The following is a 57671-nucleotide window of genomic DNA, read 5'->3' as shown; positions in this document are numbered from 1 at the left end:
GGCAATATGACTTTGATGTATTAAAAATTGACCGAAGCTTTATTAATGGCATACCGTTAAATAAAGCCGATTGTGAATTAGTCAATGCCATTATTTCAATGGCGCATAGTTTAGGGCTGACAGTGGTTGCCGAAGGTGTTGAAACACTCGAACAACTAACATTATTAGATAAGTTAGGCTGTGATTTAGTACAGGGCTATTATTTTAGTAAACCTATACCAGCAAAGCTATTCCTCGATTTTGCTGCCAATTATAATCTAAAAAAATAGCGATAAGCACCAAGTAGCTGGAGCTAGCATCATCATGATCAATTGACTATTTTTTTGATAAAGCCCTACAGAAATATGAAACGGATTGAGTAGAGTGATTATGGCTGAAGCTGATCATTTTTCTATGCTGCCCCATGAGGGCCAATGGCAGGTTGAACAATGGTTGCAAATACAAGCCTTGATAGCTGAAAACATCAAGGCATTAGTATAAAGGCTTAAGCCAGTTAATCGACTTGCTGTAAGGTTAAGTTGTTCTAAAACAGATTTTAAAATAGTGATAAATCAGTTCATCAACTCAGGGTCAATTTGTTGTTTTAACAAGGCTAATAATACCTCAGGCACAAATTTTCGCTGCGCGGTAATGGCATAAAAATTTTCATAAACATTAGGTAAACGCTGATATACCTCTAATATACCCTGCTCAATTTCGTCTTTAACTACTACAGGTGGCAATACCACTAACGCGCCACTGTCTCGGGCTAAAAGACGCAACATTGCCATATCGTCCGCTTCAGCTTGCACATCGGGTTGATATTGCCAGGTTGCACAGAAGGAATTAAATGCCGCGCGAATTTCTGTATTTTTCCCCGGTAATACCCAGCGAATTTTTTGGTAACCAGTAGGAAAACTGTCGTTTATCCGGTTAGCTTTAGGGCCGACAATTGCCAAAGGCTGACGTGATACTAATTGGGTTTGCCATAATGGATCTTTTTTATCGACACCAATAGGCAGATTAGTCAGTACCAAATCAAGTTCATGGTTAGCAAGATCATTAAGCAGGTTGGTCATTCCTTTTGCCGTTAAAGAAAAGCTTACATCAGGATTTGCCAGTAACGGACTAATAAAATTCTCGACAAAGTTACGCGATAGTGTGGTTAATACTCCAATAGATAAATGCTGTTTTTCACTGATACTGCCTTTGCGTAAAAAGGACTCCAGCTCTTCACCTTTACTGAATATATCGTGAGCATAAGCCAGCACGCGATGACCGTGAACGGTTAGATTCAGGCGTCTACCTCTTAGCTCAAACAATTTCACATCCATATTGTGCTCAAACTGTTTAATTTGAGCTGACAGTGCAGATTGTGAAATATGCAGTTCTTTGGCTACGTTGGTCAGATTACCCGCAACCGCCACACGCCAAAAATAGTAAAGATGATGATAATTAAGTCGGCTCATTTATAGTTAACCAAAACAGAACGATTAGTTAGTTTATATATATTTTTATTAAATATATAGCTCTGACATACTCATGCCACTAAAAGAAGAGGCTGATTATGAATATCGCAATACCATCGATTTTTTTGTTATGTATTCCCATCACGTTAATTTTGGCTAGCATCTGGCGGGGGCGTTATGGATTAAAAAATAACATTTGTAAAAATAATACTCACTTGGGCGCTATGCTCAGTGGTGTTATTGTGGCGCTTTATATTGCAGCTTTAGTTACACATTTTGCATTACCTCAACTAGAGGCTGATACGCAGTATATTAGCCAATCAACACTCAGCCTTGTGATGATGGGGTTGGTAGTATTTATGAGTACCATTTTAATTACCTTTTCACGCAATTATATGGCGGGTGAACCCCGTAGTGATACTTACTGGAGTTGGCTGCTCAATGTTCTTGCGGCGGTTTCAGTGGTGTTAATCAGTAACCACTTACTGCTGTTATGGCTAGGTTGGGTCTCGATTAGCCTGGCTTTGCATAAGCTTTTAACCTTCTACCCAGAACGCCCTCGTGCTGCGCTGGCGGCACATAAAAAATTCCTCTTAGCTCGAACCGCAGAAACCTTGTTATTCATTGCAATTATATTGTTGTATCAGCAGCACGGCACTTTATTCATCAGTGAGTTAATTAGCCACTTTAATGCCGTTGCGACCAACGACAGCCTGCAACTGACCACCGCAGATCACATAGCCGCTGTACTAATCGCACTAACAGCGTTGATAAAGTGTGCTCAATTACCGGTTCATGGCTGGCTAATACAGGTTGTGGAAGCGCCGACACCGGTAAGTGCTTTACTGCATGCTGGGGTGATTAATCTCGGGGGATTTTTATTGATTTTATTTGCCCCCTTGTTTATCCAATCAACTGTAGCGCAATGGCTAGTGTTAATTGTTGCAGGCTTAACCACAGTCATAGCCGCATTGATTATGGCTACTCGAATTAGTATGAAGGTGCGTTTAGCTTGGTCAACTAGTGCGCAGATGGGCTTGATGTTAGTTGAATGTGCCCTAGGGTTATTTGAATTAGCCTTACTGCATTTGCTCACTCACTCAGTCTACAAAGCCTACGCATTTTTAAACTCTGGCAGCGCTGTTTACGAAGAGATGCAAAGACGTCTGGCGCCCGCGACCCATCCTAAAGTGTTGGACTGGATTGTGGCCGGTGTATGGTCGACCATCATAGTGTCGATAGCCGTGATAGTGATAGACCACCAGGGAGTATGGAGTATGTGGTTGTTGCTAGCTTTAGCGCTAACCACGCTAATTGCCCAGCGCCATAGTGAACGGCAACATAAAAGTATTATGCCAGTACTGGGATTAAGTATTGTATTAATACTCAGCTATAGCGGCTTTAAATGGGTGTTTGGGACAATCATTAACCCTATACCGGTCATGCATGTTGAAGCATTTAGTGCGCTTGATACTGTCGCAGCCCTATTATTTATCAGTTTGTTTGTTCTAAGTTGGATGTTGAAGTACCAGCCACATAAACCGTCAATGCAAGGTTTGTATATCGCCTTATTTGCTGGCTTGTATTTAGATGAATGGTTAACACGACTCACGTTAAAATTGTGGCCTGTACGGATGCCTATAAGCATTAATAACAAGGTTTTAGAAAGTGCCAAACCCAGTAAAGTTGAGGAATGATAAGCATGAACATTGCAACCCAAACACCTTTGTTAGCCGTGTTGACTGATAGTCAAAAAGCGCAACTTACTTCAGCGGGTCAGAAAATTGCACCGACATGGCCGCTTGATAAAATGATTGCGGTTAATCCATTTTGGCAAATGCGTCAGCAACCCATTGAGCAAGTCTCTGCGCGCATATCGGCACTTGATCGTATTCAATGTTTAATGCCTAAAAGCCATTATCAAGATTTATATGCACGGGGTGAGATCAGTCAGGGATCGTTACAATTAGCGGCCGAACAACAAGATGTCTCGATGTCAGTGGCACAGCTTGAAGCTTTTTTAAATCAAACTGATGATTTTGCTCATTGGCACAATATTGCCGATTTACTGGATAACCAACGCGATGAACATAAAATGGCATGGCATGATGAGATTATTCATCAAATTAGCCAATTTTGTGCAGCATATTATCAACCACAGCGGGCGACTTTACCGGGTGAAGATGCTGCATCACAAGCTGACTTATATCGCCACTGGCGTGAGATTACTGGGCGTGATCGTGGCCTAAGCATTATTATGGATGAGCCAGGTTTACTGCTGTATTTTAAGCAATTGCCCCAAGATGCTGAGGCCTTACTCGCTGAGGCCGTTGAGGAATTAGGTGTCGATGATACGGTTATAGAGGCTTATGCGCATGGATTATTACTTGATATCAATGGCTGGGCATCTTGGGTAGCCTATTTGCGTTGGCAAGGTGACTTAGAGGCCACTCCCAATGATGACATGTTGCAACTACTGGCTATTCGTATGGCCTGGGAGTTGGTCATTTGGCGTTACCTAAAAGCACAGCAAGCAGACAGTTTTAGTCAATTAGCCGCGCTTTGGTCAGCTGAAAAACAGCAACTGCCTAACTTGCTAGTACAACATGCACAAGCACAGCAACCCCTTTGGGTGTGGGCAAAAGCGGCTGAACTGAGTTATCAACACACGCTAAACGCTCAGTTACTGAGTGCGGCTAAGCACCCTATAACATTACCAAAGTTACAGGCGGCATTTTGTATTGATGTTCGATCTGAAGTGATACGTCGAGCATTAGAAAAACAAAGTGATGACATTCAAACTATCGGTTTTGCAGGCTTTTTCGGATTACCGATAGAGTATCAACCCCACGACAGCGAGCTGTCTCGGCCACAACTTCCGGGATTGTTAAAGCCAGTGATACGCGTGTCTGAATGGCGTGACACCTCTGCCCAGGCCGATATGTTGAACAATAAGGCACGCTGGCAAACATGGTCACAAGCAGCACCGTCAGCATTTTCTATGGTGGAGTCCATGGGCTGGCTATATGCCTTTAAAATGCTCAAAAAGTCATTTTTTGCTAAGCAAACACTCAACCCCGTAAATGCGCTGACCCATCAAAAAAGCTGGATATTACGCAAAAATGATCAGTTGCTTTCGTTAACCGATAAAGCCGAACTGGCCAAAGGTATTTTACATGCGATGGGCTTAACCCAGTTTGCGCCAAGGGTATTGCTGGTGGGACATGGTAGTCATACAACCAATAACTTGCATGCAGCGGGTTTGGATTGTGGCGCCTGTGGTGGTCAAACCGGTGAAGTAAACGTGCGAGTTTTAGCGCAGTTATTAAATGATATCGATGTGCGTAACACCTTGTTAGCATTAGATGTTGTTATTCCTGAGACCACACATTTTGTGGCCGCCTTGCACAACACCACCACGGATCATATTGATTGTTTTGATGCTGAGCTAGACCATACTTCAACCCTATGGTTAAAAGCCGCAACAAAAAGCGCACAGCGTGAACGTATTGAGCATATTGCACCTCACTTAACCGATAGCAGTGCAGATGCGCTGGATAAATTTTACATTCAGCGCAGCCATGACTGGTCTCAAGTGCGCCCCGAGTGGGGACTGGCAAACAATGCCGCCTTTATTGTCGCGCCTCGAAGTTGGACCAGAAACGTTAACCTACAGGGTCGGAGTTTCTTACATGATTATCAATGGCAAAATGATAACGGCTTTGCAATATTAGAGTTAATCATGACCGCCCCTATGGTCGTCACCAACTGGATCAACATGCAATATAATGCCTCGGTGACAGACAACGCGAAATACGGCTGTGGTAATAAATTATTGCATAACGCGGTGGCGGGGCATGTTGGTGTATTTGAAGGGAATGGTGGCGATTTACGCATTGGCCTGTCGATGCAGTCACTGCACAATGGTGAAAAGTGGATGCACCAACCACAGCGTTTAGCAGTTTACTTAGCGGCCCCGAGAGAACCGATTGAACAGATAATCGCCAAACATGACAATGTGCGTTGGTTAGTCGATAACCAGTGGTTGTTTCTACTGCGCTGGGCCGATGAAGGCGTGATCGAGCGCTATTATCAGGGGCAATGGTTACCGCAGGCTAATGAACATAATGCTGTGACTTAAGGTAAGCCTTTAGCATAGACATTTAACATAGGCCTTTAACATAGACGTTTAACATCTGCATTTAATCTAGTCGAATGGAGTAGAAACCTTTAAAATACACAGACCAGATGTTATCCGGCCTGTGTATTGTCTTTTGTGTAATCCGTGAGTAAATCGAAAATGAGTCAAGTAAGTTCTACTGTGTTATTAACAGGCGATAGCGCTGTATCTCAAGCTGTGGCTTTATTGCAAAACGGTGAGTGTGTGGCACTGCCAACCGAAACGGTCTACGGACTTGCCGCTGATGCAACGAATGTAGATGCCGTTGGCAAAATTTTTGAAGCCAAGGGCCGGCCTAAAAATCATCCATTGATTATCCATATCCCCGATGTGTCTCATCTTGAAAAGTGGGCTAAAGATATTCCTCAAAGCGCCTATCTTTTAGCGAATACCTTTTGGCCTGGTCCGTTGACCTTGTTGCTGAAAAAAGCTGATCATGTAGACAATGTCGTGACCGGTGGTTTAGATACAATAGGCTTACGTATGCCATCGCATCCGTTATTTCTCAGTGTGCTGCAACAACTTAATGTTGGGCTTGCAGCGCCATCTGCCAACCCTTATAAGCAGCTTAGTCCAACCATTGCCGAACAAGTGATGGTGGGTTTAGGGGGCAAAATTGCAGCGGTACTGGAAGGTGGCGCCTGTGAATATGGGTTAGAGTCGACCATTATTGATTTAGTGGATGATACACCCCGTATTTTAAGGGCAGGCCCTATTGACTCTGATGCCCTGTCGCTAGCTTTGGGGATAACAGTTAGTACACCTGAAGAGCATACCGAAGTGGTGCCTGGTAATGTTAAAGCGCATTATCAACCTAAAGCGCAATTACAGATCTTATCAGCTGATCAACTGCTAACTGATATGCATACATTGGCTCAAGGTAATACTCATTTTGTATTATGGTCCGATAGTGTGATTGAACAGTTTAAAAACGATGTGCCAAGTGCGCAGTGGAGCAAAATCCCTAGCGACGCACTCGCTTTTGGTCGACAGTTATATGTCACCTTATATCAAGTGGATAAAAAGGGCGTCGACAACATTATTGTCGAACAGCCACCTGAAACAAATGAGTGGCGAGCGGTAAATGATCGATTATCTCGTGCAGCTAGCTAAGGAGTAAACACTTAAATAGTGGTTATCCACTTGATGCTAACCAGGGCGCTTGACGACGCTTTATGCGAATGAGCAGGAAATATATGAGTGAGCACATATAAGCTCATTCATTTTTTGGTAAAGGTATTGGGTAAAATAGTTAATTATAGGCTGCATCGGCCGGATGCAGATGTCAGGTGAGTCTGCCGACTATCACTAAATGCTATGCTCCTCAGCCCAGTCTTTTAATTGCTCTAAAATATTCAATGCCGTTCGGCCAAAGTCGGTAATGGCATAAGATACCGCAATAGGGCGGTCGTTAATCACGTGGCGCGTCACTAATCCTTGTGTTTCTAATTCTTTAAGGCGTTGATCAACCATTTTTTTGCTGGCACCGCCTAACATGCGCGCTAAATCATTAAATCGCACCGGACCATCTTGTAAATGCCACAGTATTGAGGCTTTCCATTTTCCGCCTAACACCCGCATTCCACGCTCAACTAAGCAGGGTTCTGCACACGGGTTGATAACTTTTTTCTGACCGTTATCCATTGTTTCAACTGTTGTTTTCATTATTCTTACCTAGGTTACCAAAAGTATACTAGTTGCTTTTATATCCCATAGTATCAAAATAGCGTTATTAATCGTATTTTTATCTTTTTATGTAAGCTGAATTGTCGTTACGTTAATCAAATACAGCTAGTTTCTAGTGCTAGTTGAGGGTAAAACGATAATCAAGCAAACATTATTTTCCACTAAGGAATTTTTGTTTTATGGCAGTATTAACCTCGTACGATCCCGCAAGTTATCGCAAAATCGGCAATGGCGATGATGTTGAAGCCACCGCCATTGGCAGCGTTGAAACCTTAGCCATTGAACAATTGCCGACCGTAATAGCGTCAGCCAAGGCTGCGCAAAAAGATTGGGCTAGCCTACCAATGGCAGAGCGTGAGCAATATGTGGTGAAGGCTTATCAACAGCTGGTGGCGGTGCAAGATGAGTTAGCGACGTTAATCAGCCAGGAAATGGGTAAGGATTATCGCCGTGCCACCTATGAAGTTGGCGGCACAATACAAAACGCCGCCTATTTTGCCAGTGAAATAAGCGAGGCATTAACCACAGAAAAACTCGATAACCACACTGAATTACACTATCGACCGCTAGGGATTGTTGCGGTAATTTCCCCGTGGAATTACCCGTTAGCCATGGCTAATAACTTATTGATGCCAGCACTGATGGCCGGCAACAGCGTGATATTAAAGCCGTCGGAAGAAACCCCATTAGTGGCCGAGTTATTTATTAACACCCTGAATAAGGTGTTGCCAAAAAATGTATTGCAACTGGCACAAGGCGATAAAACACTTGGCCAAGCATTGGTGGCAGCAGATATCAATATGGTGGCATTTACCGGGTCAATGGCGGCAGGTAAACACATTATGGCCAGTGCAGCACCGGGCTTAAAACGTTTGGTGATGGAACTGGGTGGTAACGACCCTGTGATCGTAATGGCCAGCGCCAATATAGATGCCGCGGTGAGGTTTGTGGTGGCCAGTTCATTTGAAAATGCCGGGCAAATGTGTACCTCAACTGAGCGTATTTATGTGGATGAGCGTATAGCGGATGAGTTTGAACAAAAGGTAGTTATGCTAGCCAGTCGCTACCAAGTGGGTAAATGGGATCAGCCTCAGGTGAATATTGGTCCCATGGTTAACCCCACGCAGCATCTAAAAGTACTACAGCAGTTGCAAGATGCTAAAGCCAAAGGCGGGGTATTTTTACTGGGCAGTGATGATTATCCGTTACCCTTTATTCAGCCAACCGTGGTGAGCGGGATAACGCCAGATATGTTACTGGAGCATGAAGAAACCTTTGGCCCTGTGGTGGCAATAAGTCGCTTTAAGCAAATAGATGAAGCAATCAGTCGCGCGAATGACAGTCATTATGGATTAGGCGCTGTGGTATTTGGCGGCCAGGGCGCAAAAGCGGTAGCAGAGCAGCTTGAGGCCGGAATGGTCGGCGTTAATCAAGGTGCGGGCGCAGGCAACGCGCCTTGGGTTGGTGCTAAGCACAGTGGTTTAGGCTTTCATGGCACAGCTGCAGGCCATCGCCAATTTGCCCAGGTACGAGTAATGAGTTACTAGTTTTTGTTTTCTGGTTTTTTATTTTTGGTTTAAAGGTGTAAATAGATGAGCACATCGAGTGTAAATTCAGATTATTTTGTCGTGGCACATGAACCCGGAGCAGAGCATCCAGCGCTGCCGACCTGGGCGAATCATCAGGCCAATGTTGCTAAACTTAACGACACGTCCTTAACACAGCCGAGTAAAAAAATGTTAGCCGAAGTACCGGGCGCATTTCAATTACTTAATGTGCTGTCGGCAGATGAGTGTCAGCGGTTAATTGCGGTTAGTGAGTCAATGGGTTTTTTACCGGATGCTGCGGTATCTTTACCTAGAGATGTGAGACACAACGATAGCTTAACCTGGGTGGTTGATAACGCTACTGAACAAGTTATTTGGAATAGAATTAAGCACTTAATGGACGATAATCTGGGCATTTTTGCCGGTAAAGCAGCGTTAGGGTTAAATAACCGTTTTCGATTTTACCGTTATAACGAAGGGGATTATTTTAAGCCTCATTCCGACGGCTCCTGGCCTGGTAGCCAAGTCATAAACGGTGAATTAGTGCGAGATGCTTTTGGCGACAGATACAGTCAATTGACCTTTTTAATCTTATTAACAGAAGACTTTGAAGGTGGTGCAACCCGCTTTTTAGTCAATGCCGATAATCCACAATTACCAGCCAAGCGTGGTGATAATGTTAAAACAGTAGATATACGAACCCCAGCGGGCAGTGTTATTTGTTTTCCACATGGAATGCATCCGCTACATTGTATCCACAGTTCTGAGCCCATTTATAAAGGGGTGAAATACATTATCCGTACCGATATGCTGTTTGAGTTATAAATGCTATTTCGGATTAGCTTAGTTGTACGGTCATAAGAAATTGGATAGAAATTTAAGCCTGTCCTGAACGGCAACAACGCAATAGTTTGATATGTTATCTGAGGATCAATGTCATTTTTTGATAGTAAAGTGTATTACTTTTAAATGCTCATTTGGACAAAAGCGGGTTGGAAGATTTGTTTTTATAAAAGTTTGCCTTGACCAGACTAAATTTTAAAACTCAATTAAATTTTCATGGGCGTCAAAGAGTGACTACAAGTGCAGATGATCCAGCGAGACGCCGCAAGCACCTCCATGTGGGCTTAACCAAAACATCCTTGTTTTGGATACTCGCTGGCTCATCTGCACCTGAATTTTTATCTCTTCGATTTAGCTTCATTTGTGATTGTAGTAAAAGCTAAATCAGAACAAGAGTTAACTCGTTTTTGGACAAAAATGAGATAGAACCAAACTCTAAAAATGACGACTAGTGTTAGGTAAAGTATGGGAATCGAATATTCGATAACGAGCCTGTAGAATTACTCGTTTTTAAATTCATTTTGATTAATGAACAAACAATATCTGAGTTTCTATTTTGATTCAATTATTTAGTGGTGTTTAGATTACTATTTAACATGCTGATGTATTGTTGTTTTTAGAGGGAGTATAAGGCAGGTTTGGTGAGTTTTTGAGGTGAAAAGGGCTTACCCTTCTTAGTGCATCGTGTGTTGCAGCTTTTCTATGTTGTGAACAAGGCAATACAGTTGCCACTGGGCATTAACTTTGACTTGGCCGCGTAAGGTCAATTTATTCATCCCTTTGTTGACCGTAATATTGCCAAACACAGGCTCAATGCAACCCAGTCGTTTGCTATATTGCCGCCGCCCCATTGGGCTGTCTATTTTCACTTTCATCTTGTCGGTGTAACTCAGTTTTTTCCGTGATTCATTATTTTTAAACTGCACTTGCCGCCCCGTTTTTATCGGCGGTTTTCGCATGCATTGCTGTTGCAGCGGACAGATTTTGCAATCTTTTAAATAACCGCAGAATCGGGTGTACTCTTGGTTATAGCTTTTGACATTGATACCACTTCGCCACATCTCATTGCCTGCGGGGCATCGGCAGGTTTGTGTTGCTTCGTCATAATGAAAATCATCTGAAGTAAACAATCGAGGCTTGCCGTTACGTCGTTTTAACCTACGCTTTTCTTGCTCGGTTTCGTAAGTTTCACTTTCTTGAAACAACGGGTTTCGTTTTCTAAATTGATTGTCTGCGATGTAGGTATCAAAGCCACTTTGTGCCATAAATGCCAGATTAGCTTCACTGTTAAAGCCACTGTCTGCGGTGAATTTTATGGTGTGCTTTTGTGAGGATTTATCAGGGTTAAGTTTATCGAGCTGTTGGGTTAATTGCCTTACTGCAGGTTGAAGCGTTTGTTGTTCACCCACACTTCCCCACGCTTGTGCTTGTAAGATAATTTGATGTTTATCATCGTTTATCGCAATACCATTGTAACCTTGAATGGTGCCTTTGGATGTCGTCATCTTTGCGCTGTCGGGGTCGGTTATATTGCTTTTTACAGGCTTGCCTTGGCTGCCTATTTTTTCTTGGTGTGTCGCGAGGAATACCGTGATTTTATCCGCACTTTTATCCAACTTTTCTTTTTGTTTTAAGTCTTGTGTGACGAGCTCTTCACTTAGGCCATCTTGCGCTTGATGACGCTCAATAATGCGTTTGCTTGCCCGCGCTAATTTCGTTTTTTTACGGCCGAGTTCATCGAATGTACCACTCCATTCTTTGCTCGCATTTGACTTTAACTTACAACCATCGATGGCAAACATATTACGACCTATCAAACCCTCTTCGTCACAAATCATCAGCACTTGGGTAAACAAGGGCTCTATTTGTTCATGCATTTTAGCCACAAAACTTGCTATGGATGTGTAATGTGGCTGTACATCACCCGACACGCTCATGAACAAAATATTGTTTTCACACGCCTTAGCAATGCGTCGACTGCTAATTAAACCATGCGCATACCCGAGTAAAATAATCTTCAACATCACAGCCGGTGAATATGCTGCTGCACCCGTTTTATCATTGTGATACCAGGCATCAAACCCCGATAAATCGAGTTTATTTTCGATAATATAACAAAGGGCATACTCAAATGTACCAGGCAGAATTTGCTCTGAAAAATTGATGGGGATGAATTTACTTTGGCAGGATAAGTCAGGTTTGTAGTTCGCCATGGCATTTTTGCTTTCGGTGAATAATATCTATTAGATCACAGACACCGATACGCAACAAGCTCAAAAAACAACCAATTAACTTTATTTGTAAATAGACGTTAAAAACGGCTCTTGGGGAGAAATTCTACAGCCTCAACGCTTTGCTAATTGGCTGCCGCAGCGTAGCGTAGGCAGTCCAGTGGAGGCCACGCTGTTTGTGGCCGGAACGAAATTAAGCAACTTGTTAACTGGAAATTCTAATAATCTTATTGTTGCTGCCAATTTCAACATAGTTAATTGAAACACATTTACCATTTGTTAAGAAATTATCTGTATGAAGCCTGCTACTGAAATAGGGACCACCTTCATAACTGTTAACGTTAAATACAACGTTATTTACTTTAAAAGACTCTAGTACCACACCTGATTTAGGTGACTCCTTTCGGTACTCCACAATACAACCTTTGACTTGAGAAAATGATTTTTCATCAATTATATTTTTTAATCGAATTATCTCTGCGAAGTCAGTAATTGAATCAATAGAAAACAAAATCATTAAGATAATAAAAATTCGGACCAAGACTACTCGTTTAATCTTTGTAATATCTGCGAAAATCTGAGAAACAACAGGATATTTCAGCACCACAAACATTAATATCAATACAGGTACAAGCTCTATAATGTGATCTAGGCCATTACTGACTGGCGCTTCGAAGTAGATGCTCAAGATTTGCTTTTCCAGTTAACGCCGTTTTAAGCGGCGAGTAATAGCTTGCTAAAATGTGAAACGAAGTGGAACCGAGCAAGCTGTTACGAGTCCGACTTGAAAACCCTTGTTATGTGTACTTGCTGAAGTCTGCTTCTTCTTTTAAAAACTCACCAGACTTTAATAAAACCTGCTCAATATCACTTATAACCTGAGCATTATTATTCGCTGCCATAATAAAGTAAGCCCAAATATCATCGTCTAACTCATAAACCCCGTTTGGGTACTCCCAAAATGAAATAAACTCATCAGTAGCAAGTCCAATGCTTACAACATCTAGACTGGGATGTTTTTTAGGTTTAGCCGATAGACCAACCTCCAATATTTTTTGAATGTTAGGATAACCTTCACTTCGATGGTCACCCCAAAACTCAATCAAAAGCTCTGTCGATTTATGGCCGGGTCGAACTCTAAACTTTTCCATGGCACCTTGTACACATAACGCCCCGCTAAGGGGAAATTTATAAGTTGGCTAAAATTGTTGAACGGAGTGAAAACAGCCAACTGTAAATTTTCCCTCTTGAGCGCCTTGTTAGGTACCTTCTGGCACCTCACTAAAAGAATATGAAACTTCATACCCATTACCTTTACAGTAATTACCATACTCAACAACAAGCACAGCATTTTTTAAAATATTTCTATTGTAAAATATGCCTGTTAACCAACCACTTTCATCATCAGAAGTTTCAAGTTCAGGAAAGAATAGTAAATCAGGATTATTTATATCTCCGACTAATACCATAGAGCCATTGTAATTAAGATCTTTATACGAAGAAGCAACCGAAAAAATGTACTGAACACCGTTTGGTATCTTGTATATAGATAAAACTTTATCAGATTTAACACGACCATCAACTTTCGAATTACAAAAAGGTGTATCCGCATATGTTGTAAATGAAAAAACAGCATAAATTAAGAATATAACTATGACTTTCATTAGGTACCTAACGCCACGTTAAGCGGCAAATAATAGCTGGCTAAAATGTGTGAGGCACGAACAACAGCTAGCTGTTATTTGTCCGTTTGAACGCCTTGATACTCATTGAGCCCCCTCCCTAGCAAGCCGCATCAGCGGTATGCTTAAGGTGACCAAACCAACAGGAGAAAGCTCAATGAGATTTTATAATAACTCACATCCATACTACTGTGGTATCGATTTACATGCACGCTTACTTTATGTCTGCATCATTGATTCTAAAGGGGAAGTTGTCGTCCATAAAAAGATTGGCGCTGACAAAGATGACTTACTACTCATACTTGAACCCTATATCGGCAATGTCATTGTCGGGGTTGAGTGCATGCATTGTTGGTATTGGGTGTCTGATTGGTGTGCTGAACTGGGTATCGACTTTATTCTAGGTCATGCCCTTTATATGAAAGCGATTCACGGCGGTAAAACTAAGAACGATAAAGTCGATTCATTTAAAATTGCCACACTGCTGCGTGGTGGCAATTTTCCAATAGCCTACGATTACCCAAGTGAAATGCGCGCTGCGCGTGACCTGTTACGTCGACGTATGAAGATTGTTCGTCACGGCGCTATGCTTAAAGGTCATGTGGTTAACACCAACAGCCAATACAACTTACCTGCCACTGACCTAAACCTTAAAAACATCTCTGCAAGACAAAAAATGCGGGAGCAATATCAAGATCCTATTGTGCAACGTAATATTGATTTAGACATGGCGCTACTTGATTGCTATGCCAAAGAACTCGCTCAAGTTGAATGGTTCATTGAAAAACAAGCCAAAAATCATAATCCCGTGTATCTAGAACTACTTAAAACAGTACCTGGCATCGGTAAGATTTTATCGCTGACTATCCTCTATGAAATTGGTGATATCAGTCGATTTGAGTCAGTGCAAAAGTTTGCTTCATACTCTCGATTAGTCAAATGCAAAGCTGAGTCTGCGGGTAAAACCTATGGTACTAATGGTAATAAAATCGGTAATGCTCATTTAAAGTGGGCATTCTCTGAAGCTGCTGTGCTTTACCTGCGAGGCAATGATAAAGCCCGTAACTATCTTAATAGATTACAAAAAAGAATGAGTAAGGCTAAAGCGTTATCTGCACTGGCACATAAGCTTGGCCGTTGCGTCTATTTCATGTTGAAGAACAAAACGGTGTTTGATGAACAACGATTCTTAAAAGGATAAGTCGCGCAATAAGGTGAGCTGAACATCTAACTAGATACTCTTGAAAAGAGAAGCGAGCATGAACGTGAATGATGTGGCTAATGAAGCAATGACTTCTCACCATCATCACTATGCCAAATGCTATTTAAGCTACATTGCCTTGATTAGACACCTTATTGGCGCGCATTAATGAGTACAATCACCAAAGTCGTTTACACCTTAAATGAGCCTGAAACTAACTGTGCACAAAGCACCTCTGACTTGAATAGTGCCATCTTAGGGTTAACCGATAAATGTCTAGTGCCCCTGATATTTCAAAGGATTGAAAAGCGTCAGGCAGCGATAAGATCGCACTAAGAGAGCCTCTATATGTGTTTGCTGTAAACGATGATTTGACAGCTAACTGACAGACGAAGTAGATGAATTTGTTGATTGATTTTAATTTGACTGCAAAAGCAGTCAAATAAGTTAGGCTCGCCTATTGACTGGCGGAAGGCTCATATGTGTTAGGTGTATTTTATTGCTAAATCCCCAAGCTTTTCTTTTGCTTTGAATATATCTTTTCCAACTACAAAAACACGGTATCTTGGATCATTAACCGAATTGTAAGCTGGTATATCATTGCGAATAGATTGGATAGAAAATTTCTCTAACTTATTTTCCAATTCTTGAGCTTCCGCTTCTTTTGTATAAAAACCTACTAAGTGCCAATGATCTTGTTCTAGAATGTGATCATAAAAAAATTGGCAAGCCTCAGTTTCTGACGAGGATGTAAATATGGGTTTAGAGTCTATTCCTCTTTCAAAATAAAAAACAGCCCATTCACCCCAAAGCTTATCCAAGCAATAAGCATCACTTTGGCGAGATAAAACGGCAAAGCTTTGTGGTGTACAACCCTCTGCTAGTAATTTTTCACTTAACTCTGCTGCGAACACTTTATACACCTAACAGCGTATTAGCGAGAATTCCGATAAACATCCTGAGAAGCTCACCAAAACACAACATCCAAATCGCTTTAATTATTAATAATTTTAGTAACTTATCAGCTTAAATAACCCAAATCAATCACCTTTTAGTCTAGGCAAAAGCGAGAATTTAGATAATCGAGAATAATACAAACTCGTTATGCAGCGCAGATTTGTTAACAAAAATCAGCTAATTCAATTAGATAGAATTATCCTTTAGGTAAAACCGAGAATTTTCGCAATTACATAACGAGAAACAACACTGTTTTTTTAACACAAATGAATTATAACTGTATAAAAACACAGTGTACTGTCGCAAAGATTTTATGATGTTAATCGTAGATAAATTTATATCAAAATAGTGCTTCCATAAACTAGCGATAACTATGTTCGAGCAAAGTTTAAATTGGATTTTCTCTAACAAGCTTTGGGGCAAAAGTGAGTTAGTGTTTTGAAATAATCTTATGCCACTCACTCTTTAAAACTTGCCGATTAAGCAAATACTCGAAAGGTTCATTATGGTGATTTGCGAGCCGACCATCCGACCCAGGGATGGGTCGGTTGAGCTACAAGGACTTTTTTATTTCGAAAGAATGCTGCGTGTCGATGAGTAAATGCCATGCTGAAGTTATATAAATAATCTTCACGTTAAATTATTTACTATGAGCGAAGCCCCATGTTTATAGTGGCCGCAGGCTATATACCTAATCTAACTTTGGATCTTAAATGCATTAGCCTAGCTTTAGCACTAAGCTAACCCGTTTGATTTTAAACCACATTAATTAGCTGACTGGGGTACTGGCGCAATCGCATTATTTGAAGTGGTTGTGGTAATCGCCCAAATACTGTCTGGCTCACCATGATAAGCCCTGTATTTAGCTTTTTTAGCTGCGCTGAAAAATACGATTGCGAATATAAAAGCGATGACATCAACAATCGCGGTATTACCATCAAATGCTAAGGTGGCTGTCGATAGTGTTGAGAACAAAATCGATGTTAGCGGGATCAACAGACAAGCTGCAGCCAACACATACAGTAAGTGAATAGCAGCAAGTGCTGCTCCCCGATAAAAGCTGTATCCAAGCGCAATAAAAAAGATACTGTAGTAACAGCCTAAGTAATAATGGTTAATTGGCAACGATAAGAAATACAACCATTTACTTGCTAGCATTGTAATAGCGACTCCTAACATTGAGCCAACACAAATTCCAATCGTTAATGATGACATTATGCGAATCGAACGTGATTGAATTGCTTGTTTTTGCCTGCGTTTTTCAAGCCAAAGTAAGTTGCCACTGTAAAATAAGAATGCGCCCATTAATCCCAATGCAAAATACATCCAGCGTCCATAATTGCCCGCATAATTACCAAAATGCAATGACACAAAACTATTGACCATAGGGCCGAATATCCCATCTTCTGGCTGGCTGATTGAGGTATAACCTTGCTCTAGAGTATAAGGGTGAAGATACAGCACATCGGAATATGCGCCACGCTGTATTCTGCCAGATGATGCCAACTGTATTGCTAAAGTAGGCGATGTTGAAGATAGTTTGCTGAATTCTAAGCGGCTAACCTGGTGTTCTGGTGCAATTGCGTTAGCTTTATTAATATAGGTTTCAATGGAATGTAACTCACTAATAGAATGAGTTATTTCGCTTTTTTCTTGCTGTGCAAATAAAGGCTTGTCGCCATATACCACAGTTAACCCACCATAGAATGGGTCATGAAATGCAAACACAAATGCTGTCCATGCAATGATGATATGAAAGGGTAAACTCAGCACACCGACGACGTTGTGACTATCAAGCCAAAAACGTTTATTGCCCTTATGGGTTCGAAGCGCTAATAAGTACTTTACCAGTGTCGGCAATAGGATAATAACCCCAGAAATTAGCGCAATAAAATACAAGCCAGCGGCAACGCCTAGTATTAGCACCCCAATATCTTCATGGCCTAATGTACCTGGAATTCCTGCGGTACGATGGAGCTTGTCAATTAACGCCCCGAGTTTATTTTGATCACTTACCTGAGTGACTAGATTAGTATTTTGATCAAAAGCAGCATGTTTAAGTTCATCGTCCAGTCTAAGGCCTCTACCGCCACCTTTTTCATACCAAGATAGTGACGATGCGCCCTGTTCAAGGTTAACAATAAATCCTTCATTGACCTCGGGAAATTCTTCCATAGCCTGCGTAATTAAATTGTCTAACTCAATTGCTGGCGTATGATTTAAGTAGGCTGAGCTGGGGGTAGCCCACTGGGTTATTTGGGGTTTGAACAGCGTTAATGACCCAGCATAAAAGGCAATAAACAGCACTAGTCCAGTCGTAATGCCTGTCCAGGTGTGAATTGATTGGTAAGTTCGTAATATGTCTGAGCGAATTTTCATTGTAACCACCATAAGCTCGCCAATATAAAATAGACGATAAGGTTAATAAATAGCATGTTGAAAAATGCGCTGCGTGCGGATTTAAAAAGATAAATAAGTGCCAAAATAGGTAACCAAATCAAACTGATTAACCACATATTAAGTTGCACTTTCATCGGCGCATCAATGCCGCCAGGCCCAAACCAAGCAAAAATAGCGATAATGCCGTAGCTCAGTAATAACCCCAGCACTATGGCGATAATGGTCTTTGACCACCAGTGTGGCTGAATTCGATTTTCAACGGTTAAGCGTGTCATCAGTGGCGCCCCTTTGGGGACAAAAGTGTTAAGAAGGGGAGGCTAATCATTAAGGTGATGATGGTAAAACACCAGGTAAAAAATGCCGCTGTGGGACTTAATATTTGCAACCAGCCATACAGTGACACAAACAAAGCGCCAACTCCGCAAATAGCATATGCCATTGGTAAGTTATGTTTCAGTAATCGCTGATGTTTACTAGAAATATAGCAAAGCGTCACGCCGGATATGCTTAGCGCGATAACAAGGATTTGAATAAGTAACACCTAAGAATTTCCATTTCATCATTTTATATATTTCGATATTAATATAAATGCAAATCATTCGCAATTAGATTTGTTGTGGTGTGTGATTGGTGTCTGTGGTTCTATGTGTATGCGCGAAGTTAAGCCACCTAGGCGTTATTCTTTATCATCATAGAGTATCAATTACACAAATCTGCTTGTGACGAACTCCCATTCATTTAGCAATATTACCAATAAAAACAGGGGTTTTATTTGAACCTCTGTGTAAAGTCAGTTAGTGTTCCGTCAACTGCAAATACGCGAGTATTAATGCCCACTTTAAAGCTAGTAGCGCGTAAATAGGTAAGCTAACCGAGTTATGGGAGGGTGGCTAAATTTATTTTAAGGTCTTGGAAAAAACAGGTTTAAGGTTTTTAATATAAACAATTCGATAAGGAGTTTTACATGAGCGAAAAAATGAACCCGTCAGCGTTAAATGCATTGAAAATTGCTTTTACCTATATGCCAAAGTCAATTGAAGTCACTAAATATGAATATGGTGATGATTATCAAAAAATATTAGATCACATTGAAACAGTAAGGGAGACTTTACTGATAAATGATGTTGATCCTGAAGAAGTTTATGGTGATATAAATCCTGAAAACACACCTAATTCATCCTATTGATTAAGTGATGTTGATTGTTGTCATACCACGATTATTGGCAGTATTCAGCTTGTTAAATTTAAGCCACATGGCTGCGCACCATTTTCTATCAAGTAATCTGTATGCCAGATGAGGCCCCTGTTTTATGGTTAACATTTGGAGTGTAATTATTAACTCATTTTATTGAGAAATGGGTTAAAAGTTATCTATTCAGCCATCAGCCATCAGCAACTCAGAATCTTATCGGATCGACATCATTTCGCCTTAATAATCCTTATGTTTTATGAAGTATAAGTGTCCGTTCGGACACTTACTTAATAACCGGACAGTTATTAACCCTGTCCGCGGACACTTTTAGACTGTCCTGTTATCTTTTTAAATGACTATCATAATGAAAATTAACAATAAATAATAATTGGCATAGCTTGTGCTTTGTCTTGGTATATATGTGAAAGGTGTGTTGTTCGCACCGACCGAGGAACCAAGATGATTAAAGATACCAGCAGCCAAGATACGGTTATAACACCTAAGTTAGGTCGTAAACTGCGTTTGCCTTTGATAATAGGTGGCGGTGCAATATTGATGAGTGCATTAGTGTGGGCGAGTTTAGGCCAAGACAGTTCAGTGCGATCAGTTGATGGTGCCGATTTACGTTTAGCAACCCTTATCCGTGGCACCTTGGTGCGCGATATTGCCACTACAGGGAAAATTGTGGCTGCTAACGCGCCGATTTTATACAGCACTGAAGAAGGTGTGGTGACGCTATTAAGTCAGCCTGGCGATGAAGTGGAACTTGGGCAAGTAGTTGCCAAGATTGACAGCCCACGTTTACAAAGTGAACTGCAACAACAGCAGTCATTACTTGAAGGTATGCAGGGCAGTTTAGAGCGTGCCAAATTAGATGCTCGTCGTGAGCAATTACGCGTTAGCCAGATTTTAGACATGGCCAAGGTAGATTTAGAGGCCGCGGATCGTGAAAGCCGTCGTGGTGATCAATTAATTGAATCGAGTTTAATCAGCAAAATCGATTTTGAAAAAAGCAAAGATGATTTACACAAAGCCAAATTGCTACACAAACACGCTCAGCAAGAAGTCGATTTAATGCGCGACACACTGACCTTCGAAATTAAAAATCGCACCCTTGAGGTAGAGCGCCAGGCTCTCGTTGTCAGTGAGTTAACTCGCCAGGCAAATGCCCTCAATATCATCGCCCCTGTTAGCGGCATTATCGGTAATTGGCTGGTGGAGCAAAAAGCGCGTATTGCAGCTAGCCAGCCAATATTAACCGTAGTCGATTTAACCGCCTTTGAAGCCGAACTGGCCGTGCCGGAATCTTATGCCGATGAGCTTGGGCTAGGTATGGATGTTGAGTTGAGTTTTGGCAGCGTCAATGTGGTGGGGCAGTTGTCGTCAATATCGCCTGAAGTACGTAACCGTGAAGTCACTGCCAGAGTGCGCTTTGCTGATAGTAATACCTTGTCTTTACGTCAAAATCAGCGTTTGTCAGCCCGAGTATTATTAGAAAATAGACCCAATGTGTTGATGGTCAAGCGTGGTGATTTTCTTAACCTTGGCGGTGAAGTGGCCTACCAAGTGAGCGAGTCTATTGCGCAGCAAAAAACAGTCAAACTTGGTGTGCGCAGTATGAGCCAGGTTGAAGTGCTTGACGGTGGTGAAGAAGGTGAGGTGTGGGTGATATCAGGCACTGAAAGCTTTAAAAATCAGCCTAAAATTCAGATCAGATAAGTTAATTACTAAAAATTTAACGAGTAAGGGGATCCCATGTCAGTCATACAACGCAAACAGCTTATTGAACTAGCCGCTTTATTTCTTTTGGTCGTGGCAGTGATTTATCGAATTGATAATCATACTGACTGGTTATCGGTGAGTTTGCACTTAATTGATATGGGCAGCCATTTATCGACTCAACTCTTAGGTGATAGTCACACGGTCAGTATCGATATTGCTATCAGCTCACTTGCCCAAATTAAATTGCTGCTTTAAGTCTTTTTTACGTCAGCAGAATAGATGTCGACAGAATTTGAATTAACCGCATTTACATCAAGAGTATTGCTCTTAAGCGCCATCAATACTGAGGTGTTACAACCGATTAAACTAAGGAAAGCCAGTATGTTATCCATGAAAAATATCAGTAAAGTATTTAAAACCGATTTAGTTGAAACCCATGCCCTGCGTGACTTTAACCTTGAAGTGCAAGAGGGCGAATTTGTGGCAGTAACCGGTCCCTCTGGTTCAGGTAAAACCACCTTTTTGAATATTGCCGGTTTACTTGAAGGTTTTACCTCTGGCGAGTTCAGCCTTGATGGCGTTAATGTGTCGAACTTAAGTGACAACAATAGCGCCAAAGTACGCAATGAAAAAATTGGTTTTATCTTTCAGGGATTCAACCTTATCCCTGATCTTAACTTGGCCGAAAACGTCGAAGTACCGCTGCGTTATCGCGGTATGAAAGCGAGTGAGCGTAAGCGCCGAGTTGAGTCAGCATTAGAACAAGTGGGTTTAGGTGCACGGATGAAGCATTTACCGACCCAGTTGTCTGGCGGGCAGCAGCAAAGGGTCGCGATAGCACGTGCCTTAGCAGGCGAGCCAAGGTTTTTACTCGCCGATGAGCCAACAGGTAACCTAGACAGCTTAATGGCGCGTCAAGTGATGGAACTACTTGAAAATATCAATCAACAAGGCACCACCATTATTATGGTCACCCACGACCCAGAACTTGCCCGCCGTGCCCAGCGCAATATTCAAATTGTTGATGGCCAAGTGTGTGACTTTTCGATGTACCAACAAGCTGCTACGGGCACGCGTTAATCGCATAAGGAGCGCATTATGTTTTTTTACTATTGTGATTTAGCGTGGCGAAGTATTCGAAAAACACCGATGTTATCGATGTTAATGGTATTAGCGATTTCAATTGGTATTGGCATTACCATTACCACTTTAAACGTTTATAAAACCATGTCTTACAACCCTGCAGGCGATCGCAGCGAGGTGATTAACTCGGTTCAACTGTGGAGCCAAGGCTTAGATACCTGGGATGAGTTTAGCTCTAACATTACCTATATGGATGCGATGAACTTACGCAATAATGTAGAGCTTGAATTGAAAGCAGCGACGTTTCGTACCGGCTTAGCACTGCAGTCGGACAACCCCAAAATCGAGCCGGTATTAAATAGTGTGCGGGTGACCGATAGGGACTTTTTTAAGATTTTTTCAGTGCCATTTCTATATGGTCGCTACTGGGATGCCAGCGTTGATTTACGCCCAGCTTACCAAGTTGTAATTAGTCAAAAACTGAACTTACGCTTTTTTGAAGGTAAAAACAGTGTCGGTAAAACCGTATTTTTAAACCGCAAACCTTATCAAATTGTTGGGGTAATTGAAGACTGGAATCCACAGCCCAAATATTATGACCCACTAAACGGCGCGTTTAATGAGGCTGAAGAAATCTTCATTCCATTTTCATTAACGCCGCAAGAAGAGTTTGAAGTGTGGGGTAATACCAATGGTTGGAGAACTGAACCCATGCTGACGTATAACGATAGATTAGTGTCAGAAAAAATATGGATTCAATTTTGGACCGAACTTAACACTGTGGAACAAAAGCAAAGTTATCAAGAATGGCTAACCCGTTATGTTGAGCAGCAGCGCGCTATAGGTCGATTTACCGATACCGCTAAAACAATCCCAGAATTGGTGCAAATTAGCGACGTGGCTAAATGGCTCGAAGACAATAATGTAGTACATAAAGACACCAAAATTTTAGTCGGATTAAGCTTGATGTTTTTAAGTGTGTGCTTGGTGAATATTCTCGGGCTGTTGCTTACCAAGTTTTTAAAGCGAGCCCCAGAAGTGGGTGTTAGACGGGCTATTGGTGCCAGCCGCAGACAGATTTTCAGTCAATACATGGTTGAAGTCGGCATGATTGGCTTTATTGGTGGGGTGATTGGTCTGTTATGGGCATGGGGGTCATTAACTGCGTTGCATGCTTATTTCGAAGTAGATCAAAGTTTGACAGGGCTTGATGCCAGTATGTGGTTTATCACCCCGCTTATTGCGATTTCTACCGCGGTATTAGCGGGTGTATACCCTGCGTGGGTGGTGTGTCGCACTAAACCTAGCGTGTATTTAAAAGCCCAATAACTCCAGTAAAAGTTAAAAAGGACATCGCCATGTTACATATAAAACCGATTTTATCCAGTTTAATGCGCAGTAAAAGTGCGCCTGTTTTACTGTTACTACAGATTATTTTGTCTGTCGCTATTGTGGCTAACGCCAGCTTTATTATTAACGAGCGTTTGTCGTTAATGCAGCGAGATTCGGGTTATGCTGAAGATCAAATTCTTACTTTTAGTGTATATAACTTTGACCCAGCTATCGACAATGCTAAGCAAAACCAAGTGGATCAACAAATTTTACGCTCGCTGCCCAATGTGATTGATGCCAGTTCAAGTAATATGCTGCCGTTAAGTGATAGTGGTTGGATGGATCGCTATACCGACAGCCCAAACGAAGATACCGCTAAAAGTACTCCAGGTTTTGCATTTTATTTAGGTAACGAGCATTTATTGAATGTCATGGGAGCAAAACTGATCGCCGGACGTAATTTTAATGCTGACGAGATAAATACCAACTTAGATGACAGTGGCATGCTAGCGTTAGTGTCGCAGCCCCTAGCTAAAGCGTTTTGGGGGGATGAATCGCCATTAGGTAAAACCGTGTATCAAGGTGATCAAGCTGTAACGATTATTGGCGTGGTAGAAAAACTGCAAGGAGCTTGGGTTGACCATGAAAACTTTGAATACAGTGTTATTCAAAATATCGACTTTGGTGGTTATGGCAGTAATAAATCCTATATGGTGCGAGCCTTACCCGAGCACACCAAAGGCTTAGAAGAGGCCATTCGCAAAGCGTTTCATGCAGAAAATCCAAATCGGGTGTTGGATAATTTTCAAACAGTGGCTGAACTGCGTGACAGAACCTATAGTAACCATCGTTTAATGGCGACGGTATTGAGTATTATGGTGGTGTTATTGCTATTAATTACAGCACTGGGATTAACCGGGATGGTGATGTTTAACATTCAACGCCGCACCAAACAAATAGGCACACGTAGAGCACTAGGAGCGCGCAAGCGCGATATTATTCAATACTTTATGGTCGAAAACTATTTGATATGTATTGTCGGTGGCGTTATCGGCGGTATGTTAGCATTAGTGCTTGGACAGCAATTAATGTCACTTTATAGCTTGCCTATGGTGCCAGTGATTTATCCTATTATGTCTGTGATTGGTTTACTGGTTGTGACGACCTTTGCAGTAATAGTGCCGGCAGCCAAAGCCGCTAATATTTCACCTGCCATGGCAACGCGCAGCGTTTAATATGCAAAACGGCGCTTGTACTTAACAATAGCGTGACAGTGAGGTCTTTTGTCATGTTATTGTTTATTGCCTTTTGTTTTAAATGTTGATTGTATAAACAGACTTTTGTGTAAACATGTTTTTGTATAGCTGCAACCTAATTGGACTCAAATAAACTCTAATGGATAATATTTTAATTGTTGATGACAATCATGCCATTTGCCAAGCTCTTGCGTTAATGATTGAGCTGCATGGCTATCAGGCTATTTTTTGCCATTCACCTGAAACGGCAGTTGAGATTGTTACCAACAAAGAAATCAGCTTGGTTATTCAAGACATGAACTTTAGCCGTGACACCACCTCGGGTGAAGAGGGTAAACAACTGTTTTACGCATTGCGTCAATTGCAGCCTAATTTACCGATTATTTTAATGACAGCTTGGACTCAATTAGAAACCGCTGTCGAGTTAGTCAAAGCAGGCGCCGCCGATTACATGGGTAAACCTTGGGATGACGCTAAGCTGCTCAACAGCATTAGCAATCTATTATCTATTTATCGTTTGTCTCAGCAAAACAGTCAATTAACTCGGATAGACAGTGAACGTATGTCGGCCATTAATGGTGCTAATTTATGTGGTTTAGTGTTTGGCAGTGGTGCGATGCAGCGCTGTGTTGACTTGGCACTGCAAGTTGCGCGCTCCGATGTGTCTGTGATGATCACTGGTCCCAATGGTGCGGGCAAAGACAAAATAGCCGATATTTTACAGGCCAACTCGCCATTAAAAGACAAACCCTTTATTAAGGTCAATATTGGCGCTTTACCAATGGACTTACTCGAAGCCGAATTGTTCGGCGCCGAAGCGGGTGCTTTTACCGGCGCGAATAAAACCCGTATCGGCCGTTTTGAAGCGGCCGACGGTGGCACATTATTTTTAGATGAAATTGGTAATTTGCCATTATCAGGTCAAGTGAAACTATTACGAGTATTACAAACTGGCGAGTTTGAACGTTTAGGTAGCCATCAAACCCGCAAAGTGAATGTGCGGGTGGTGAGTGCCACTAACGCTGATTTAGCCGACGATATAGCCCACGGACGGTTTCGTGAAGATTTGTTTTACCGCTTAAATGTGATTGAACTGAATGTGCCGCCACTCAATCAGCGTCAAGATGATATTTTACCCTTAGTGAAACACTTTATAGGTGCGAATTTTAGCCTTGATAAGTCGACCCAACAGGCGTTACTTACACACAGTTGGTCGGGTAATGTGCGCGAATTAGAAAACGCCTGTAAAAGGGCGGCGCTGTTAGCTAAATCAGCACTATTAACTATTGATGACTTTGGCTTGATGGCGATAGCTAATGGCGGCGCAGCTAACCAGCATGCGCTTGTTGTTGAACATCAACTTGGTCAACAAGAACAGGGCATTGATGATATTCAGTCGATTTGCGAACCGGATAAGCAACAGCTAGAAGACGCCTTAGTGCAATATAATGGCGTCATTGCCAGAGTGGCAAAATCCTTTGGTCTAAGCCGACAAGCCCTTTACCGTCGTATGGAAAAATACGGTCTTAGGGTGACTAAATAATGATGTTATCGCTACGTGCTAAATTGCTATTCAGTAACCTGCTAAGTTGTCTTTTGGCTTCGGTGTCAGGCGCTTTAGTGTGGTTTACATTGGGTGATGACACCTTATGGTTGGCCATTATTGTGATGCTGGCGGTGTGTTATTTTTGCAGTATGTGGCTAACAAGACGGTTAAGTGAAAGTCTGCAAGCATTGGAAATCGGTCTACTTAACTTTAAAGATAATGATTTTAGTGTGTCGCTACATCCCTACGGCGAACCACAATTAGATGCGCTAGTGAGCTTATATAACCAAGCGTCGGCAAAATTGCGCAGTGAGCGACAGTTTATTTATCAGCGCGAGTTAATGCTCGATAAAGTGATTCAGAACTCACCTAATGTCATGCTATTAATTGATGATTCCCAGCGAGTCATTTACGCCAATGGCGCCGCAAGGCATTTGTTTAATCAGGGTGTCAAAGTAGAAGGCATGTTGTTACCTGATCTTGTGGTGATGTTACCCGACACGCTTAAAGCGGCGTTAAGCAGTGAGCAAGAAGGACTGTTTTCGATGGGCGGTAGCGGGGCCGATGGTGTTGATAGTCATTCTAATACTGATGCTGACAGTAGCGACGTTGAAACCTGGCATATTTCTCGTGGCCGCTTTACTCAAAACAATCAGCAGCACCATTTAATTTTGCTTAAACAACTCACCAAAGAACTTAACCGTCAAGAAGTCGCTGTGTGGAAAAAGGTGATTCGAATTATCAGCCACGAGCTGAACAACTCGGTCGCACCCATTGCTTCTATGGTCAACTCCGGTAAGTTTTTAACCCAGCATTTAGACAACAGTAAGCTGCAATTAATTTTTGATACCATCGAAAATCGCACCACACACCTGAGCCAATTTATCTCTCATTATGCCCAGTTTGCTAAATTGCCGTTGCCACAGAAACAGCTGATTGATTGGCCAAAAATGACTCTGCAGTTAGCACAGCAATACCCATTTAAGGTGTTGTCGTCTTTACCGCAAACGCCAATTAAACTTGATGCGGTTCAGTTAGAGCAAGTGCTGATTAACTTGCTGAAAAATGCCCATGAGTCTGGTTCAAGTGCAGAAAGCGTCGCGCTGATTTTTGAACAGATAACCCACCCCGTAGTGGGTTTATTAATAAAAGTGGAAGATGAAGGGAGTGGCATGTCTAGCGAGGTATTATCGCAAGCATTGTTGCCGTTTTACTCAACTAAGCAGTCTGGCACAGGCATTGGTTTGCCCTTGTGCCGCGAGATTATTGAAGCCCACGGTGGCCGAATTAGCATGCAAAACCGCGTAGAAGGCGGTTTAAGTGTCAAGGTTTGGTTACCTGTACATCAGGGTTAATAATGTAATGGTCACTCACCTCCATTAGGCTTAAAGTGCAAACACTTCTGCGACACGCACATCCCTGTGGGCTCTACGCCAGCATCCATGCTGGCAAAGGCCGCAGCCGCGTTTACACTGCGCCATTAAACACCTTCGATTTGACCTTATAGTAGTAAGTCAGAGTAAGTCACTGTCTTTAAAGTGAATTTCAATTTCCGGTGCGACAAAAAATCTTGCATCTTAGATTACAGAAAGTAGCTAACAAACTAGATTAAAGTGAGAACTTATGGACAGAGTCGGCTAGCTCGTAGACCATCATCGAGCACACCATTTAGAGAAGAAAAAGCCATTCAATCATAGCGCCTATAAACTATCCTGAAATGTTTACCCTGGCCCCACTAATTCACTGGATCGGATGGTCAGCTCGCAAACTACCATGATGAATCTTTCTGATGTTGGTTTTAAAGAGTGGGCTGAATGGGATAATTTAAAAAATACTAACTTGGTTTTGCCCCAAAGTTTGTTTGGAAATATGGCCTGCGGCCACCAACGTCGTGGCGCTTCACCCACACCAGACCAAGAGGGTATCAACAGCAATACCCTCTTGGATCACCCTGCCGCCCCTGACGAAAAATGCTGAAAAGCGCATAATTTTCGATGGGGATCGATCCAGCTTTAAACTTCATCTGTATCCGGCTTCGGCCATTGTCGAAAAGTCCTAACGCTTCCGATGAGCCGTCCCTGGCCCAACGAAAGCTAGCGTGGCATCCATGCCAAGCTCACGGCCTTTTCTCGATGACCTCAATTCAAAACGGACATCCCAGCTTTTCTTATGGAATTGTTACAAATGAAGTTAAATCGAAGAGGCGAAAATATCATCTGCACAAGAGCCTGCGGCAGGCAATTGATTAGATTGAAGTCACGAATTGACTTAACCTACCCAATATAACTTTTATTAAAACATTGAATTAAAGCTATAGAGTAGATTAAAGTATGAACACTTAAGGACAGAGTTGGGTTACCTCGAACACAATCATCGAGTACGCCATTTAGGGAAGAAAAGCCATTCCATAACATGTACCTATCAACTGCCCTATAAAGTTTACTCTGACCAACTAATTTCTGACCCAACTAATTTTGGACTAAGCGCCACAACGGTCATAGCTATGTACAAGACCTAATAGGTTTAATATAACTAGATTTATCTTCACCAATCTCTAACACGTTAACGTCTTCCATAAAGGTAAAAAACTCATCATTCTCATTAAGTTTTAAAAACACGTTTAATTCATTATTTTTAACAGAAAACTGACTATTTTTACATACAGATACGACGCTAAGATTAAAGCTTCCTCCGCCATCGCTATTGTTCATTCTGTATTTTTTTACAAGCTCCTGCCCTCGAAGCATTTTTAACGTATCATCTTGACTCAATTGCAAAGTATAAAAATTACTGTCTCGATTTATTTCTTGTGTTAACTCATTAGGTAATACGTATTTAGCATTCAATTTTACAAAATACTCGTCCTCAAAATTATAGTTTGGGTCATTCGTTGTAAATTCAAACTTAATCACTACGTCGTTATTACTAACCACGATTCCATTAGGGGCTTGAACCGCGACAACTATCTCACTTGGTTCAAGTTCTAGCGGATTGACACTCATCATTTTATACATTGTTGTTAGTGGAATACTGCTGCATCCAGTAACAGCACAAATCATCATTAAAAATATAAAAATAAATCTACGCTTCATAATCCGTTAATACCTTACTAAAAATTAATAGTACTGAAATCCATTTTATTAGTTTGATAAGCACAACTAAACCTCTAATAGTTATACTCATTTATTTATGTTGTGTCACGTTCAACGGCAATGTATATCACACCACAGTTATTGTTCTAGTCCATAAATGCATTATTCAACTCTGAACTTGAGGCCGTTGAAGAGAATGACGTGAGTCCAGACATGGATGTCTGGCTAGCTTTCGGGGGACAGGATGTACCATCGGAAGCGTTAGCATTTTCACTCTTTATTACAAGATGAGCTGAAGCAATCTCAAATCGAGGTCAAAAACTGAAATTTAAAATTTAGTGGGGTCAAATTTAGTGGTCAGTGTAAACTTTATGTCATTGCACTAAATCCGAAGCTCTAACGCACTTTTGTCCAAAAACGAGTTGATTCTGTCCAAAAACGAGTTAACTCTTGTTCTGATTTAGCTTTTACTACAATCACAAATGAAGCTAAATCGAAGAGATATAAATGCGGGTGCAGATGAGCCAGCGAGTATCCAAAACAAGGATGTTTTTGTTAAGCCCACATGGATGTGCTTGCAGCGTCTCGCTGGAACATCTGCACTTGTAGTGAACCTTTGACGCCAATGAAAATTTAATTGAGTTTTAAAATTTAGTCTGATCAGGGCAAACTTTTATAAAAACAAATCTTCCAACCCGCTTTTGTCCAGTAATAAGTTAACTCTTGTTCTGATTTCGCTTTTGCCACATTCATCAATGAAGCTAAATCGAAGAGACAATAATTGAGGTGCAGATGAGCCAGCGAGTATTAAAAACAGGGCAAAGTTTCACTAAGTGAAACATTTCTGAGCGAGAGGCATGGATGCCGAACTGGCTGTTTAACATGGATGTTATTTGTTTTGGTTAAGCCCACATGGACGTGCTTGCGGCGTCTGGCTCGATCATCTGCACTAGAAGTCAATCTGACGCCTATTTTAGTAAATCTGACGCCTATGAGGATTTAATTGGATCTGGTTACACTTTTATAAAATGGAACCTTCCAACCCAATTTTGTCCACAGAAATGAGTTAACTCTTGTTCTTATAGCGCTTTTGACATAATCAACTAACTACTCACTACAGCGCGAATCAAACCTTGTTGGAACCAAGCTTGTAAGGTTTGTAACACCACTAGTGGCGCAGATTGCTCATCGTGCCATTCCAGCATTTGCTCGCACTGGTCGGCAAAATTGTTGCCCTGAATAAATCCCAACAGTAATGTATGTTGTGCTGCAGATAATGAAGCAAACTCGGTTAAGCGCGATTCACCGCGCCATAGTAACCATGCTCTAGGCGAATTATAGTCTGGCTCTGGCGGCGTGGTGTCCACTTTTAACGCTTGCCAGGCTTCGACAGCATTACTGTTACAAGTGAATATTTGCACACTAGGATGAAAGCGTAAACAGCAATTGGGCCACAATTCTGGCGATATTGCCTGTAAGTCGCTAAAGCTTGCTCGGGCACAGTCGGCAGCGTCAAAAGCATTGAGTAAACGGCGCTCGAATCGAGCTAAATCGGCAATAATGGGGTGTTGTTTAAAAAACGCATCTTGTTGTAAAAAGTCGGGTAGCGCATCGCAAAACTGACGTAATGATTTATTGTTTGATGGGTGTTTACGGGTATAGTCGGCCGCCATTTTATCGAATAAATCGTCACCCAAATACACACCCAGTAACTGGTGGTCGGTTTCAATGGTTTCTGTTAATCGAATCCGGTAAGCGTTGGCATAAATTTGTAGGCGATCATCGGCGCTGATCCCTGCTTGTTCAGACACATTCGCTTTCATTACCGACTGAATTTGTCCGTGCTGTGTATCCGAACCATCAGACAGTAAATACTGCATAAATTGCTGTTGAATTTCAGCTAAACGGCTCATGATTATGCCCTGACTTTTTGCGGTGAAGCGTGATTAGTGTTGATGAACTTATTTAAGCCGTCAAGTGAACGAGTGCCAAATTGTGAGCGTGCTAGGGCAGGGTCATCGGGCAAGGTTAACTGAGCAATATGTTTAGCTTCAAGTAATTCATTATATAATGCGGGAAATTCGGGAATATTTGCATCGCGCTCAATCATGGTGCTCACAGGTCCAAAGCGTTCTAATGCTGCTTGGTAAAGCGTCCAAACCGAAGGCGGCACGTCATGGTCGTGGGTATCAATGACGTAGTCACCAAAATCGCTATGGCCAGCCAAATGAAATTGTTGTACCCGGCGAGGGTCGATTTTTTTAAGGTAATCGAGTGGGTTAAAATGATGATTACGCGCGCTGACATAAATGTTATTAATGTCGAGTAAAATTAAGCAATCTGCGGCTTCTGCTACTTGGCTTAAAAAGTCCCATTCGTCCATGGTTGAGTCTTGGTATGACAAATAACTGGATACGTTTTCTAATAGTATTCGTCGACCTAAAAAGTCCTGCACAATACGCACACGCTCAGCGACATGGTTAACGGTTTCTTCGGTGTAAGGTAGCGGCAGTAAATCATGGCTATTAACGCCGTGAATGGAGGTCCAACAAATATGGTCTGAAATCCATTTAGGTTGAATGTCGTTACTGAGTTTTTTGAGTGCTTTAAGGTAGTCCATATCAAGTGGGTCGGTACTGCCAATTGACATCGAGACGCCATGCATCACTACAGGATATTGCTCGGCAATGGCCTCTAAATAATATCGAGGTTTACCGCCAGCAACTAAGTAGTTTTCAGACAAGACTTCAAACCAATCAATATCGGGTTGATGTTGTAAAATATACTCAAAATGGTCAGTACGTAAGCCCAAGCCAAATCCGAGAAAGTCTTCTGTAATGCGCGTATCAGGCATGGTGAATCCTACTTTAATGCAAATGTTCTAGCTTGAATTGGGCTAATATTGAATTAGCATAGGGTAGATAGTATGAAAAACGTTGATGGCCCCGAAAAGATAATATGGGTCAGAGCCATCAGACGATATCGACTTAGCTTGCTTTACCGCCAATATCAGCACAAGATTTTGCTGTAGTGCTAACAAAACCAGTACCTTTACAGCTTGCCATACCGCCACATGCGTTATCTGCACCTTTACAATCGTTATGGCCTTTACAGATGTTAACACCGTAACAATGTACGAGATCGGCTTTAGTCACTTTACCAACCCAATCATCTTTTTGTGTGCCGCCGACATCAGCACAAGCTTTTGATGGCATACCAACAAAACCAGTACCTTTACAGCTTGCTTGACCGCCACAGGCATTATCTGCTGTTTTACAGTCATTGTGACCTTTACAGACGTTGACGTCGTAACAATGGACTAAATCTGTTTCGCCAGCAGCTAAAGGCGCTGTGCTTGTTTCCGCTGCCATTGCTTGACCTGATAAACTGGCCATTGCAAGTGCTAATGCTGCGCCTGTTAGGCTACTTTGTGCTTTGGTATTCATGATGTATTCCTTTGCTTGATAATAGTTCAATTCGACATAAGCCCTGCGGTAGCATTTTTGATTATTCACATAGTGACTACAGCGAGGTACGGATAAAGACCGTTATAGTGTAGGAGATCTTACAAGTGTTTTTTGAATAAGGGAGTTATTGTGGGTAATCATTATTGCATTACCGTTACAATCTTTATGATAATAAACACTAAAAACAATATTCTAGCTGTTAGTATCGCAGTGAGTTTTTAATAAAATAACAACAAACTTAAAGGGAAAGAGATGACTATTTTACTCATATCTTTATTTATCGCGATGATGTTACCTTATTTAGCGAAAGTGCCAGTAGCCATGGCGATGTCTAAATTGGGCGGATATGACAATGCCCATCCAAGGGCGCAGCAAGCCAAACTGACAGGCTTCGGCGCAAGAGCTGTAGCAGGGCACCAAAATGCATTTGAATCATTACTTGTATTTGGTATAGCGGTTTTAACCGCAATAGTGACTAATAACGTTACCGATGTTGTGGCCATTTTAGCCATAGTGCATGTGGTTGCTCGAGTGGTTTATCACGCATTGTATTTATTAAATTATGGCACTTTACGGTCATTATCCTGGTTTGTTGCCATTGGTGCATCAATCGGGATTTTTGTTCAAGTGTTTTAAACTGAGTGGGCTGATATGATTGCCAAAGGAATAAATCAAGGATATTGGCAAGCAGTTGAAGACGCAGATACCAATATTGCTAGCATTGAAGCGAGTTAATTGAAGCGAGTTAATTGAAGCGAGTTAATCGATGCTAAAAATGAGTTAACTGTTAATAAAAACACCTACAGGACGTAGGTGTTTTTTGTTTAGCTATTATTGCTGTGTATTATCGTCTTCAGTTAATACTTCCACTAATGATTTCTCAACAGGGGAATCACCTTCAGGGCTATCAACATTTTGGGAAACACCTTCAAGATGTTCTACTCGCTCATAACCACGTTCGTTAAGTTGATCGTTAACACAATCTAGTAGAAATGGCGCGATTTCGTTATCTGGTAACAAGTCTTCTTGGGCTATTTCAGCACAAGCGGCTTTTAAAGAAGCAATATCTTTTGCCAAAGGCTGTGGTAAGGCGATTGCTGCATTGGTGACAAACATCAAACCAGAAAAAATCAAGGTGATTGCAGGGTACTTCATATTATGTCCTATTGAGATAGCACTTTATCGTTATGGATAAATCATAATCCAAGTTGACCGGTATGACTATAGTTCAAACATTCCTGGGATAAATATTTTGTGGTTATATTTTACTGCGTAAAAACGCCAATGCATCGTCTGGTAAGCCTTGCTTGCTTAAGTAGCTTTTGGCCTTGGCTAAGGTGATTAAAAATCCGCTGTCTGTTTCGGCTATACGATAAACCTCGGTCCATAAGATTGTTTGGTTAACATAGGCCGACTGTGTGTGTATGCCTTCTTCATTTAAGGTTAACGTGGCATTGTTATTGGCGGCCTTGCTCATCATTTGACGCCATAACCACCAGGTGCGTTTGAACTTGATACTTAATGCTTCAACAACACTTAGACCTATGAAAAAATATCCTAAGTAATAGATGTTTTTATTGGCAAGTTCGTTATCGCCCAAATTGGTGGACAACAAAATCCCTAGTCCAATCAGCGCGAAAATAGCTGTTTTAATAAAGTCCTTTGCCTTAATTGAGGGATCGACCGATGCATCATAGGTTTCGGCAAAATAGCGTTTATCGAGGGTAAATTCGTGGCTAAAGGTTGCTGGCTGAGTCATATATTGTGTTAGCTCTATTAAATTTGGACGGGATGATTATCGCATAACTTTACGGGGTTGGTATTAATGCAAAATGAAATTACCGATAACCGCTATTATTAACGGCAATATGGTTATCGGAAAAATGACTACCTTTAATTTTAGGCGTAAATAACGGTTAATCTCCGACTGTTTGATTAAGCAGCTCTGTTAGTTTCTGACACTCTGCTTTATCAAGTTGTTGACCCTGGGCATTAGACAATAGGAACACGTTATCCGCCCGCTCTCCCACGGTGCTGATATTTGCACTGTGAATAGTCAGTTCTTGTTTTCTAAATGCACTAGAGATTTGTTCCATAAACTCACTGGTATCTAGCGCTGATACATTCAGTACTGTGCGGGTCGATTGGCGTGAGTATAAAAACTCAATACTGAGTTGGTTTTCAAAACTTTTGTGGGTGCGAGGTTGGCGTATTTTAGGCAGCTTAGCGTCATGGTCAAGTACGTTATAAAGCTTTTTAAGTACTTGTGCTCGACGTGATTCACTAAAAATGGGCATATCATCAAAATCTAACACTTTAAAGGACTCGACCACATAACCGTCTTTGGTTTTAGATATTTGTGCCTGTTTAACTGAGATTTTTAATGTTGCTAAGGCATTAAATAGCTTAACAAATAATCCCGGTCTATCTTTGCTGTAGACAAACACGTCGCTGCAACCTTTGACCGTCACATTATCGATTAATATTAAGGTTTCAAACTGGCTGTCGTATTCTGGCTGTAACTGATGTTTGATTAATGCTTTAGTGTAGCGCGCAATATCATCGGATTCGGCATGACTGAAAAATGATAGCGGTAAACGTTTCCATAAGGCTTTAATGGTATCTACATCAACCCCGTCAGCTTGCAGTATTTGGGTTGCATCTTGTTTATGGTCGCGCACAATAGCGCGCAGTTGTTGCACATTTTCAAAGCCATTATGCAGCGCTTTTCGGGTAGCAAAATACAGTTCTTTTAACAGCGCAGCTTTCCAGTTATTCCACAGGTCGTCATTAGTGGCTTGAATATCGGCAATGGTTAAGCAATACAATGCATCTAAGCGTGTTTGGCTGCCGACTTCTTTGGCAAACCGGTTAATCACATCTGGGTCGTGAATATCCATACGTTGTGAGGTTATAGACATTAACAAATGGTGTTTAACTAGCCAGCATATTAAGCGCTCGTGGGACAGCTTTAAACCATGAAACTTGGCGAATAAGCTGGCATCTACCGCACCTAATATGCTGTGATCACCGCCACGTCCTTTGGCTAAATCATGGAATAATGCTGCAAACAGTAGTGATGATTTATTGGGCATTTTTTGATAAATATCAGCCGCAAGTTTGCGATCATTATCGATAGTGCCATTTTGACGATCAACACCATAGCGATAGATGTTTTTTAGCAGTTTATGGGTATGCTCATCAACCGTATAAGCATGGAATAAATCAAACTGCATTTGCCCAACTACTTCACGCCATTGGGGTAGGTATGACGCTAAAATACCGTGCTGATGCATTAAGGTGATGGCTAGCCCCATACCTTCAGGGTGATTAAATATTTTTTTGAAGGTTTCACGGCACACTTGAAAGTCTTGTAAGTCGCCCATTAAACGACGGCGAACTTGACGAAGTAACCTTAAGGTTTCAGGGCTTATCCCAATAATTTGGTCGTTATGGGTCGCTATCAATAAAAATAATGCCATGATTTGGGTGCGGTCAATAAACACATCTTCATCACGTACGTGAATGTGCTGATCAACAATTTCAAATTTGTCGTTAATTGGAATCACGTGTGACTGTGTATTAGGTGATATTTCACGGGCAAAATAAGCCATCAATAATTGATTTAATTCACGAATGCGTTTCATGGCTCTAAAAATTTGGCGCATCATTTTTTCAATGGCAATATTGCCACCTTCGCCTAAAGGACTGCCCTCACCAAATCCCATTAGTTTGGCGACTTCTGCTTGATATTGAAGTAATAAACGGTTTTCAGAACGCCCAGCAGCTTGATGTAATGCAAAGCGTATTCTGAATAAAAAGTTTTGACACTCTAGTAATTCGGCATATTCATCATTGGTAAAAAATCCGCGTCTTCTTAATGTCAGCATATCGCCAACCCCAAAATGCTTACGCGCTACCCAGGTCAAGGTTTGTAAATCACGCATGCCACCAGGACTGGTTTTTAAATTGGGTTCAATACTGTAAGCCGTGCCCTGTGCTTTGGCGTGGCGCTGTCGTTGTTCGGTTAATTTAGCTTCAAAAAAGGTGTCGCTGCGCCATAACTCATCACCATATAAGGCGGTGAGTATCTGGGTTTCGTGTTGTTTACTGCCAGTGATATGACGAATTTCTAATAAGCTGGTGGCAATAGTGACATCGTCCCTACAGGCTTGATAGGTGTCTTGTAAGGTGCGTACACCGTGGCCTAAATCTAAATTCAAATCCCATAGTTGGGTAAGAAATGCACTTATTTTGGCTGAATCTTGTTGATTAAGTGGCTTGTCGTGAATGATGCAAATGTCGATATCAGAAAAGGGGTGTAATGTCTGGCGGCCATAGCCTCCAACTGCATTTAAAGAAATAGTGTTAGGGTCTAATTGATGATCACACCAGAGTAAGCTAAGCAAATTATCAAAAAAATTCGCGCGGCTAGTGAGCGTTTCATTAATTGAACAATGTAAGATATTGTCTGCTAAAAATTTGTCTAACGATGCAATAGCGTGCTTAAGCTCGCTAATACTCATTCCTGAGTGTAATTCTGTACTAGCAGGTTGCGCAATCATGTTACTCCTTGTTTGTTTTCCCCACTGACAGAGTAAGGTATTATGGGGGTTAACTCAACTTTGAAATAGTCTAGGTCATGGCCTCAAAGCGCGGCAGAATCGATACCTTTATCGCTAAACAGCTACAAATCCCTAAAAAATCAGTGCGAAGTTTGATTGCTAACCAGCAACTTTTGCTTAATGGCGATATAGTGATTACTCCTGACACGCAAATTGACGAGTTCAGTGTGATTGAGTGCCAAGGTGAAATATTACAGCAAAGGCAGCGGGCTTATTGGATGCTATACAAACCCCAAGGTGTGGTCAGTGCAACGGTGGATGAACAGCATCAAACTGCGTTAGATTTACTTGAGGGTGTTGATAAAAATTTGCTGCATATTGCCGGGCGGTTAGATTTAAATTCAACTGGGCTATTATTGATCACCAATGATGCTAAATGGTCACAAGCATTGATGTCACCCGATAATAAAGTGACTAAGCGATATCTAGTCACCCTGGCTAACCCAATTGATGACACTTATGTTGAGGCTTTTGCTGGCGGCATGTGGTTTGACTATGAAGGTATCACTACGCAAGCGGCAACGTTAATTATAGTCTCTCGCTACCAAGCCATTGTTGAGCTAAAAGAAGGTAAATATCACCAAATTAAGCGTATGTTCGGTCGATTTAACAATCCCGTTGTCGCACTTCATCGAGAGTCTATAGGTCATATTGAGTTAGATAATACACTTCAACCCGGTGAGTTTCGGGCGTTATCAGCGGATGAGGTTAGCTTAGTGAACTAACTTTTTTATTTCCGATTAAATCTGCTTGTTCATTTCGCGAGTTTGATCAATTTTTTCATTTTAGTTACATGCTAGTTTACTTAAATGAACTTTTAATTGAGTAATTTTGTGACCATTCAAGCTATTAAAAAGGTGAGTGAATTAGACATTTTTTGTCTACTGGTATTTAAAACCATTTATGAGACAGGTTATGCTAATCTGGCGGCAAAGGAGTTAGGTGTTTCCGCACCTAAAGTAAGCCGTTGTTTGACATTATTACGTAAGACTTTTGACGATGAGCTGTTCTACCGTCGTCAGCAAGGTTTAAAGCCCACCCCCTTAGCAGAACAGCTTTATCAGCCGATTTGTCAGCTCAGCGATACCATAGAGCAAATTGAAACTGTGGCCCAACAAACTAATCGTAACCCAGCTAAACCATTACTGAACGTGGCAGTTTCCAGCAATATTATCAGTAGTTTAGCAATGTCATTAAGCTCATCTAAATTCTTTAATCATTTTGGTCCCTTGCGCTTACATGTATGGCAAAGTGATACAGAAGAGAAAAATTCATAATGGTGAGATAGATTTCGGCATTGGTTTTGATGACCAAGGGCAGCATTCGCTCAACCTTACTCCTATTGTTAAAATAGATAGCTTACATGTTGTTGCCAAAAGTGAGCACCCTATTTGGCTTTGTCCTGACCCGTTAACACTGGAAGACATTGCTGAGTTTGATTATATGTATCTGAAGTGTCATGGTTTTAACCATCGAATTGATCCACTGGAATTATATTGCCAAGAAAAAGGTCATTATCTTGCCAGTATTGATCATGTCTGCGATCTTGATGATTGGTATTGGCATTTGATGACCATGGGGAGTGTTTCGTTGGCAACTAAACCGGAAGGGGTGATCGCCAACAATATACCTCAAATCAGTGCTAAACCATTGCCAATGAGCGAGTTTACTAAACTGAGAAAAGTAATGAGCTTACCTATTTATAGTTTTTTTGAGCGGGATAACCCATATCGTCGCTATTCAGAAGAATCTAAGCAAATAATAATTACTCTCATTAAAAACTTGTTCGTGACTGTTTGATAGTTAAAACGCTGTTGTTTGTATTTAACTAAGAGTGATTATTTAACTTTAATAAGTTGTATGTGGCTGTTTTATAAACTAAATATTTAAATATGCCTTTTTTTGAATTATATGTGTGAAGTTGTTGTTAACAATTCTTATCAGTGAATTACATATTCAGTAATAGTGAATTATTATTATTGAAATCCCCAAATACGAAATTGTAAATTTCATTTAACGAAATTTTAACTTTTGTTCACATCTCCAGTATATATACCACGCATAAAGTAAGGTTTTTTTTTATAGTTTAAGTATGCAAAAAAGCATACTTCATTAAATCGGGGGATTTAAGATGAAAAATTATAATCGAACATTACTTGCTGCGGCGTTTATTGCTGCATTGGGTGTAACAGGTTGTGGCTCTGACGGCAGTGATGGTGCTGCAGGAGAACCGGGTACTCCGGGCACACCTGGAACCCCTGGAACACCGGGTACACCAGCGGGTTCGGTCGTTACAACAGTTGACAATGCCTATGACTTTAACTTAACACTGGCTCCTACAGATATTGTCGTAGTAGGTGCTGATCCATTTAATGTTAAATTTACTGTAACAGGTAAAGGAGTGGGTGGAGCGGACGTTCCATATTCGGGGCTTGATAAAGTCGCCTTATATGTGATGAGTCAATCAGCTAATACTACTGATACAGGTGCGCCAATGCTATGGACCAACCATGCACTTGCCAATGATTTTGGTAGTAGCATGTATTGTACCTTAACGGGTACAGCCGCAGCACGAGGAGGCGCTTTAGTCGATGCTTGTACATTAGTTGAGGACCCAGCTAATCCTGGTACTTATACGGGTTCTTGGGCGCATGATGGCAATGCGCCTGTGGTACTAGCAAGTGGCGATGCGGGCGATTTAGTTCGTGTGTTTATTCGCGCTTACGATGTGACCATGTCTGATGGGGCTGCTGTATCAGATAAAATATTATCGACCCCACTAGACTTCATTCCTGCAACTGGTGAGCTAGCTGTTTCATCCAAAGATGCGGTATCAAATGCTGCCTGTATTAAGTGTCACAGCCCAATGGATGGCTATGCTGATACCGATATGCGTATAGCCAATATTGGTGCTCATCATAATTACCAAAAAGTTGAAAATTGCGTAGCTTGTCATAATCCAGCGTATGCGGGTGGGCAGGACGATCCTGAAAAAGGCTTCAATGCAAACTTCAATGCTATGATCCACACTATCCATGCAGGTCACCATATTGCAGACTCTCTGACTGGTGAAGCCAAAGAGATGTTTGGTGAAATCGGTTTTCCATCTGAACTCAATGAATGTACCGCTTGTCATGATAATGGTCAGCAGTGGAATGAAAATATTTATGCTGAAGCATGTTTATCGTGTCACGTGAACGTAGACTTAACCACTGGTGTAAACCATAGGGGTATTGTGCCAGCAAGTGATGCAGTATGTTCTGGTTGTCATGGCGCAGGTAGCTTAAGCCCAAGTGAAGCTCATAATGTTGGCGTGCGTGCAATGGCGACTGACTCTATTGTGTTTGCGGTTAGTAATATTACTTATGCAGAAGATGCTGTTGATGTTAGCGGTGTTATGCAAGATCAAATGAGTATTACTCTTGATGTAAGTATCGATGGTCAACCTATTGTTGATGGCTTCGATTTTGGTCCTTATGCCAATTATGACGAAATCAAAACAGGTACAGTTGACGCCGATGGCACTTATTTCGTGGGTACATCTCTAAATCTAAACGGTGTTGTTTCTGCTGGTGGCAAGCTTGTCGTCACTAAAGTGGCTAACTTTAACGTGGCTGGTAAGAGTATTGCCATTACACCTCGTTTTTCAGTTTGTGCTGATGAGAAAGCGAAGCTAATTAAGTGTAAAAATACAGTAGGAGAAGAACAATTCGCGGTTGAGTATGTTGCCGTGACAATGGACACTGCATATTGGAACTTAGCTAATGCAGACGGTTCAGGTGCCAATATTGCTCGTCAAAGCGTTCCTTCTATGGTGAGTGCTGACGAAGCAAAATGCAGCTCTTGTCATACATCGTTAGGTATTGCAAAACATTATGGTAACGAGCGTTTTGACCAATGTATGGGTTGTCACAACAATACTTGGGGTGGTTCATACCATGGCACTGTTGAGTACAAAACGGATGCAGTTGATGCTGATGGTGTCCCCGTTTTTGCTTTAGTTGAGGGACTAACTTATAGCAACCGTGACTTAATGACTGTTTCACATCGCTTCCATAGTGGTCTATGGGATGACAATCGTGGTTTCCCTGCAATTCATTTGAATGCGGATATGGAAACTGAAGGTTACCCTGCAGTTGCTACACAATGTTCAGCATGTCACAAAGAAGATGTCAGCATATTTGCCGCTGATGGTGGTTTAACGTCAGGTAAACGTGCAATTGCTGTGAATTCAGCAGGAACGCAATTTGTTTCTCCGGTTGCTGAATCTTGCCGCTCTTGTCACATCAAAAGTTCTGCTTTAGCTCACTTTGAAAGTAATGGAGCATATGTGGAAGGTCGTCCTGCCACAACAGCTAACTTACCTGTGGAGTCGTGTGCAACTTGTCATGCAGAAGGCAAAACTTATGGCATCGATAAGGTCCATATGGGAGGTGCACATTAATTCACAACATAAAGTTAATATGGTTTATTAAATAATCTTAGAAGTGAATAAGTCGGTAATGAGATCAGACTTTATCATTGCCATGCTATCTAAATAGCGACTGAATACTTCAAAAAACCTAAGGGAGATGCATTTAGCATCTCCCTTTATTATTTACCGTGTTATGAGGTTATTCTTTTGATGGACTTATGATTCCACCCAAATTGCCTATTTAACATTTTTATGCTTGATTATGCTGCATTTTTAGCAACCACTTACCATAAATAAAAATACCTACGGCAGAGATAATGCCAATTGCACCGATAATATACCAAGCCATACCTATGTTATTCGCCTCATATAACATGTGCGTAAGCGGTTGGGCTTCTATGCCGGTAAAATCAACTAAGCGCATGAATGCTTCACCTTGTGGAATTGCATCTACATCTGTTTGACTCATGCCTCTAGTTATTAACTCATTACGTGAGATAATTTCCTTTGACGCGTAGATTTGATAAAGCTTAGGGGCAAAATAGCCTTCTAATGTCCAACCAATCCCTTGCGGTAGCATCACAAAGCCTAAGTACATGGCTTTTTTACCTTCTGGGGCAATGTTACCCATAAACTCATTTTTCTTTGGGCTAATCATCATTTCGCCAAAAGAAAACATCACAATTGCCAGTACAATCATCCATGCAGCGTTAAATACACCCACCAACATGATTGCTAGGATACTGAGAATACAGCCCACCAGCATTGCTGTGGTGATACGGTACTTAGCGGTAAAAGCGGCGACTAAAAAGCAGGTAGTCATAATCATGCCTGCATTTAAGTTCAGCATACCTTCGGGCATCACCTTGGTGCCTTCATTATTTAAGCCTAACCAGAACTGTAGAATACCGTTACTAGTGCCTTCTGGGCCAAACAGTGAGGTGACAATAATGCTGGTATCAACCCATTCGGCAATATGGATAGGTAATACATCAAATAATGAATTATATAAAAACCAGAAACCGGCAAACACGAGCATATAGTATATTACCACTGGTTTTTTAAGCTCATGTAGCGCATCTTTCCACAGTGCTTCTTGATGGATTTCACCAGACTTTACTTTACGTGCTCGTTCGATTCGCTCCTCTTTGCCAGGCTCTTTATAGGCTAATAAGAATAAAAAGTTTAATGAGATAATTGCCGCACAGGCATAGAACACGTTGTCCCAAGATAATTGACGCATGTGCACAGCAACTAATGGTCCAAGGAAGCCACCAATATTAACCACTTGGTAAAATATGCCCCAGGCCATAGAGGTATTTTCTCGTTTGGTCGACAACACTAAGGTGCCTTGAATACCTGGTTTGAATACCCCTGTACCGGCGGCTAATAACATTGCACCAAACATAAAGCCCCAAAAATCAGGGAACAATGCCATGGTGAGGTAGCCCATGATTTTGATAATTGTTGAGGCAAAAATAGTTTCTTTATAGCCGACGCGATCTGAAATCCCGCCAGTGATCACAGGTATAAACGTTTGCAGCATTGCCCAAACCGCAAGAATGATCCCGTAGTCGTGAAGGTCTATCCCTAAACCACCTTCAGAAACCGGCGATTTAGCATATAAGCCAGCACTGGCTTTGACGCCATAATAGGCAATGCGTTCGACAAGTTCCATGCCGCCCACAAGCCAGAAAATATAGCCAAGGCTAGTGATAGAAGCCCACATTCCCAATTGTTTTACTTCACTTAGGTCATTGCCTGAGTGTGAATTAGTGCTCATAAGTCACCCTTTTATTTTATGTTTTACACCGTTAGATTGTTAACGACAGACACTCTACCTAAGTTCTGGATAAATTCCAAAGGCAATAAAAAAGCGGATCATGTGATCCGCTTCAGTTTGTCGCTAATAAGCATGCAATTGTGCTATTGATTAAGCGCCACAACACTTCTTATATTTTTTACCACTGCCACATGAACAAACGTCATTTCTATTTGGCTTAGCCTCAAAACTAACCGCTTTAGGTTTATTAAGTAAGCCAGTTAACTCAATAATGTTTTCAGCTTTGTCGGCATCAACCGTGATGTTAGCAAACAACTGTTGCTCGGCAACAATGGCAGCAACTTCCACTTTACGTGCTTCAGTTTGTACTGATAAAAGTAAAGGTGAAATCTCTGTACCCGGTTTAGTCGCGCGTTTAGTGTTATAGCCACTTTCGCCATAGGCTGGCTTTGGCGTTCTACGCCCTTTGAAAAAGTACTTATCAGACATGGTGGTGACCCATTAAATAGAATGATGATATTGGCGCAAGCTTATACAGCAAAAACGCAAAATGAGATATTAAAGTTTTAGTTTAGTACTAAATAATCGTTAAATAAAAAACCAGCGACGCATCGCTGGTTTTTGTTGCAATGTTATTACTTGATTAAGCTTCTATTTTAGCGAGCTCAATTTTCTGCTCATTGAGCTTGTCGATATCACGACTTAAGCCTGTTAGCTTTTCACGCTCTTTATCGATAACCGCAGGAGGGGCTTTAGCCACAAAACCTTCATTGGATAATTTGCCTTCAATACGGCTAATTTCCTGACCTAGTTTTTCAAGTTGCTTATCGATACGGGCGATTTCGGCACCGACATCGATTAAGCCCGCCATTGGAATTAATAACTCCATACTGCCGACTAACTGAGTGCTCGACATAGGCGCGGTTTCACCCTCTAGAAGAATCGTCATAGTTTCTAGTTTAGCCAAACTTGCAAAGAATGTTTGGTTAGCTTCAAGACGAATACGATCTTCATAGCTTACGCCACGCAGTAATGCATTAAGCGGCTTAGAAGGGGCGATATTCAATTCTGCACGAATATTACGTACAGCAACAATCACTTGTTTAACCCATTCAAGGTCCGCCATTGCCGTTGCATCAACTTGATCTGCTTGATACGTTGGGAACGGCGCTAGCATGATCGTGTCACCGGTTACGCCAGCAAGTGGTTTAACGCGCTGCCAAATCGTTTCGGTAATGTATGGCATAAAGGGATGCATTAGGCGCTGCATTTTTTCAAGCACATTAACCAAAGTGTGGCGAGTGCCGCGCATTTGCGCTTCAGTGCCATTTTGCATCACAGGCTTAGTTAATTCTAAATACCAGTCACAGAATTGGTTCCAGGTGAACTCGTATAAAGTATTCGCGGCTAAGTCGAAACGGTAAGCTGCCATGTGATCTTCAACGGTTTTGACCGTTTGGTTAAATAAACCAATGATCCAACGATCGGCTAATGACAACTCCATAGCGCCTGGTTTGCCATCAACTAATAATTGACCGCAATCTAACGGCTCGCCCGCTTCATTGCTTTCAGGATCGGTTTGCACTTCAGTGTTCATTAACACGTAACGTGATGCGTTCCATAACTTGTTACAGAAACTGCGGTAACCATCAAGACGCTTCATGTCCCAATTGATGTCACGACCCGTTGAGGCCATGGCTGCTAAAGTAAAGCGCAGAGCATCTGTGCCGTGGGCTTCAATGCCATCGGCAAATTCTTTGCGAGTACTCTTTTCAATTTTTGCAGCCAGTTGTGGCTGCATCATGTTGCCAGTACGCTTTTCAACTAAGGTTTCAAGCTCGATACCGTCGATCATGTCTAATGGGTCAAGCACGTTACCTTTTGATTTAGACATTTTATTGCCGACTTCATCACGGATAAGACCAGTAACGTAAACGGTTTTAAAAGGCACTTGTGGTTTGCCGTTTTCATCTTTGATGAAATGCATGGTCATCATGATCATGCGGGCAACCCAGAAGAAAATGATGTCAAAACCTGTGACCAACACATCCGTTGGGTGGAAGGTTTTTAAATCTTCTAAATTGTCAGGCCAACCTAAGGTTGAGAATGTCCATAAAGCCGAGCTAAACCAAGTGTCGAGTACGTCATCGTCTTGGCGCAGTACGGCAGAGTCGGCAAGTTTGTGCTTAGCACGCACTTCTGCTTCGTTACGGCCAACGTACACTTTACCGTTTTCATCGTACCAAGCTGGAATTCGGTGTCCCCACCAAAGTTGACGTGAAATACACCAATCGTTAATGTCGCGCATCCACGAGAAATACATGTTCTCGTATTGCTGCGGCACAAACTTAATTTCGCCAGTTTCTACCGCTTCAATGGCTGTTTTTGCCATTGATTGAACTGCCACATACCATTGATCGGTCAGTAATGGCTCAATCACCACGCCTGAGCGATCGCCATAGGGTACTTTCAAGCCGTGTGGGTCGATTTTGCCAAGTAAACCTAACGTGTCAAATTCAGCCACGATAGCATCACGGGCTTTAAAACGGTCAAGACCCACGTAACGCTCTGGCAGCGCCATTTCGATGTCTTTGTTTGGGGTACCATCGGTGTTAATCACTTCAACAAAAGCGCGAACTGCTGCATCTAAGGTGAAAATGTTGTACATAGGCAGGGCGTGACGCTTACCGACTTCATAGTCATTAAAGTCATGGGCTGGGGTGATTTTTACACAACCAGTACCAAATGCCATATCAACATAGTCGTCGGCCACAATCGGAATTAAACGATTAACAATTGGCAGGTGAATAAACTTACCGATCAATGATTGATAACGTTCATCATCTGGATGCACAGCCACTGCGCTGTCACCTAGCATGGTCTCAGGACGTGTTGTTGCCACTTCTAGATAATCTTTACCATCGCTGGTTAATGCGCCTTCTGCTAATGGATAGCGAAAGTGCCACATGTGGCCTTGTTTTTCTTTGTTTTCCACTTCTAAATCAGAAATAGCAGTGTGAAGCTTTGGATCCCAGTTTACTAGGCGTTTACCACGATAGATTAGTTCGTCATCATACAGGCGAACAAACACTTCTTGGACGGCTTTAGACAGGCCTTCGTCCATGGTGAAACGTTCTCTGTCCCAATCAACCGACGCGCCCATACGGCGAAGTTGCTTGGTAATCGTGCCGCCAGACTGTTCTTTCCAGTCCCATACTTTATCGATAAATGCATCACGGCCTAAGTCGTGACGAGTTTTACCTTCTTCAGCTTCAAGTTTACGCTCAACCAGCATTTGGGTGGCAATACCGGCGTGGTCGGTACCCACTTGCCACAGGGTGTTTTTGCCCTTCATGCGTTGGTAGCGAGTCAGAGTATCCATAATGGTGTCTTGGAATGCATGACCCATGTGCAGGCTACCTGTCACATTAGGTGGTGGGATCATAATGCAGTAATTGCCTTGTGATTCATCACCGTGTGGCTTGAAGTAACCTTGCTCTTCCCAATTTTGGTAAAGCGTTTGTTCGATAGACTTAGGATCGTATGTTTTTTCCATGGGGGCGTTTTATCTCAATCTAAATTTAGTGTTTATTCGGCTAATGCTTGGGTAGTCACTTGGCACCCAAGCGTTTGATAATCACGATAGCGTTTTCTTGCTATGCTTTTTAGTGTGTCATCATTAGCCACAAAATCGATAATATGCGGTAAGTTTACCGCAAATTGGGGGGCTTGGTCTGCAAGATTAATCAGAACTTGACGACTTTTATTGGGTCCTAGGGTATCAAAACCAATTTCAACCGGCGAACCCGTCACAGGGCCTTCACCTTTCAAATTATGAGGCACAAAACTGCTTGGCTCAAATTGCCACAATAATTCATCAATTGCATAGGCTTGTTGTTTGTCTTGGCAATGAATATAAACTTGTTTTTGCTGTCTATAGTGTTGTTCGGCTAACCTACAAGCAGCCAAATAAAGCGCATCTAAAGCACTTGTTTGCTGGCTATTTTCTGGCATTAAATAAAACAATGCTTGAGTCATAAGTCGATGCTGTTTGCAGAGGTTAAGATAGTGGTGAGTTTACACTAAAATGTTATTGAGGTTAATGGCTAAACGCTATGGTGTTAATAACAAAAAAGGTGAAGAATTGCTTCTTCACCTTTTCAATATTAACCGATATTAAAACCAACTTATTCGTTGATATCAATACCTGAGCGATTAATTAAGAACTGAGTCAAAATCGGTACCGGACGACCGGTTGAGCCTTTATTTGCGCCGCTGTTCCAGGCAGTACCTGCCACATCTAAATGGGCCCAATTGTACTTTTTGGCAAAGCGAGACAAGAAGCATGCAGCAGATATCGCTCCCGCTGGACGACCACCTAGGTTAGTCATATCAGCAAAAGGACTGTCTAGTAAGTCTTGATACTCATCCCATAATGGCATGCGCCATGCGCGGTCACCACTTTGCTCACCTGCATTTAACATTTCATGTGCAAGTGGGTTATGTGAGCTGAATAAACCTGAAGCATGTTTGCCTAATGCTATCACACAGGCACCGGTGAGGGTGGCCGTATCGATCACTAGTTCAGGGTCAAAACGCTCAACGTAAGTTAATACATCACATAGTACCAAGCGACCTTCAGCGTCGGTGTTTAACACTTCAACGGTTTGGCCTGACATAGTGGTGAGAATATCGCCAGGACGATATGCGCTACCTGAAACCATGTTTTCACAGCCAGCCAGTACACCAATCACATTGATGGGTAACTTCATTTCACACAATGCTTTCATTGCACCAATAACACCTGCTGCGCCGCCCATGTCGTACTTCATTTCGTCCATGGCTTCACCAGGCTTTAATGAAATACCACCAGAGTCAAAGGTTAAGCCTTTGCCAACAAGTACAATCGGTTTTTGAGTGCTATCTACCGCGCCGTGATATTCCATAATGGTCATTATAGATTCGTTGGCACTGGCACGGCCTACTGCTAAGTATGAATTCATCCCTAACTTGGCCATTTGTTCTTCGCCAACAGTTGATACCTTCAATGTTTCATAGGTTTCAGCCATTTGACGGGCTTGCGATGCAAGGTAAGCTGGATTACAAATGTTAGGTGGCATATTTGCCACGTCACGACACAAATGCATACCAGCAGACACCGCCATACCATGTTCTACAGCGCGCTCGCCTATGGTCAGTTCTTTGCGTGTCGGCACATTAAAGACCATCTTACGCAGTGGACGGCGAGTCTCACCTTTACGGGTTTTAAGCGCATCAAAGCTATATAAACTGGCTTGGGTGGTTTCTACTGCTTGGCGTACTTTCCAGTAGGTATCGCGGCCTTTAACGTGTAGCTCAGTTAAAAAGCATACCGCTTCCATTGAGCCCGTTTCGTTTAAGGTATTAATGGTTTTTGTGATAATTTGTTTGTATTGACGCTCATCTAATTCGCGCTCTTTGCCACAACCCACTAATAATACACGCTCACTCAACACGTTCGGGACATGGTGAAGTAATAACATTTGTCCTGGCTTACCTTCTAGGTCGCCACGACGAAGAAGATTACTGATGTAACCTTCACTAATTTTATCTAACTGCTCTGCTATGCCAGATAGACGGCGAGGTTCGTATACACCCACAACAATACATGCTGAACGTTGTTTTTCGGGGCTACCGCTCTTTACGCTAAACTCCATGAGCACTCCTAGATTCTTAAAGACAAATTTTTATATTTATAAGATAATGTTCATATTAAGGCTTAAAGGCCACAGATCAAATTAAAGGTGATAAGCTACTGGTATATAGACAAAATAAGCGTTATGAAAATGCGGCTTAATTTGGCTGAATGCTAGCTGTGTTGCACCTTACGAGCTGGTCAGAAAACTATCAAAACTGCTAAAAGTAAACAGTTTACATGAAAGTGCCTCTGATTCCAGTAAAAAGATACGTTTAGCCCTTGGATCCTATTTGTGATTGTATTTAGATACTTAATTGGTGAAGTTTTAAAGGCACAGTTAGCCGTGCTTACCGTACTGTTAACTATTTTTATTAGTCAACAATTTGTTCGTGTTTTAGGGGATGCCTCTGATGGCGAGTTCCCAGCTTCTTTGGTATTAACCCTCTTAGGGCTAAATCTGCCTCAATTAACCGTGTTAATTTTGCCGTTAAGTTTCTTTTTGGGAATATTGCTTGCCCATGGGCGAATGTATGCTGAAAATGAAATGGTGGTGTTACACGGTGTGGGTGTAAGTGAGTTATATGTCACCAGAGTCACAATGATTTTAGCCATAGTTAATATGATATTTACTGCTTATTTGGCTATTTATGTGTCCCCGTGGGCGGAAGAAAGGCAAAACCAAGTGCTTGAACAAGCTCAATCTGAGGCCGGGCTAGCAGCATTAACTCAAGGGCGTTTTCAAACCAGTCCTAATGGCCGTGCGGTACTCTTTGTTGAAACAATTAGTAAAGACAATCAATTAGGTAAGGTTTTTGTCGCTCAGTTACCGGAAGTTGGCGATGAGCAGGGGCTAACCAATATTGTTGTGGCACAGCAAGGTAAAGTGATTGAGGATGAGTTTGGTAGCCAGCAGTTAAAGCTTGAAAGTGGTTTACGCTATCAGGGCAGCCCCAATGCAATGAATTATCAAATCATTGAGTTTGGCGGCTATAAAATGGAAATAAAAGAGCAAGAGGTGGATGAGCGCAGCCGTAAGCTTTCTGCTATGCCTATTAATGAATTACTCGACACTCCTGGCCCAGAAGCCGTTGCTGAGTTCCAGTGGCGTTTGGCTATTCCGCTATCTATTCCGCTACTGACATTAATCGCAGTGCCTTTGGCAAGAGTCAATGTTCGTCAGGGCAAGTTCGCTAAAATGTTCCCCGCTATTTTACTGTATTTAGGTTATTTTGGGTTAATGGTGGCTGGACGTAAAGCGCTGCAAGATGAAGTTATTCCATTGTATTTAGGCATGTGGTGGATACATGGTTGCGCCCTTGTAATGGGTATATTGTTACTCAGCAAAGAAAGGCCGGCCAGTGTCAGATTTTTAAGCCTGTTTAAACGTAATAAGCAGGTGAGCGCATGAACATAATTGATTTATATATTTCACGGATAATTTTAACTACCTCAGCACTGTGTTTGTTAGTTTTAACAGGGCTGTCAGGGATTATTAAATGGGTTGATCAGCTTAGGCTTGTGGGCCGTGGTAGTTATAGCATGATGGATGCCGGTGTTTATGTGCTGTATTTAGTGCCGCGCGATATTGAAATGTTTTTCCCTATGGCGGTATTGCTTGGCGCACTCATTGGTATGGGAATGCTAGCGTCTAATTCTGAGCTTGTTGTTATGCAAGCATCAGGCATGTCGCGTTTACAAATCACTATGTCAGCGATGAAAACGGCTATTCCTTTGATGATAATGGTTATGGCTTTAGGCGAGTGGGGCGCGCCAGTGGCAGAGCAATCTGCTAAAGAGCTACAGGCAACGAAAATATCCGGCGGTAGTTTAATTAAATCAGATCGAGGTATTTGGGCCAAAGACGGTGATTTATTTGTCAATATCGGTGAAGTGCAAGATATTAATAAGCTTAATAATATTACCTTATATAAGTTTGATGAACAGTCAAAATTAGTACAATTAACCCAGGCTAAACATGCTGATTTTAAACAAGATGAATGGCAGCTAACTGAAGTGACAACCACTCATTTGTCTGAGGACCGCATTGAGTTGGTTGAAACGCCAACAGAGCAATGGCGTTCAACCTTAACCCCTGACAAACTTGGGGTGGTATCGGTTAAACCCGAAGCGTTGTCTATTCAAGGGCTGCTGGGATATTTAGAGTATTTGGAAGTGAATCAACAAGACCCTAGCCGATATGAATTGGCGTTGTGGCGCAAGATAATGCAGCCGATAACCGTTGCAGTGATGATGCTGGTTGCCTTGTCATTTGTATTTGGTCCTTTGCGTACAGTGACCATGGGGGCTAGGGTATTACTCGGTGTGGTGGCGGGATTTAGTTTTTACATCAGTAATCAGATATTTGGTCCTATGAGTATGGTGTATGATCTTCCTGCTGTGGTTGGTGCTGTTACTCCAAGTATTTTATTTACCAGTTTGGCCTTTTACTATATCAGGAAGTAAATTACCCTCAGCTTATGATAACAAACTAAAAAGGTCACTTAATGTGGCCTTTTTAGTTTTTTGATTAGCTGAGTACAATCGAATAATATAGTGATTCAATTCATCTATGTCGCTTTATTTTCTCAGCATAAATTCAACCGCAGCTTCTGCATGGATCAGGGCGGTATCGTAAAGCGGTATAGATGTATCTGTTTGTTTAACCAGTAAGCCTATTTCTGTGCAGCCTAGAATAATTGCTTGCGCCCCTTGCTGTGCCAATTTATCGATTATATCCAAGTATGTCTTTCTAGACTCAGGCAATACTTTCCCTAAACACAATTCTTGATAAATAATGCGATGAATCGTTTCTCTGTCTTGCTGATCTGGGGTGATAATTTCAATCGGGAAGTTTTGCGACAGACGTGTTTTATAGAAAGCTTGTTCCATAGTGAATTGAGTGCCCAATAAGCCCACTTTAGTTATCTGATCGTTAACTAATTTCTGCCCAGTAGCATCACTAATATGCAGCAGAGGGATATTAATACCAGCCTCAATTTGTGGGGCTACTTTGTGCATGGTATTGGTACACACCACAATGGCATCGGCACCAATAAGTGATAATTTATGTGCTGCGTCAGCAAGGATTTCTCCAGCACTTTGCCAGTCACCTTTGGCTTGTAGGGCGGCAATTTCAGCAAAATCAACACTAAAAAGAATCACTTTTGCTGAATGTAATCCGCCTAACCTCTGCTTAATCGACTGATTAATCACTTGATAATAGCTTTGAGTGCTTTCCCAGCTCATGCCGCCAATTAACCCTATTGTTTTCATTTGATATGTCCTTATGGTCAGGTATCAGTATTAAGCCTAGTACAATGACAATTACAGTAGGTGTAAAACTAAAAACGCGCCGAAGCGCGTATTTAATAATACAGATAGAATTAGCACTATATCAGGATAGCGTTAAGCACCATGCCAGTTGCGCATTTGATTCGCTTCAACAGATAATATGACTATTTCAGACCGAGTCATTTTATCTTGTAAGGCTAATTTGTCGCTATTCAATAAAATAAATAGGTTGCCTAGTCCTAATATTGACCAAACAACACGGGCGCAAGCAGTAATAAAACTCAGGTTCTGGCCGTTAGGATGTTGCACTTTCAAACGCCAGGCTCTCATGCCAAGAGTTTGGCCGCCTTTACTCCAAAATAGTGCATAAAAGCCACCCACACATAAGGCCAACCATAGCTGGTAAATACCTTGATAAACAGGGGTGTTATTCAGTGTATCTGATATATGTTCATAGCCACCTAATGAAATTATTCCAGTGGTATATAAACCGTAGAAAACCCCAAAGCCTATGGCGCCAGCAATCATATATACCGCGACAGCAAGCAAGGCGTCATAAATCATTGCCCCTAAACGTCGTACAAAACTTGCACGGGGAAAATTGGCGTGTTCTGCATTTAACATATCAATTAGCCTTCTTATACTTCTTCTTCACGAACAAATTTAATGCTAGTAAAACCAAAGCGTGCAAATTCAGTTTGACGAAATTCTTTTTCCGCTTTAGCACCTTTTTTAGAGGTCAAAGCCACTTGTTGTTCCATCGCCAGAAAACGGGTTAAATCGATCCCTTCGGCTTCTGCCGCAGCTTCATAAAGGTCATGGTGTTTGTCATAACTAAACGCAATAGTTTTGGTTTTGCCTTTAAAGGTATAAATCACTTGGCGTGCCATTCACAATCCTCACGCGATCATATGTCGCTTCTAAAAATAAAATATACTGCACCGAGAATGCATAAACCTGCCCAAAGATAATCTAGCTTGAGTGGTTCTTTGAGATAGAACACCGCAAAGGGAACAAATAAGCTTAAAGTAATCACTTCTTGCAGAATCTTTAATTGTCCCACGTTCATTACGGTATAACCAATACGATTTGCCGGAACTTGTAATAAATATTCGAATAAGGCTATTCCCCAACTGACTAAGGCAGCAATTATCCAAGGTTTACTATTCATGGTTTTCAGATGACCATACCAAGCAAACGTCATAAAAATATTACTCAGACACAAAAGGCCTATTGTTGTTAACGTCGGATTCATCTAGTTATTGCCCTGAAGGAACATATAACAAGCATCGTTGCTATAACTGGCTAGTGACGTTAATAATGCAGGGTTAACATCATTAAAAGGTTTAAAGCCATAGCGCTGCCAAAACTCACTCGCCCCTTGAATAGCCACTAAACCGATGCCAGAAAAGCCTTGTTCAGCAGACGCGTGTATGGTGTGGTTAACGAGCTGTTTGGCTACACCTAACCCCTGTGCAGAGGGTGATACAGCCATGTCATGTATGTATAAGGATTGAGTGTCATGTGTTGCTGTTAATATGGTATTTAACTTGGGGGCATCGCCCTTTGGCCAAGGGTGGCAAAGTATATAAGCTACAATGTGATCATTATGCTCTAATACTAAGCAACTCAGTGGTGATAAATGCCATTTACTTTGCATGACTTCCAATGGCTCAGGATTTACGTCATGGTAACAGTTGGCTTGAATAGTCATAATGGCAGGCCAATCTTTGGGGGTAATTTGTCTTATCTTCATGATCACGCTTTCAACCAATAAATCAGCAATGAGTATATCTGTGATAACAACGGATGAGCAACTTTTACAACCGCAGGAGATTTTATGTACCAAACATCTAACCGAGTGAAAATATTTAGCAGCCTTGTGCTTTTAATGCTACTGCCATTTAGCCAAAACAGCTATGCCACATCAGGATTAGCCGCTTTTAAACCCGGCACTGTAATTAAAGAGTTTGGTAAAATTGCAGAGGTTGATAGTCAATTAGTTATCCCACAAAATATGAAATTTAAAGTCGCATTTGACCTCGGTTCACCAGCAAACGCTGGTGAGGTGAATAGACAGATTGATACTTTGGCTCGATTTATCAATATGCATGTGGCCGTTGGCGTTAAACCTGAGGATATAGAGTTAGCTTTAGTTGTACATGGTAAAGCCGCGATGGATATGACCAACAATGCGATGTACCAGCAAACCCATAAAAATACGCCCAATGCGAATAAGCCATTAATTGCTGAACTGAGTAAATACCAGGTGAAATTTTATGTATGCGGCCAAACCGCGGCATATTATGGTATTGGTCAGGATGATTTATTGCCAAATGTTGAGATGGCATTATCTGCGTTAACGGCACATGCCGTATTAGCGCAGCAAGGATATAGCCTGAATCCTTTTTAGTGTTATTTGGCTAAGTTTATTCACTTAATATCGCGTGGAGGGTGTATTTGTCGGTGATCGTTTTAATTGTGCCATTGGCTTTTAAAATGGCGATAGCCGCATTGATCCTTGGCAATAAATCTTTATGCTCTTTTCTAAGACGCATGACTAATACACCATCTGAATGAACCGTTGCTAGTGTGATGGGAAGATTAAGTTGCTTACTCCAATATAAAGCAGGCAAATCACCTGATATAGCCGCGTTAATGCGTTTTTTGTGTAGTGCTTTGATCAGCTCTCGCTCAGAGGTAAAGTCGAATCGCGTAAAGAAGGCATCATCGTGGTACAAATAACCTCTCACTGTACCAATGACTTGACCTTTAATGCTGTCGATATTTTGCCATGCGACAGCATTTTCTTTCAGGGTAATGATATTTTCTTGAATGTTAATAATAGGATCAGAGGTAACAAATTTGTCTCCCATATCTTCATTTGGGAACCAGCTAGGGCTGACTAGATCAAAATCGAGTAGGCCGCTATCTAATGCTTGGTTTGTGCGCTTTGGCGGATAATTTTGTTTTTCACTGCCTATTTTAGCCTGAATTAAAAGCTGAGGTACTAGTTCACCAAGAATCCCTGGATGTTCTGGCTGATTAGGTACGTAATAAGGTACCCAGCTGCTAGAGCCATTAACATTGTATTTTAACACTGCTTCGGCCATACCAGGACTGGAAAATATTAAACAAAATGTTAATGATAAGGTACAAAGTAAAGGCTTCAAGAGTTATCCTTTTTTGAAAACAACCTGTTAATAGATATATCAGCTTGAAGCAATTATTCAACCTTTTTTATTACAAAATGTGACTACTTTAGCCTTGCAAGCAAACACAAGCTAAGATGTTGGTTTTGTGGGATGATTAGATAGGTTTTGTGGTGTTTAATTAAAGTGGTTTTTTTATTTGCCTGGCTTATTAATAAGCCATGCTGTAATGCTATTTCTGCAAGCACATTTTCATCGCCCCTGACATACAATGCTATTGGTTTTAATAACTCTGCGTCTTTGCGATGATTTTTCATCTGTTCAGCACAAATCACCACGCTTGATTGGCCATCGCCGTCTAATTTTAATTTGCTTGATAATGGCGTGTCGGTCACGACTAACCAGCTTTTTTGGCTAAAATCGGCTAGCAATGCATCTAATGCCTCACCCAGTTTAGCGGTTTTAGCATCTTGATATTGTAGAACGATGCGTTCGAGTAGTTGCTTTAGCTGGGCGCCAGCACCTTGGCTTCTACCAAGACGGATCCATTGAGTTAAATCTTCAGCAACCAGTTTTGAAAAGCGTTTTGTTTTGAGAGAATCGACCATCCAACTGCATAAAAAGTGGCTTTCTTGTGCCGGAGTGCGAACACCCTTGTGTTGTTTATTCGATTCGGTTAAATCATGTATGCCAGTGACAGCCAAATTAAGTACTGCTGAGTTATAGGTTTCAGTCATGCTGTTTCAATGTTCCAGTGTAAATGCTATATCGTTAATACAGAGTGATCTTGTCGTTAATGTATAGTGTACTTGGACTTAAGCTATTCTGACATTTTTATATCTGATATTGGTCTGATAAATTGAGAATTTGTTCAATGGATAAAGGTTTGAAAAAATAGAAGCCTTGAATTACGTCAGCGCCCATTTTTTTTACCAATGCCAGCTGTTGTTCTGTTTCAATACCTTCAACGACCATATCTTTACCCAGTTTAATCCCCATATGAATAATGCCTTCTAAGACTATTTGTGCATTAATGTTACCGACTAAATGCGACACAAACGCACGATCAATTTTAATCGTGTGCAGTGGCAGGCGGAGTAAATAACCTAATGACGAATATCCAGCTCCAAAATCATCTAAACAAATAGTAAACCCATACTCTGCCAGTTTATCTAATTCTTTAATCGCGGAATCGGAATGGATTAAAGCATTTTCAGTGATTTCTAATTCAACTCGACTTAAGCTTATATTGGCTTGTTCAAAAATCGCATACAATTCATCAACAAAGGTTTCATGCTTCAGCGAGTTTGCTGATAGGTTAATCGAAATAGGGTGAGTTATTTGTGGGTAATCATTAAGCAACTGGCAGGCCGCTTTAGCAACATATAAGTCTACATCATAATATAAGCCTGACTTTTCCACTGCGGGAATAAATGCATTCGGTGGAATGGGACCTTTCAGTGGATGATTCCAGCGTAATAGTGCCTCATAACCAATAATATTTTCGTTGGTAGTATGCACTTTAGGTTGCAGCACTAAGAACAGTTCCTGCTGAGTAATAGCCTGGCGAAGATCGTTAAGCAGATTCATTCTTTTATGTGAATCTACTTCATAATGTTGATCAAATAGCTGACCGGAACCGCGACGATTTTCTTTGGCTACTTTAAGCGCTATTTCGGCATGACGTAATAATAACGCCGCATCAAATGTACGTTTGCCATTATTATTAATCGTTTGGTACAGCCCCTCAAGCATCAACTCTTTGCTGAGCTTTGCTGCGCCAACCGTCATACCTAGCCTAATAGAGTGCTCATCAATGTTAAACGGGAAGGAGCTTCTTAGTGCTATGTCTTGTGGTTTAATT

The 57671-nt window shown here is 41.6% G+C and carries 52 protein-coding genes (2 of these 52 running past the window's edge); 24 read left to right on the top strand and 28 right to left on the bottom strand.

Going from position 1 to position 57671, the window contains the following annotated elements:
- Positions 1-269, top strand: partial view of a sensor domain-containing protein gene (locus tag ACRWQM_RS14075; protein ID WP_434930391.1) — the end only. It extends 1819 nt beyond the left edge of the window; only the last 269 of its 2088 coding nucleotides appear in the window; the start codon falls outside the window, past its left edge; it ends in the stop codon at positions 267-269.
- Between the two features lie 282 nt (positions 270-551).
- On the opposite strand, the gene ACRWQM_RS14070 is transcribed toward ACRWQM_RS14075, so the two are convergent.
- The gene (locus ACRWQM_RS14070) at positions 552-1448 is read right to left on the bottom strand and encodes a LysR family transcriptional regulator (RefSeq protein WP_434930390.1); all 897 of its coding nucleotides are present in this window, start codon (positions 1446-1448) and stop codon (positions 552-554) included.
- Positions 1449-1546: 98 nt separating this feature from the next.
- Here ACRWQM_RS14070 and ACRWQM_RS14065 point away from each other — a divergent pair, with 98 nt between their 5' ends.
- The 3 genes from ACRWQM_RS14065 to ACRWQM_RS14055 all read left to right on the top strand — a co-directional run bounded on the left by ACRWQM_RS14065 (position 1547) and on the right by ACRWQM_RS14055 (position 6741).
- A complete protein-coding gene (locus ACRWQM_RS14065) occupies positions 1547-3145 on the top strand; it encodes an NADH-quinone oxidoreductase subunit L (RefSeq protein ID WP_434930389.1) in 1599 nt (532 codons plus the stop codon).
- Positions 3146-3150: 5 nt separating this feature from the next.
- Positions 3151-5589: a YbcC family protein gene (locus ACRWQM_RS14060; RefSeq protein ID WP_434930388.1), complete on the top strand. Its 2439-nt coding sequence runs from the start codon at positions 3151-3153 to the stop codon at positions 5587-5589.
- Positions 5590-5748: 159 nt separating this feature from the next.
- Positions 5749-6741 (top strand): L-threonylcarbamoyladenylate synthase, encoded by a 993-nt coding sequence (locus tag ACRWQM_RS14055; protein ID WP_434930387.1) that lies wholly within the window; start codon positions 5749-5751, stop codon positions 6739-6741.
- A 195-nt stretch (positions 6742-6936) separates the two neighbouring features.
- Here ACRWQM_RS14055 and ACRWQM_RS14050 read toward each other — a convergent pair whose 3' ends face one another.
- Entirely contained in the window at positions 6937-7293 is a 357-nt protein-coding gene (locus ACRWQM_RS14050; protein WP_434930386.1) for a winged helix-turn-helix transcriptional regulator, read from the bottom strand.
- Positions 7294-7493: 200 nt separating this feature from the next.
- Here ACRWQM_RS14050 and ACRWQM_RS14045 point away from each other — a divergent pair, with 200 nt between their 5' ends.
- Complete coding sequence (locus ACRWQM_RS14045; protein WP_434930385.1) at positions 7494-8861, top strand: aldehyde dehydrogenase family protein; 1368 nt, start codon at positions 7494-7496, stop codon at positions 8859-8861.
- 45 nt (positions 8862-8906) lie between these two features.
- The gene (locus ACRWQM_RS14040) at positions 8907-9686 is read left to right on the top strand and encodes a prolyl hydroxylase family protein (RefSeq protein ID WP_434930384.1); all 780 of its coding nucleotides are present in this window, start codon (positions 8907-8909) and stop codon (positions 9684-9686) included.
- Between the two features lie 692 nt (positions 9687-10378).
- On the opposite strand, the gene ACRWQM_RS14035 is transcribed toward ACRWQM_RS14040, so the two are convergent.
- From ACRWQM_RS14035 to ACRWQM_RS14025, 3 genes are all read right to left on the bottom strand, one after another.
- Positions 10379-11917 (bottom strand): transposase, encoded by a 1539-nt coding sequence (locus ACRWQM_RS14035; RefSeq protein WP_434930383.1) that lies wholly within the window; start codon positions 11915-11917, stop codon positions 10379-10381.
- Between the two features lie 815 nt (positions 11918-12732).
- Positions 12733-13086 carry a hypothetical protein gene (locus ACRWQM_RS14030; protein ID WP_434930382.1) on the bottom strand — a complete coding sequence of 118 codons (354 nt, stop codon included), beginning with the start codon at positions 13084-13086 and terminating at the stop codon, positions 12733-12735.
- 108 nt (positions 13087-13194) lie between these two features.
- Positions 13195-13599, bottom strand: coding sequence for a hypothetical protein (locus ACRWQM_RS14025; RefSeq protein WP_434930381.1), 405 nt, complete (start codon positions 13597-13599; stop codon positions 13195-13197).
- A 175-nt stretch (positions 13600-13774) separates the two neighbouring features.
- On the opposite strand from ACRWQM_RS14025, the gene ACRWQM_RS14020 reads away from it, so the two are divergent.
- Positions 13775-14818, top strand: a complete 1044-nt coding sequence (locus tag ACRWQM_RS14020; protein ID WP_434930380.1) for an IS110-like element ISShfr7 family transposase — start codon at positions 13775-13777, stop codon at positions 14816-14818.
- A 485-nt stretch (positions 14819-15303) separates the two neighbouring features.
- On the opposite strand, the gene ACRWQM_RS14015 is transcribed toward ACRWQM_RS14020, so the two are convergent.
- The 3 genes from ACRWQM_RS14015 to ACRWQM_RS14005 all read right to left on the bottom strand — a co-directional run bounded on the left by ACRWQM_RS14015 (position 15304) and on the right by ACRWQM_RS14005 (position 18450).
- Complete coding sequence (locus ACRWQM_RS14015; protein WP_434930379.1) at positions 15304-15732, bottom strand: SPOR domain-containing protein; 429 nt, start codon at positions 15730-15732, stop codon at positions 15304-15306.
- Positions 15733-16540: 808 nt separating this feature from the next.
- Positions 16541-18154: a PepSY-associated TM helix domain-containing protein gene (locus tag ACRWQM_RS14010; protein ID WP_434930378.1), complete on the bottom strand. Its 1614-nt coding sequence runs from the start codon at positions 18152-18154 to the stop codon at positions 16541-16543.
- Positions 18151-18450: a DUF2070 family protein gene (locus ACRWQM_RS14005; RefSeq protein WP_226410871.1), complete on the bottom strand. Its 300-nt coding sequence runs from the start codon at positions 18448-18450 to the stop codon at positions 18151-18153. Before ACRWQM_RS14005 ends, ACRWQM_RS14010 begins: the two co-directional genes overlap by 4 nt.
- Positions 18451-19139: 689 nt before the next feature.
- On the opposite strand from ACRWQM_RS14005, the gene ACRWQM_RS14000 reads away from it, so the two are divergent.
- The 9 genes from ACRWQM_RS14000 to ACRWQM_RS13960 all read left to right on the top strand — a co-directional run bounded on the left by ACRWQM_RS14000 (position 19140) and on the right by ACRWQM_RS13960 (position 28283).
- The gene (locus tag ACRWQM_RS14000; RefSeq protein ID WP_434930377.1) at positions 19140-19361 is read left to right on the top strand and encodes a penicillin-binding protein; all 222 of its coding nucleotides are present in this window, start codon (positions 19140-19142) and stop codon (positions 19359-19361) included.
- 465 nt (positions 19362-19826) lie between these two features.
- Complete coding sequence (locus ACRWQM_RS13995) at positions 19827-21086, top strand: efflux RND transporter periplasmic adaptor subunit (RefSeq protein ID WP_434930376.1); 1260 nt, start codon at positions 19827-19829, stop codon at positions 21084-21086.
- A 36-nt stretch (positions 21087-21122) separates the two neighbouring features.
- The gene (locus ACRWQM_RS13990) at positions 21123-21344 is read left to right on the top strand and encodes a hypothetical protein (RefSeq protein ID WP_434928439.1); all 222 of its coding nucleotides are present in this window, start codon (positions 21123-21125) and stop codon (positions 21342-21344) included.
- Between the two features lie 126 nt (positions 21345-21470).
- Positions 21471-22169 (top strand): ABC transporter ATP-binding protein, encoded by a 699-nt coding sequence (locus ACRWQM_RS13985; RefSeq protein ID WP_226416011.1) that lies wholly within the window; start codon positions 21471-21473, stop codon positions 22167-22169.
- 18 nt (positions 22170-22187) lie between these two features.
- Positions 22188-23501, top strand: coding sequence for an ABC transporter permease (locus ACRWQM_RS13980; RefSeq protein WP_434930375.1), 1314 nt, complete (start codon positions 22188-22190; stop codon positions 23499-23501).
- A 29-nt stretch (positions 23502-23530) separates the two neighbouring features.
- Complete coding sequence (locus ACRWQM_RS13975; protein ID WP_434930374.1) at positions 23531-24739, top strand: ABC transporter permease; 1209 nt, start codon at positions 23531-23533, stop codon at positions 24737-24739.
- Between the two features lie 160 nt (positions 24740-24899).
- On the top strand, positions 24900-26303 hold the full coding sequence (locus tag ACRWQM_RS13970; RefSeq protein WP_434930373.1) for a sigma-54-dependent transcriptional regulator: 1404 nt from the start codon (positions 24900-24902) through the stop codon (positions 26301-26303).
- Positions 26304-26305: 2 nt separating this feature from the next.
- Positions 26306-27661, top strand: coding sequence for a sensor histidine kinase (locus tag ACRWQM_RS13965; RefSeq protein ID WP_434932038.1), 1356 nt, complete (start codon positions 26306-26308; stop codon positions 27659-27661).
- 418 nt (positions 27662-28079) lie between these two features.
- Positions 28080-28283: a hypothetical protein gene (locus ACRWQM_RS13960; RefSeq protein WP_434930372.1), complete on the top strand. Its 204-nt coding sequence runs from the start codon at positions 28080-28082 to the stop codon at positions 28281-28283.
- Positions 28284-28807: 524 nt separating this feature from the next.
- On the opposite strand, the gene ACRWQM_RS13955 is transcribed toward ACRWQM_RS13960, so the two are convergent.
- The 4 genes from ACRWQM_RS13955 to bufA2 all read right to left on the bottom strand — a co-directional run bounded on the left by ACRWQM_RS13955 (position 28808) and on the right by bufA2 (position 32844).
- Complete coding sequence (locus ACRWQM_RS13955) at positions 28808-29398, bottom strand: hypothetical protein (RefSeq protein WP_434930371.1); 591 nt, start codon at positions 29396-29398, stop codon at positions 28808-28810.
- Positions 29399-30501: 1103 nt separating this feature from the next.
- Entirely contained in the window at positions 30502-31311 is an 810-nt protein-coding gene (locus ACRWQM_RS13950; RefSeq protein ID WP_434930370.1) for an HvfC/BufC family peptide modification chaperone, read from the bottom strand.
- Positions 31312-31313: 2 nt separating this feature from the next.
- Positions 31314-32252 (bottom strand): MNIO family bufferin maturase, encoded by a 939-nt coding sequence (bufB, locus tag ACRWQM_RS13945; RefSeq protein ID WP_434930369.1) that lies wholly within the window; start codon positions 32250-32252, stop codon positions 31314-31316.
- Positions 32253-32385: 133 nt separating this feature from the next.
- A complete protein-coding gene (gene bufA2 / locus ACRWQM_RS13940; RefSeq protein WP_434930368.1) occupies positions 32386-32844 on the bottom strand; it encodes a BufA2 family periplasmic bufferin-type metallophore in 459 nt (152 codons plus the stop codon).
- Between the two features lie 273 nt (positions 32845-33117).
- Between bufA2 and ACRWQM_RS13935 the strand changes: the two genes are divergently transcribed.
- Positions 33118-33501, top strand: coding sequence for an MAPEG family protein (locus tag ACRWQM_RS13935; RefSeq protein WP_434930367.1), 384 nt, complete (start codon positions 33118-33120; stop codon positions 33499-33501).
- Positions 33502-33696: 195 nt separating this feature from the next.
- Here ACRWQM_RS13935 and ACRWQM_RS13930 read toward each other — a convergent pair whose 3' ends face one another.
- From ACRWQM_RS13930 to glnD, 3 genes are all read right to left on the bottom strand, one after another.
- Complete coding sequence (locus ACRWQM_RS13930) at positions 33697-34020, bottom strand: hypothetical protein (protein WP_434930366.1); 324 nt, start codon at positions 34018-34020, stop codon at positions 33697-33699.
- A 103-nt stretch (positions 34021-34123) separates the two neighbouring features.
- A complete protein-coding gene (locus tag ACRWQM_RS13925; protein ID WP_434930365.1) occupies positions 34124-34624 on the bottom strand; it encodes a YcxB family protein in 501 nt (166 codons plus the stop codon).
- Between the two features lie 157 nt (positions 34625-34781).
- Entirely contained in the window at positions 34782-37430 is a 2649-nt protein-coding gene (gene glnD, locus ACRWQM_RS13920; RefSeq protein ID WP_434930364.1) for a [protein-PII] uridylyltransferase, read from the bottom strand.
- 77 nt (positions 37431-37507) lie between these two features.
- Here glnD and ACRWQM_RS13915 point away from each other — a divergent pair, with 77 nt between their 5' ends.
- The 4 genes from ACRWQM_RS13915 to ACRWQM_RS13900 all read left to right on the top strand — a co-directional run bounded on the left by ACRWQM_RS13915 (position 37508) and on the right by ACRWQM_RS13900 (position 41934).
- The gene (locus ACRWQM_RS13915; protein ID WP_434930363.1) at positions 37508-38215 is read left to right on the top strand and encodes a 16S rRNA pseudouridine(516) synthase; all 708 of its coding nucleotides are present in this window, start codon (positions 37508-37510) and stop codon (positions 38213-38215) included.
- Positions 38216-38311: 96 nt separating this feature from the next.
- Complete coding sequence (locus ACRWQM_RS13910) at positions 38312-38767, top strand: LysR family transcriptional regulator (protein ID WP_434930362.1); 456 nt, start codon at positions 38312-38314, stop codon at positions 38765-38767.
- A complete protein-coding gene (locus ACRWQM_RS13905) occupies positions 38742-39290 on the top strand; it encodes a hypothetical protein (protein ID WP_434930361.1) in 549 nt (182 codons plus the stop codon). The genes ACRWQM_RS13910 and ACRWQM_RS13905 overlap by 26 nt, the downstream gene beginning before the upstream one ends.
- A gap of 331 nt (positions 39291-39621) precedes the next feature.
- Positions 39622-41934 carry an OmcA/MtrC family decaheme c-type cytochrome gene (locus tag ACRWQM_RS13900; RefSeq protein WP_434930360.1) on the top strand — a complete coding sequence of 771 codons (2313 nt, stop codon included), beginning with the start codon at positions 39622-39624 and terminating at the stop codon, positions 41932-41934.
- Positions 41935-42154: 220 nt separating this feature from the next.
- Here ACRWQM_RS13900 and ACRWQM_RS13895 read toward each other — a convergent pair whose 3' ends face one another.
- From ACRWQM_RS13895 to pepA, 5 genes are all read right to left on the bottom strand, one after another.
- Complete coding sequence (locus ACRWQM_RS13895) at positions 42155-43687, bottom strand: MFS transporter (protein WP_434928451.1); 1533 nt, start codon at positions 43685-43687, stop codon at positions 42155-42157.
- Positions 43688-43837: 150 nt separating this feature from the next.
- A complete protein-coding gene (locus ACRWQM_RS13890; RefSeq protein ID WP_226410853.1) occupies positions 43838-44176 on the bottom strand; it encodes a PBPRA1643 family SWIM/SEC-C metal-binding motif protein in 339 nt (112 codons plus the stop codon).
- 154 nt (positions 44177-44330) lie between these two features.
- Positions 44331-47243, bottom strand: coding sequence for a valine--tRNA ligase (locus ACRWQM_RS13885; RefSeq protein WP_434930359.1), 2913 nt, complete (start codon positions 47241-47243; stop codon positions 44331-44333).
- Between the two features lie 32 nt (positions 47244-47275).
- Complete coding sequence (locus ACRWQM_RS13880) at positions 47276-47725, bottom strand: DNA polymerase III subunit chi (RefSeq protein ID WP_434930358.1); 450 nt, start codon at positions 47723-47725, stop codon at positions 47276-47278.
- 149 nt (positions 47726-47874) lie between these two features.
- The gene (gene pepA, locus ACRWQM_RS13875) at positions 47875-49383 is read right to left on the bottom strand and encodes a leucyl aminopeptidase (protein WP_434930357.1); all 1509 of its coding nucleotides are present in this window, start codon (positions 49381-49383) and stop codon (positions 47875-47877) included.
- A gap of 273 nt (positions 49384-49656) precedes the next feature.
- Here pepA and lptF point away from each other — a divergent pair, with 273 nt between their 5' ends.
- Both lptF and lptG read left to right on the top strand, forming a co-directional pair.
- Complete coding sequence (lptF, locus tag ACRWQM_RS13870; protein ID WP_434928455.1) at positions 49657-50772, top strand: LPS export ABC transporter permease LptF; 1116 nt, start codon at positions 49657-49659, stop codon at positions 50770-50772.
- Entirely contained in the window at positions 50769-51827 is a 1059-nt protein-coding gene (gene lptG / locus ACRWQM_RS13865) for an LPS export ABC transporter permease LptG (RefSeq protein WP_434930356.1), read from the top strand. The genes lptF and lptG overlap by 4 nt, the downstream gene beginning before the upstream one ends.
- Positions 51828-51941: 114 nt before the next feature.
- Here lptG and ACRWQM_RS13860 read toward each other — a convergent pair whose 3' ends face one another.
- From ACRWQM_RS13860 to ACRWQM_RS13840, 5 genes are all read right to left on the bottom strand, one after another.
- On the bottom strand, positions 51942-52637 hold the full coding sequence (locus ACRWQM_RS13860) for an aspartate/glutamate racemase family protein (protein WP_434930355.1): 696 nt from the start codon (positions 52635-52637) through the stop codon (positions 51942-51944).
- A gap of 132 nt (positions 52638-52769) precedes the next feature.
- Positions 52770-53279: an RDD family protein gene (locus ACRWQM_RS13855; RefSeq protein WP_434928458.1), complete on the bottom strand. Its 510-nt coding sequence runs from the start codon at positions 53277-53279 to the stop codon at positions 52770-52772.
- Positions 53280-53293: 14 nt separating this feature from the next.
- Positions 53294-53545, bottom strand: coding sequence for a DUF2960 domain-containing protein (locus ACRWQM_RS13850; RefSeq protein ID WP_226410845.1), 252 nt, complete (start codon positions 53543-53545; stop codon positions 53294-53296).
- 17 nt (positions 53546-53562) lie between these two features.
- A complete protein-coding gene (locus ACRWQM_RS13845) occupies positions 53563-53910 on the bottom strand; it encodes a DMT family protein (protein WP_434928459.1) in 348 nt (115 codons plus the stop codon).
- Positions 53911-54411, bottom strand: coding sequence for a GNAT family N-acetyltransferase (locus tag ACRWQM_RS13840; RefSeq protein WP_434930354.1), 501 nt, complete (start codon positions 54409-54411; stop codon positions 53911-53913).
- Positions 54412-54495: 84 nt separating this feature from the next.
- On the opposite strand from ACRWQM_RS13840, the gene ACRWQM_RS13835 reads away from it, so the two are divergent.
- Positions 54496-55068: a DsrE family protein gene (locus ACRWQM_RS13835; protein ID WP_434928461.1), complete on the top strand. Its 573-nt coding sequence runs from the start codon at positions 54496-54498 to the stop codon at positions 55066-55068.
- A gap of 16 nt (positions 55069-55084) precedes the next feature.
- Here the strand turns inward: ACRWQM_RS13835 and ACRWQM_RS13830 are convergent, their stop codons facing one another.
- From ACRWQM_RS13830 to ACRWQM_RS13820, 3 genes are all read right to left on the bottom strand, one after another.
- Positions 55085-55768 carry a substrate-binding periplasmic protein gene (locus ACRWQM_RS13830; RefSeq protein WP_434928948.1) on the bottom strand — a complete coding sequence of 228 codons (684 nt, stop codon included), beginning with the start codon at positions 55766-55768 and terminating at the stop codon, positions 55085-55087.
- 143 nt (positions 55769-55911) lie between these two features.
- Entirely contained in the window at positions 55912-56544 is a 633-nt protein-coding gene (locus tag ACRWQM_RS13825) for a DUF2913 family protein (protein ID WP_434928462.1), read from the bottom strand.
- A 97-nt stretch (positions 56545-56641) separates the two neighbouring features.
- Positions 56642-57671, bottom strand: partial view of a bifunctional diguanylate cyclase/phosphodiesterase gene (locus ACRWQM_RS13820; RefSeq protein ID WP_434930353.1) — the final stretch only. It continues 1280 nt past the right edge of the window; only the last 1030 of its 2310 coding nucleotides appear in the window; its start codon lies beyond the right edge, outside the window; the stop codon is at positions 56642-56644.

It is taken from the genome of Shewanella sp. HL-SH5 (genome assembly GCF_051163755.1).
GTDB classification, from domain to species: Bacteria; Pseudomonadota; Gammaproteobacteria; order Enterobacterales; family Shewanellaceae; genus Shewanella; species Shewanella glacialimarina.
The sequence above is the reverse complement of the archived record's forward strand: the minus strand, read 5'-3'. Positions and strand labels throughout refer to the sequence as shown.

Excerpts from the sequence above, each read along its gene's own strand:
- ACRWQM_RS14070 (WP_434930390.1), bottom strand. The coding sequence starts at position 1,448 with ATGAGCCGACTTAATTATCATCATCTTTACTATTTTTGGCGTGTGGCG.
- ACRWQM_RS14065 (WP_434930389.1), top strand. The coding sequence starts at position 1,547 with ATGAATATCGCAATACCATCGATTTTTTTGTTATGTATTCCCATCACG.
- ACRWQM_RS14060 (WP_434930388.1), top strand. The coding sequence starts at position 3,151 with ATGAACATTGCAACCCAAACACCTTTGTTAGCCGTGTTGACTGATAGT.
- ACRWQM_RS14055 (WP_434930387.1), top strand. The coding sequence starts at position 5,749 with ATGAGTCAAGTAAGTTCTACTGTGTTATTAACAGGCGATAGCGCTGTA.
- ACRWQM_RS14050 (WP_434930386.1), bottom strand. The coding sequence starts at position 7,293 with ATGAAAACAACAGTTGAAACAATGGATAACGGTCAGAAAAAAGTTATC.
- ACRWQM_RS14045 (WP_434930385.1), top strand. The coding sequence starts at position 7,494 with ATGGCAGTATTAACCTCGTACGATCCCGCAAGTTATCGCAAAATCGGC.
- ACRWQM_RS14040 (WP_434930384.1), top strand. The coding sequence starts at position 8,907 with ATGAGCACATCGAGTGTAAATTCAGATTATTTTGTCGTGGCACATGAA.
- ACRWQM_RS14035 (WP_434930383.1), bottom strand. The coding sequence starts at position 11,917 with ATGGCGAACTACAAACCTGACTTATCCTGCCAAAGTAAATTCATCCCC.
- ACRWQM_RS14030 (WP_434930382.1), bottom strand. The coding sequence starts at position 13,086 with ATGGAAAAGTTTAGAGTTCGACCCGGCCATAAATCGACAGAGCTTTTG.
- ACRWQM_RS14025 (WP_434930381.1), bottom strand. The coding sequence starts at position 13,599 with ATGAAAGTCATAGTTATATTCTTAATTTATGCTGTTTTTTCATTTACA.
- ACRWQM_RS14020 (WP_434930380.1), top strand. The coding sequence starts at position 13,775 with ATGAGATTTTATAATAACTCACATCCATACTACTGTGGTATCGATTTA.
- ACRWQM_RS14010 (WP_434930378.1), bottom strand. The coding sequence starts at position 18,154 with ATGAAAATTCGCTCAGACATATTACGAACTTACCAATCAATTCACACC.
- ACRWQM_RS14005 (WP_226410871.1), bottom strand. The coding sequence starts at position 18,450 with ATGACACGCTTAACCGTTGAAAATCGAATTCAGCCACACTGGTGGTCA.
- ACRWQM_RS14000 (WP_434930377.1), top strand. The coding sequence starts at position 19,140 with ATGAGCGAAAAAATGAACCCGTCAGCGTTAAATGCATTGAAAATTGCT.
- ACRWQM_RS13995 (WP_434930376.1), top strand. The coding sequence starts at position 19,827 with ATGATTAAAGATACCAGCAGCCAAGATACGGTTATAACACCTAAGTTA.
- ACRWQM_RS13990 (WP_434928439.1), top strand. The coding sequence starts at position 21,123 with ATGTCAGTCATACAACGCAAACAGCTTATTGAACTAGCCGCTTTATTT.
- ACRWQM_RS13985 (WP_226416011.1), top strand. The coding sequence starts at position 21,471 with ATGTTATCCATGAAAAATATCAGTAAAGTATTTAAAACCGATTTAGTT.
- ACRWQM_RS13980 (WP_434930375.1), top strand. The coding sequence starts at position 22,188 with ATGTTTTTTTACTATTGTGATTTAGCGTGGCGAAGTATTCGAAAAACA.
- ACRWQM_RS13975 (WP_434930374.1), top strand. The coding sequence starts at position 23,531 with ATGTTACATATAAAACCGATTTTATCCAGTTTAATGCGCAGTAAAAGT.
- ACRWQM_RS13970 (WP_434930373.1), top strand. The coding sequence starts at position 24,900 with ATGGATAATATTTTAATTGTTGATGACAATCATGCCATTTGCCAAGCT.
- ACRWQM_RS13965 (WP_434932038.1), top strand. The coding sequence starts at position 26,306 with ATGTTATCGCTACGTGCTAAATTGCTATTCAGTAACCTGCTAAGTTGT.
- ACRWQM_RS13960 (WP_434930372.1), top strand. The coding sequence starts at position 28,080 with ATGATGAATCTTTCTGATGTTGGTTTTAAAGAGTGGGCTGAATGGGAT.
- ACRWQM_RS13955 (WP_434930371.1), bottom strand. The coding sequence starts at position 29,398 with ATGAAGCGTAGATTTATTTTTATATTTTTAATGATGATTTGTGCTGTT.
- ACRWQM_RS13950 (WP_434930370.1), bottom strand. The coding sequence starts at position 31,311 with ATGAGCCGTTTAGCTGAAATTCAACAGCAATTTATGCAGTATTTACTG.
- bufB (WP_434930369.1), bottom strand. The coding sequence starts at position 32,252 with ATGCCTGATACGCGCATTACAGAAGACTTTCTCGGATTTGGCTTGGGC.
- bufA2 (WP_434930368.1), bottom strand. The coding sequence starts at position 32,844 with ATGAATACCAAAGCACAAAGTAGCCTAACAGGCGCAGCATTAGCACTT.
- ACRWQM_RS13935 (WP_434930367.1), top strand. The coding sequence starts at position 33,118 with ATGACTATTTTACTCATATCTTTATTTATCGCGATGATGTTACCTTAT.
- ACRWQM_RS13930 (WP_434930366.1), bottom strand. The coding sequence starts at position 34,020 with ATGAAGTACCCTGCAATCACCTTGATTTTTTCTGGTTTGATGTTTGTC.
- ACRWQM_RS13925 (WP_434930365.1), bottom strand. The coding sequence starts at position 34,624 with ATGACTCAGCCAGCAACCTTTAGCCACGAATTTACCCTCGATAAACGC.
- glnD (WP_434930364.1), bottom strand. The coding sequence starts at position 37,430 with ATGATTGCGCAACCTGCTAGTACAGAATTACACTCAGGAATGAGTATT.
- ACRWQM_RS13915 (WP_434930363.1), top strand. The coding sequence starts at position 37,508 with ATGGCCTCAAAGCGCGGCAGAATCGATACCTTTATCGCTAAACAGCTA.
- ACRWQM_RS13900 (WP_434930360.1), top strand. The coding sequence starts at position 39,622 with ATGAAAAATTATAATCGAACATTACTTGCTGCGGCGTTTATTGCTGCA.
- ACRWQM_RS13895 (WP_434928451.1), bottom strand. The coding sequence starts at position 43,687 with ATGAGCACTAATTCACACTCAGGCAATGACCTAAGTGAAGTAAAACAA.
- ACRWQM_RS13890 (WP_226410853.1), bottom strand. The coding sequence starts at position 44,176 with ATGTCTGATAAGTACTTTTTCAAAGGGCGTAGAACGCCAAAGCCAGCC.
- ACRWQM_RS13885 (WP_434930359.1), bottom strand. The coding sequence starts at position 47,243 with ATGGAAAAAACATACGATCCTAAGTCTATCGAACAAACGCTTTACCAA.
- ACRWQM_RS13880 (WP_434930358.1), bottom strand. The coding sequence starts at position 47,725 with ATGACTCAAGCATTGTTTTATTTAATGCCAGAAAATAGCCAGCAAACA.
- pepA (WP_434930357.1), bottom strand. The coding sequence starts at position 49,383 with ATGGAGTTTAGCGTAAAGAGCGGTAGCCCCGAAAAACAACGTTCAGCA.
- lptG (WP_434930356.1), top strand. The coding sequence starts at position 50,769 with ATGAACATAATTGATTTATATATTTCACGGATAATTTTAACTACCTCA.
- ACRWQM_RS13860 (WP_434930355.1), bottom strand. The coding sequence starts at position 52,637 with ATGAAAACAATAGGGTTAATTGGCGGCATGAGCTGGGAAAGCACTCAA.
- ACRWQM_RS13855 (WP_434928458.1), bottom strand. The coding sequence starts at position 53,279 with ATGTTAAATGCAGAACACGCCAATTTTCCCCGTGCAAGTTTTGTACGA.
- ACRWQM_RS13850 (WP_226410845.1), bottom strand. The coding sequence starts at position 53,545 with ATGGCACGCCAAGTGATTTATACCTTTAAAGGCAAAACCAAAACTATT.
- ACRWQM_RS13845 (WP_434928459.1), bottom strand. The coding sequence starts at position 53,910 with ATGAATCCGACGTTAACAACAATAGGCCTTTTGTGTCTGAGTAATATT.
- ACRWQM_RS13840 (WP_434930354.1), bottom strand. The coding sequence starts at position 54,411 with ATGAAGATAAGACAAATTACCCCCAAAGATTGGCCTGCCATTATGACT.
- ACRWQM_RS13835 (WP_434928461.1), top strand. The coding sequence starts at position 54,496 with ATGTACCAAACATCTAACCGAGTGAAAATATTTAGCAGCCTTGTGCTT.
- ACRWQM_RS13830 (WP_434928948.1), bottom strand. The coding sequence starts at position 55,768 with ATGGCCGAAGCAGTGTTAAAATACAATGTTAATGGCTCTAGCAGCTGG.
- ACRWQM_RS13825 (WP_434928462.1), bottom strand. The coding sequence starts at position 56,544 with ATGACTGAAACCTATAACTCAGCAGTACTTAATTTGGCTGTCACTGGC.